The organism is Staphylococcus sp. MI 10-1553 (assembly GCF_010365305.1).
In the GTDB taxonomy this organism is placed as follows: domain Bacteria; phylum Bacillota; class Bacilli; order Staphylococcales; family Staphylococcaceae; genus Staphylococcus.
On sequence record NZ_CP048279.1, the window covers coordinates 1,326,442 to 1,384,112 of the forward strand.

The window sequence follows — 57,671 nt, forward strand, 5'->3', positions numbered from 1 at the left end:
TTCAAATGGAATATTTGTACTTTCAATCATGAGTGTTAAGTAGCGTTCTTCAATCAAACCTTTTAGTGCATTTTTAATATGTTTATCGGGCTGTGATTTGAGCTGTTTCGTGATTTTTTGTTTGAGTTCTTCTTCATTGATTTCGGGAAAGGCATCAATTTGCATTTGAATGTTTTGTTGTTTCTGACTTTTTTGCTCTTGATAAATAAATTGACTACATCTCAATGCAGCAGGCCCACTAATACCGAAATGCGTGAATAGCATGTCCATTTGGTGGGTAATACGTTTTTTGCCATTTTTCTTTAAGACGGATAGGCCGACATTTTTTAAACTCAAACCTTTAAGTGACTGATTTTTAATAAATGGTGCGTTAGATTTAATCGGAACTTCTGTAGGGAACAGTTCTGTGATGTAATGGCCTAATGATTGTGCAAATCGATAGCCATCACCCGTTGAACCGGTTTGGGGGACACTTGTGCCACCAGTCGCAATGATGACTGTTTTTGCTTCATACGTATCACCATTTTGGAGTTGTACTTGAAAATGGTCTGCATCAACTTTTTTCACGTCTACGACAGTTTGTTCTTCTTTTACTGTAACGTCATTTTGTTTCAATTCACAGATCAATGCATCGAGTACATCTTGTGACTGATTTGATACAGGAAACATACGGCCATGATCTTCCTCTTTTAATGCAACACCACGCGATTCAAAAAATTCGATAATAGATTGGTTATCGAAAATTGAAAAAGGACTGTATAAAAATTTTCCATTTCCAGGGATGTGTTTGATAATTTCAGCATAAGGCAAGTTATTAGTCACATTACAACGACCACCGCCGGATATTTTTAATTTACGACCTAAGCCTTTCTTTTTTTCTAATAGGAGTACGGATTGCCCGTTTTGACTTGATGAAATGGCAGCCATTAATCCACTCGGTCCGCCACCGATCACAATTGTTTGATACATTTTATAAAAACCCCTTAAAATTGATATTTTGATTTTAACATATTCTCAATCAGTGTATAATATCCGTATTGTGTTATAATTAAATCTTGAAAAAATGTAGAGTAGGTAGGTTATCTATGAGTGAAAACAAGGAATTAGTAAGGGGAACCTTTTTACTAACTTTAAGTATTTTAATTACAAAAGTTTTAGGAATTATTTACATTATTCCGTTTTACCAAATCATAGGAGGCGCAGATAATCTTGCACCTTTTAACTATGCTTATGGACCATACAATGTTGCGATAGCTGTTGCCACTGCGGGTGTGCCTCTTGCGGCGTCGAAATACGTTGCGAAATACAATACATTAGGCGCATATCGTGTTAGTCAAAAACTGTATAAATCAAGCTTTATCGTGATGAGTATCACAGGAATATTAGGCTTTGTCGTTTTATATCTCTTGTCTCCGATGATTGCGTCAGTAACGATTGCCCATAATATGGATAAAAATGCGGGTTGGACAGTCGATCAAATTACTGCCATCATTCGTACGATTAGCTTTGTTGTCATTTTTATCCCAGTGTTAGCAACTTGGCGAGGAGTGTTCCAAGGTTACAAATCGATGGGACCTACAGCCTTATCAGAAGTTACTGAACAAATTGGACGTATCATTTTCATTTTAGTCGGCAGCTATCTCGTATTAAATGTCTTTAATGGCTCTGTATTATTAGCGAATGGTATTGCGACGTTCGGTGCTGCAATTGGTGCGATTGCAGGTATCTTGACGCTTTGGTGGTATTGGATTAAGCGTCGTCGTGGCATACAGGAAATGGTTGCTCATGATATGACAGGGATTGATGTGTCATATTCGAAAATGTACAAAGAAATTCTCTCGTACAGTATTCCGTTCGTCATTGTAAGTCTTAACTTCCCACTGTTTATGATTGTGGACCAATTGACGCATAATAATGCATTATCTATAGTAGGTGTGGAAACAAGTTTACAAGGTACGTTCTTTACGATGCTCAATATGACAACGAACAAAATTGTTATGATTCCAACGTCTTTAGCGGCTGGATTTGCGATTAGTTTAATTCCATTTATCACTAAAACATACGAAAAGGGCGATTATGTTGAAATGCATCGTCAAATTCGCACGGCATTAGGTGTATTGATGTACATTACAGTGCCGGCAAGTTTAGGGATTATGGCATTAGCTGTTCCACTATATACGGTGTTTTATGAATACAGTATGGATGGTAGCCGTCTGTTGTTCTACTATGCACCTGTCGCTATTTTGATTTCACTATTGAGTGTAACGGCATCGATGTTACAAGGTATTGATAAGCAAAAATTAACAGTGTTCGTCATTGTCGGTTCAGTAGTGTTGAAATTAATTTTAAACATGCCTTTAATTATTATGTTTGAAACAGCTGGTGCGATTTTAAGTACAGCGATTGCATTAACTTTTGCGATTGTATGTAACTTTTTCATTCTTAAAAAATACGCACGCTTCAAATTTAACGAAACGATTATCGATGTATGTAAAATCTTATTATATAGCTTTATTATGATGATTTTTGTTGAAGTCATTTATTTTGGTTTGCAATTCGTGATTTCACCAGCAAGTCACGTCGGCGCATTGATCATTACAGTCATTTGTGCAATCGTGGGTGTCATTATTTATGCAGTATTAACAATGAAAACACGTTTGGCAGATAAGTTTTTAGGCGAGATTCCAAACAAAATTAGACGTAAAGTGAGCTTTTTATAATGCGTATTGATAAATTTTTAGCGCAAATGGGTGTCGGTACACGCACAGAAGTTAAAGCGCTGTTGAAAAAAGGTCGTGTATTGCATAATGGCGTGAAAATCAAATCTGCTAAAACACAAATTGATTCAGAGCATGATGTTGTCGAAGTGGATGGTCAATTTATTGCTTATGAACCGTTTGTGTATTTGATGATGAATAAACCGCAAAACTTCATATCTGCAACGGTGGATGATCAACATCAAACAGTGATTGATTTAATTGAAGACTACCAACATTTAGACTTATTTCCAGTTGGACGTCTTGATAAAGATACAGAAGGGCTTTTGTTAATTACGAATGATGGTCAATTTAACCATGAGTTGATGAGTCCGAATAAGCATGTGTCGAAAACGTATTGGGTTAAAGCGAAGTATGCATTAAAAGCAAGTGATCCAAAACGTTTTGAAGAAGGCATCACATTAAAAGAGGGGCAACTACAACCTGCACATCTTGAAATTTTGGATGAGCCAACGACTGCATTCGTCACGATTCAAGAAGGGAAGTATCATCAAGTGAAGCGGATGTTTCACGCGATTGATAATGATGTTGTCGCGCTAAAAAGAATGTCTATTGGTGCGCTTACGTTAGATTCATCGTTACAGCCAGGTGCTTATCGACCTTTAACAGAAGACGAGCTGAAATTGCTGAATTATCGTTAATTGTTCAAATATTTAAATGAAAAAGGTTTAACTTGTTCATCTGCCGGGTAACCTTACATTAAAAGTATTTGAGGTGATTAAAGATGGCAAAATCAGGAAAACTGTTTAAAGCGATTCTTGGTATTGGAGGTGCAGTGGCAGCCGTTGTACTTTCAAATAAACAAAACCGTGAAAACTTGAAGCAAGAATATCAAAAATATAAAGAAAATCCGGAAGACTACAAAAAACGCGCACAAGAAAAAGCAGCACAAGTGAGTGAGGCTGCAACGCAAGAGTTTAATAAAGTGAAAGAAGATCCAAAAGCTTATATTAACAAAGCGAAACAAGATCCGAAATCATTTATTAACGAGAAAAAAGAACGGTTATTGAACGGTGAACAACGTGATAACTTAGATGATAGAGAAGCGTTGTTTGATGATGAAGGCGGCGGAGATCCTTCACACAATTTACATGTTGTGCGTGATAATGAACCGAATAAGTAATCATTTTAAAACCAGACGTTAAGGTGTCATGCTGATGACCTTAGCATCTGGTTTTTAATTTGTGAGCGATTTTTTTACTTCATATGTCGCTGTAACGTATTTCTTCTTGCTGCATATTGACGTCTATCTCAACGTATCTATTAGGATTTTATCCATATGCTTGATGTTTTTTATGATAATATTAAAAGAATTTCCATGAGTTAATCGATATTTTAAAACGAAGGACAACATTTTGTTAGAAAGATTAAAAAAGTGTACAGAAATATTACTGTTGTTTAATGGATAATTCATGTAAAATAAGAAATACAATCATGAAAAAAAGGATGTTGATCAGCATGTGGAGAGAAAAAGTACAAGAATATGAAACGCAAATGATCGAAGACTTAAAAGGACTTTTAGCTATCAAATCAGTCCGCAATGATGCAGAAGCTACTGAAGACGCGCCAGTGGGTCCAGGTCCTAAGGCAGCACTTGAATATATGTATCAGTTAGCTGAGCGCGATGGATTTAATACATTTGATACTGATCATTTAGCTGGCCGTATCGAGATCGGTAAAGGTGAAAAACTTTTTGGTATTTTAGGTCATGTTGATGTTGTGCCAGCGGGTGATGGTTGGGATTCAGATCCATTTGACCCTGTTGAAACGGACGACCGTATTATTGCACGCGGAACATTGGATGACAAAGGACCTACAATCGCAGCTTATTATGCGGTAAAAATTCTTAATGATATGAATGTAGATTGGAAAAAGAGAATACATATTATTATCGGAACAGATGAAGAGTCTGAATGGAAATGTACAGAACGTTATTTCAAAACTGAAGAAATGCCGACGATTGGTATTGCACCTGATGCGGAATTCCCACTGATTCATGGTGAAAAAGGGATTACAACATTTACGATTAAACAGCAAACTTTAACGTTAGACGATGATGAACCTGAAATCGAATTGAAGCAGTTTGTTTCTGGTGAACGTTTCAACATGGTGCCAGACGTTGCCAATGCGGATATTTTAGTGAAAGAAAATATGACTGATACGATTCAACGTTTTGAAGCATTTTTATCAGAACATCAATTAGAAGGACAACACGAAATTGATAGTGGCATTTTGAAATTAACTGTTTTTGGTAAGGCTGTACATGGTATGGATCCATCTATTGGTGTGAATGCCGGTTTATTTTTAATTCATTTCTTAAACACGTTAAATTTAAATCAATCTGCACAATCATGGACAGCTTTTGGTGAAAAATACTTATTTGATTCTCACTTTGGCGAAAAAATGGGCATGAAATTCCATTCAGATTCGATGGGCGATGTAACGACAAATATCGGTGTTATTCGCTATGACATAGATGAAGGTGGTTCGTTCGGTATTAATTTACGTTATCCAGAAGGTTTTGATTTTGACCGCGCCATCAATGACTTTACTGCCGAAATTCAAGCATTAGGTTTTGACATTGAAGGCCTTAAAGTACAAACACCTCATTTTGTGAATCCTGAAGATCCATTTGTTCAAAAATTGTTAACAGCTTATCGCAACCAAACGGGAGATATGCGCCCATCATTTACGATTGGCGGAGGGACTTATGCCCGCAATTTAGACAAAGGTGTCGCGTTCGGTGCGATGTTTGAGGACTCTGAAGATTTAATGCACCAAAAAAATGAATACATCACGAAAAAACAACTATTTAACGCAACGAGCATCTATTTAGAAGCGATTTATGCGGTTTGTGTGGAGGGATAAATTATGACAAAAGTACTGATTAATGAAAGTTTTGTAGAAGAAAGCGAGGCAAAAGTCGCTTTTAATGACCGTGGATACAATTTTGGAGACGGTATTTATGAATATGTACGTATTTATGACAACAAGTTATTTACAGCTAAAGAACACTTCGAACGTTTATTACGCAGTGCGAACGAAATCGGTTTAGAATTGAATTACACAGTGGAATCATTGACGGAACTTGTCCGTGAACTCGCACAAGTGAACGATGTGATAAATGGTGGGGTATATATGCAAGTAACGCGTGGTGCTGCACCGCGTGACCATGCTTTTCCAACGCCATCAGTAGAACCTGTATTAACAGCTTTCGTGAAATCATACGATCGTCCGTTTAAAGCGCTTGAAGAGGGTGTGTCAGTCGTTACTACGGATGATATTCGTTGGTTGCGTTGCGATATTAAAAGTTTAAACTTATTAGGTAACGTATTAGCGAAAGAATATGCGACAAAATACAATGCGACTGAAGCGGTTCAACATCGTGATGGTACGGTGACAGAGGGTGCTTCAAGTAATGTTTATGCGATTAAAGATGGTGTCGTATACACACATCCAGCGAACAATTTAATTTTAAACGGGATTACACGTCAAGTGATTAAATGGATTTGTGATGATGAGCAAATTACATTTAAAGACGAAGCATTCTCATTAGCATTTTTGAAGGACGCTGATGAAGTGATCATTTCAAGTACGTCTGCCGAAGTAATGCCAGTCGTTAAAATCGATGGTGAACTGGTTAAGGACGGTAAAGTGGGGCCGATTACAAGACGTTTACAAGAAGGTTTTGAAAGATACATTCGTTCACATTCACACTAAATAGGGTGATTTGACAGTATTATGAAGAGTTTGTGAAACTTTCAAAACGGATAAAGGTAAAAAGTCACATTTTGTGTTTCATTTTTGGTTGAAAAAAAGGCTCAATAATTATAAAATCTTAAATGAGTGCAAAACATGAACGTGAATTTAAAATCATTGAAAAATGATTTAAATATGGCTCTTGAAAAAATTTCATGAGCCTTTTCTATTTGAAAGTGAGGTGAGCGAGTTGTGGAGCAGTTTTATCAGTTAGGATGGACGCTTGACTCGGCTGGTGGTGCATCTGGTGAAGCTTATATGGCTGAGCAAGATGGTCAAAAGTTGTTTTTGAAACGTAATTCCAATCCATTTATCGCTGCATTATCAGCAGAAGGCATCGTACCTAAGCTGGTTTGGACGAAACGTATCGAAACAGGCGAAGTTGTGACGGCCCAACATTGGAAAAATGGGCGTGAACTTGAATCGCAAGAAATGGCCCAAGATCGTGTGGCACATTTGTTGAAAAAAATTCATCAGTCAAAACCATTGTTAACGATGTTGAAGCGTATGGAGATGGCGCCTATCACCCCTGAAATTATGTTGCATAAAATTAATGCCTCATTGTCTCGTGATGTGTTGACGCATCATATCGTGAGAAAGGCTTTAACGTATCTTGAAGACCATATGCCGGAGTTTGATCCTCGTTTTTATACGGTTGTTCACGGTGATGTCAATCATAATAACTGGCTTTTATCAGATAAAGATGAACTCTTTCTTGTCGATTGGGAAGGCGCGATGATTGCTGACCCTGCCATTGACATCGGTATGCTGCTCTACAACTACGTGCCTGAAACGCAATGGTCGAGTTGGTTTGACACGTATGAAGTGAAAGAAACGATGAATTTAAAAAAACGTATGAAATGGTATACGGTGATTCAGTCTATTGGTATGATTCAGTGGAACGAAGAGCATAAACGTTATAAAGATATGAATACTTGGCTCAAATTCTTAAATGAAGTCATGAAGAGTAATGTATTTATTTAAGGAGTATGAATAATCATGAGAATGAGAAATAAACCGTGGGCTGAGTCTTACTTAACTGCGCATAACGATATTGTGGATTTAGAAGCAGTGCATGCCCATAAAGTGAGTGAATGGTTTGAACAACAACAGCCGATTCACATTGAAGTGGGATCTGGCATGGGTAAGTTTATTACGACGTTAGCTCAGCAAAATCCACATATTAATTATGTTGCCATTGAAAGAGATAAAAATGTGATGATTCGCGTGCTGGATAAAGTACGTGAACTCAACTTAACGAATATTAAATTATTATGTAACGATGCGGTCATTTTAACAGACTATTTTCGTCAAGGTGAAGTGGACCGAATTTATTTAAACTTTTCTGATCCATGGCCGAAAAAACGACATGCCAAACGTCGATTAACGTATCGGACTTTTTTAGCACTCTATCAACAAATCCTTCGTGAAGATGGCGAGCTTCATTTTAAAACAGATAATCGTGGCTTGTTCGCATACAGCCTTGAAAGTATGTCTCAATTTGGTATGTATTTTACAAAAATCAACTTGAATCTCCATCAAGAAGATGAAGGGAGTAATATTCCGACCGAGTATGAACATAAATTTTCTGAAAAAGGGTCACGTATTTATCGAATGGAAGCAAAATTTCATTCTAAACATACAACCGAATAAATTAAAAAGCAATGTGAGTGACTAAAAATCACACCCATTGCTTTTTTGTTGCACTTATTAATGTTAAATGAACACTTGAGTGCTCAGACTTGAAACGCTACTAAGCTTTCGTTGATAATGGAAATGCGTAAAATGAAATTGAGGTGTTCAACATGCAATTAGGCAAGTTTCAAATTGATTCATTAAACGGAGGATTTACACAGATGGACGGCGGGGCTATTTTTGGTGTCGTTCCTAAACCGTTATGGGAACGTCAATATCCAGTGAATGATAAGAACCAAGTCCCATTAACGACTTACCCCATACTCATTCGAACTGGAGATAAAAATATTTTAATCGATACAGGGATTGGCAATGGAAAATTAACCGAAAAGCAATTGCGAAATTACGGTGTACGATATGAATCGGACATTGATGCATCACTCGCACAATTCTCTCTAACACGTGAGGATATTGATATCGTGTTGATGACGCATATGCATTTTGATCATGCGACAGGTTTAACAGATGCGAATGGTCAAGCCCAATTTCCTAATGCGTGGCACTATGTTCAACAAGATGAATGGCATGAATTTATTGCCCCTAATATTCGGAGTCAAGCGACGTATTGGCCGATGAATAGAGGAACATATGAAGCAAAATTGATTCTGTTTGAAGATGACATAGAACCTTATCCAGGAATTAAAATGAAACATACAGGTGGCCATAGTTTCGGTCATGCAGTCATCGAGATTGAAAGTGAAGGCGAAAAGGCTGTGCATATGGCTGATATTTTAAGTACGACCGCACATCGCAATCCATTATGGGTATCTGCTTATGATGATTATCCTATGCAATCTATCCGTGAAAAAGAGCGACTCACACATTATTATGTCGCGCATCAATATTGGTTTTTGTTTTATCACGATGTCCAACATTTTGCGGCGAAATTGAGTCATGACTTAAAAAGTGTCGAAGCGTCTATTTTACGTGAGAATGTTGATTAAAAAGAAAGTGAACCAGCATACCACTGTAAATGTGGCTATGCTAGTTCACCTTTGAGATGAGCAACGTTAGATTTCTATAATATCAATGATTTGGCCATTATATGCATCTGCAATAAATTCATAGTTAAATGTTTTTCCGTGTCGCTCAGCAGTGATGCCGCCTTTATAAACCTCATATTCAATACCGAATTTACGATATGTCGTGGGTTCATACAAAATATAAGAACCTGTGACATGTCTGAAATAGCCCTTCACAGATTGGATGACTTTATCAGCTGATATGTATTTTTGTTTGTTCATATTCAGCACGTAAAAATAACTTCCTGCTAAAAGGCTAAGGATTAAAATGGGAATCAATAAAGGCCAGTTTTTTTTCGATATCATTTTCCACATCTCCTTGTTGAAGACTTAATTATAGTTTACCACAACAAAGATGATATACTAAGTAAAGAGAATAAAAATTCAGAGGAGTGTGTGTCATGTCGAATAATACAATAGATAAAATCAAAACATTAACGGAAATGCACGGTGCTCCTAACTTTGAGCATCATATCCGTGAATATATGAAGAAAATGATGGCACCTTACGTAGATGCGTTTGTAGATGATCGTATGGGTGGTTTTTATGGCGTGAAAAAAAGTGGTAAGCCGAATGCGAAACGTGTCATGGTCGCGGCACATATGGACGAAATCGGTTTTATGATTACTGAGGTGACACCACAAGGCTTCATCAAGTTTACTGCACTTGGTGGTGTCGCAAATGACATTTGGCAAGGTCAACGCTTAAAAATTATGACGCAACAAGACGAAGAAATCATCGGTGTCGTTGCGAATATCCCAAAACATTTTAGAAGTGGAAAGGAACAAGCACCTCGAATTGAAGACTTACTCCTCGATATTGGAGAAAGCGATGCTGACGCTGTATACAATAGAGGCATTCAAATTGGAGATGCGATTGTGCCTCATACAGAACTCTTACAATTATCAGAGTATCGATATGCCACAAAGGCTTGGGATAATCGTTATGGTTGTGTCATCGCGTTAGAGTTGTTAGAACAGTTAAAAGATGTGACATTAGACTTTGATTTGTACGTCGGTGCGAATGTTCAGGAAGAAGTCGGTCTCCGTGGCGCAGAAGCAGCAGCGCGTCTAGTGGATCCGGATGTGGCATTCGTTGTTGACTGCTCCCCTGCGAATGACATGAAAGGACGTCAAGGTTTATCCGGCGTGCTCGGAGAAGGGGCATTATTACGTATTAAAGATGGCACGATGTTGTTGAAACCGGCATTTAAAACATTTTTACTAGACGTTGCGTTACGTCATGGTGTCGCGTATCAACATTACATTTCACCGGGCGGTACTGATGGTGGTGCAATTCATAAAGCGAATATCGGTGTCCCTACAGCTGTCATCGGTGTATGCGCACGTTATATTCATAGCACTGATGCTGTATTTGATATTCGAGATTATCAAGCAGCCAAAACATGGTTAACGGCATCCATTCAAACATTAAATCTTGAAACGATAGAACAATTACAATATCAATAGGAGTGACGAAGATGATTCAATTAGAAAGCGAACAACAATTTAAAGACTTTGCCAACGACAATACTGTATTTTTATTTAGCGCAAATTGGTGTGGTGACTGTCGTGTCATTGAACCAGGATTGCCTGAGTTAGAAGAGAAATATGCACATTTTAAATTCGTGAAAGTCGACCGCGATGAATTTATTGATTTAGCGATTGAACACGATATTATGGGCATTCCAAGCTTCCTTGTATATCAAAATGGACAACAAGTCGGTTCATACATTGGTAAAGAAAGAAAAACAATTGAACAGATTGACGCATTCCTCAGTCAATTTTAATGAGATTTTAACCCTTAGGACATGGTTTTTTTCTAGTCCTAAGGGTATATTTATTGTAAACTAATATAAGGCGTGCAATTAGGAGTGAAAACATGAATGTCTTTAAAATGAGAGACTTAATCAAATCGCGATTAACACATTTAGACGTCGATTATCAATTTAATCGTGACGAAGAATCATTAAGAATTTATCGACAAGATAATCATAAAGGGATCACTGTTAAACTTTCGCCGGTTGTTGCAAAGTACAATAAAGGACAGGAAAATATTGTTGATGAGATTATTTATTATGTAGAAGAAACGATTCAACAAATGAAAGATGAATCACATAAGACATTAGATGAAATTCGTGTCATGCCTGTGATTCGTGCGACAAGTTTTGATCGACAGACGAAAGAGGGGAAGGCGTTTATTACTGAACCTCACACAGCTGAAACACGCGTGTATTATGCACTCGATCTTGGTAAATCATATCGTTTGATTGATGAAGATTTAATGCAGTCTTTAAATTTGTCCCAGCAACAGCTTAAAGAAATGGCGATGTTTAATGTTAGAAAATTAGAAAATTCATTTACGACTGATGAAGTCAAAGGGAACATTTTTTATTTCATTAATAAAAATGATGGCTATGATGCGAGTCGGATTATGAATGCGAAATTGTTAGCTGAATTTGAAGAACGGTGTGAAGGGGAAATGCTTGTTGCGGTCCCTCATCAAGATGTGTTGCTGATTGCAGATATTCGTAATAAAACAGGTTACGATATTATGGCGCATTTGACGATGGAATTTTTCGCACAAGGGCTTGTTCCGATTACTTCACTCTCTTTTGCTTATGAGAACGGTCATTTCGAACCGATATTTATTTTAGGTAAAAACAACAAGCAGAAACCTAATGAAAATCCAAACGTTGTCCATCATTTGCGAGCAACGAAAGATATTAACAATAATAATGAGGAGTAATGAAGATGAATTTGTTTTTTAATCCAACTGGTGTAGGAAATGTGGCATTTTTACAACTTGAACAAGGCGAAGGACCATTTGAGTATGAACGTCATGGTGATGTCATCGCTATTAAAAACAATCAAAAAATTGTAGGTTTTAATTTATTTGAAGCGACAAATCATTTAAATATTGATGGTGTCGGGCATATTAAATTAACGGAGACATTGCTTGCAGAGATTCAAAAAATGATTGATAACACCGACCTTGATTATCAAATTGAGGCAGACTTGTCACCAAAGTTTGTAGTAGGTTATGTTCAATCGAAAGAAAAACACCCAAATGCGGATAAATTAAGTATTGTTCAAGTAGATGTAGGCACTGAAACATTGCAAATCGTTTGCGGTGCACCTAATATTGATCAAGGTCAAAAGGTCGTTGTCGCAAAAGTTGGCGCGGTCATGCCAAGTGGTATGATCATTAAAGATGCAGAATTAAGAGGTGTCCCTTCAAGTGGGATGGTATGTTCAATGAAAGAGTTGAATTTACCGAATGCGCCACAAGAGAAAGGGATTATGGTATTAGATGATCATTATCGAGTAGGTCAACCATTTTTTGATGAATAGAGGAAGGTTGTGAAAATAAATGAGCTGGTTTGATCAATTATTTGGTGAGGATGATAAAGATCAATCGTCACAACGTTCAACACGAAGAAGAAAAAGTGAAGCATCTCGTGAACAGAAACACGCATCTTTTGTCCAACAAAGTCAAGATGTTTATCAACGACCTCGTGGAAAATTCCGGTTTCCAATTGAGATGCATGACGAAGAGATGGAACGTCAGCATCAACAGACAAATACGACTCAAGAACACGATGTGACAATGCATACACCATCACATCATCGTCGTCCTTCCTTTACTGTTGATCGTCAACATCGTAGACATCGGGGTGTGCAACAAGTGCATTACTATGAACAACAGCAAACATGTGATACAAGTCCAACGCATCGAAGTCATCATCAGAACGACTATACATTCAATGCGCAATCTTCACAGCGTTCAAAAAAAACAAAACGGAACAGTGATGATTTTGTCGTTAAGGCGAATTATCATCAAAAACCATTCCAAGCGAGTGAAGTACCGTCTGCCATTTTTGGTACGAAGCAACCGAAAAAAATTGAAAACAGTGGATTGAATCAACCACCAGGAGCACGTAAATCAAAGCATCAGACACAAAAAAGTGAACAGGCAGTACAACAATCAATATCAAAAGCTCGGTCAACAGCGTCGACACAAAACCAAACAACAGCACGTACTGGAAAATCCAAATCACCTTCACGTCGTCAAAATACGATTCATTTCGAAAACATTTATGCTTCTCAAATAGTTGAGGAGATACGTCGAGAACGTGAGAAGAAAATGTTACAGAAGAAAAACTTCAAAGAGGCGCTTAAAAAGAAACGAGAATCCTATGAACAACATGCGAATCCTGATATTCAAAAAGCGATTGACGAAATGTATTCTGCACAAGCACGTCAACTGCTAGGTGATCAATATGCTGAGTCCGCTGATGAAAAAATCTCTGAGGATACACACTACGGAGGGACATTAGGTGCAACGACTGAACAAAATGATGATGCCTCTACATTTGATCCCGGTTTTGAATATGAAGAGGTCGATTTATCGGAAGTGGTGTCAGAAAACGATGTTGACAGCAATATGTTGACAAATGAAGAGATTGCTGAAAATGGATTTGATATTGAAGAGGTGCCGCTTGACAATGTGTCTCAATCATCTCAAGAGGATGAGGTACAACAACATCATGATACCCATGAACAAGTAGCATCAGCTTCTAAACAAACGACAGAATACAATTCTGAAACTGACGCTTCGGATATTGAATTTGAAGTCGTTGAAGTTGAAAATGATGCATCACTTGATGAAATGGAGACTGACGAAACGGTTAGTGAACAGGTTGATAATGCAGATGATAGTGATTCAACGGGTGAAGTTGTACAAGATGATGACATAGACGAACAATTAGCACAACAAGCTGTTACAATGCCGAAACTTGAGCCTGAGTTGAAGCCAGAGTTTGTACCATCAGATGAAACATTTGAAAAAACTGATGAAAATGACGATAAACCTCAAGACGATGCGCTAAAAACTGAACAACCATCTGTGGAACTAAAACTGTCACAACAAATCGAACAACCAAAATCGTATAAACTGCCGATTCGAAAAGGAAGTAAACCATTTAACGTTGTCATGACACCTTCAGATAAAAAGAGATTAATGTCACGCCAACAACAGGCAAAAAAAGAGGAAACAATAGTTCAATCTTCACAAACCGCAACTGAGCAACCAGTGTGTCCTGAACAACCTGTTGAACAACAACAATCGTCACCTCAAACGGCAACTGAACATGTACATAGAGACACACAAACGGAAGCCAGTCAGCAGTCACAACCACAACAAGAAGTGAAAACTATTCGTCGTGGACCGAATTTGAAGTTGCCGAGTCTTGATTTACTTGAAGCACCTGAAGAACATGAACAAGATGAAAATTGGATTGCTGAGAAAAAAGAAGAACTCAATAACGCATTCTACTACTTTAATGTACCAGCAGAAGTCGTGAATGTTGTCGAGGGACCAAGTGTGACGCGTTTTGAATTGTCGGTGGAGCGTGGCGTTAAAGTTTCACGAATTACAGCATTACAAGACGATATTAAAATGGCACTTGCAGCAAAAGATATTCGTATAGAAGCCCCAATTCCTGGCACAAGTTTAGTCGGCATTGAAGTCCCTAACCCACAAACGGCGAAAGTCAATATAAGTTCTTTATTAAGTCATACGGCATTCAAAAATGCTGAATCCAAATTGACCGTAGCGATGGGGAATCGTATCAATAATGACCCATTGTTGATGGATATTGCGAAAACACCACATGCCTTAATTGCGGGTGCGACAGGCTCAGGTAAATCTGTGTCAATTAACAGTATTTTAATTTCATTATTGTATCGCAATCATCCAGAAGAGCTGAGACTTTTACTCATTGACCCTAAAATGGTAGAGCTTGCACCGTATAATGGCTTGCCACATTTAGTTGCACCTGTCATTACAGACGTAAAAGCTGCTACACAAAGTTTGAAATGGGCTGTCGATGAAATGGAACGTCGTTTTAAATTGTTTGCACATCATCACGTTCGAAACATTTCTGCCTTCAATAAAAAAGTAAGTTATGATCAACGTATACCTAAAATTGTCATCGTGATTGATGAATTGGCTGACTTGATGATGATGGCACCACAAGATGTTGAACAATCCATTGCACGATTAGCTCAAAAGGCACGTGCTTGTGGTATTCATATGCTTGTCGCGACACAACGTCCATCAGTGAACGTCATCACGGGATTAATTAAAGCAAATATTCCAACTCGTATTGCATTTATGGTATCATCTAGTGTGGACTCTAGAACAATACTGGATAGTGGCGGTGCTGAACGTTTACTTGGCTATGGCGATATGCTGTATTTAGGAAGTGGTATGAACAAACCTATCAGAGTACAAGGAACATTTGTGTCAGATGAAGAAATTGATCAAGTTGTTGAATTCATCCGTGCTCAACGCGAGCCAGAATACTTATTTCAAGAAAAAGAGTTGTTAGAAAAAAATGAGGCACCTAGCAGAGATGAACGCTTTGATGAAGTGTGCCAATTTATGGTGCGAGAACAACATATTTCAACGTCATTAATTCAACGCCATTTCCAAATCGGTTATAACCGTGCAGCACGCATTATTGATCAACTCGAACAATTAGGTTATATCTCAGGCGCAAATGGTTCTAAACCACGTGATGTTTATTTGACAGAGTCGGAATTAAGTGAGCTTTAATGGAAATAGAGAAAGGAGCGATGACACAATGACACGATACCATTTTGTTGGTATAAAAGGTGCTGGTATGAGCTCATTAGCACAGATTATTTATGATCTTGGTTATGAAGTTCAAGGATCAGACATCGACCAGTACGTTTTTACTGAAATTGCATTAAAAAATAAAGGCATTCAAATTTTACCTTTTGATGCGGACAATATTAAAGAAGGGCTAACGATCATTCAAGGTAATGCCTTCAAAGATACACATGAAGAAATCGCTCGCGCACATGAACACGGATTAAAAGTCATTCGCTATCATGATTTTTTAAGTGAAGTGATTAATGAATATGTTTCTGTGGCAGTAACAGGTGCCCATGGTAAAACTTCGACAACAGGGCTACTTTCTCATGTTATGAATGGGGATAAAAAGACATCCTTTTTAATTGGTGATGGGACTGGTATGGGCTTGCCACAAAGTGAATATTTTGCATTTGAAGCGTGTGAATATCGGCGTCACTTTTTAAGTTATTCACCAGATTACGCCATTATTACGAACATTGATTTCGATCATCCAGACTACTTTAAAGATGTAGATGATGTCATCAATGCATTCCAAGGCATGGCGAAAAATGTGAAAAAGGCGATTATTGCATGGGGCGATGATCCATACGTTAAAAATATCGAAGTAGATATTCCAGTGTATTACTATGGTTTTGATGCGTCGATGGATGTTTATGCGCAAAATATTGAAGTTACAGGCCGCGGTACAGAATTCGATGTGTATGTCAAAGGCGAATTCTATGGCCATTTTATTTCACCGCAATATGGCGATCACAATATTTTGAATGCATTAGCCGTATTAACGATTAGTTATCTTGAAAACTTAAATATTGATAACATTAAAGAAGCATTAATCACATTTGGTGGTGTGAAACGTCGCTTTAATGAAACATTTGCTCAAAATCAAGTGTTAGTTGATGATTATGCACACCATCCAAGGGAAATTAGTGCTACAATTGAGACAGCTAGAAAAAAATATCCAAATAAAGAAGTAGTGGCTATATTCCAGCCACATACTTTCTCTAGAACGAAAGCATTTTTACAAGAGTTTGCAGATGTGTTAAACCTTGCAGATCAAACGTATCTTTGTGATATATTTGGTTCCATTCGTGAAAATCAAGGCGAGTTATCTATTAATGATTTATTAAAATTAGTCGATGGCGCGTATTTGATTGATGAGGATAGCGTGGAACAACTGCAAAGGCACGACAACGCTGTACTTTTATTTATGGGTGCGGGAGATATTCAAAAAATTCTTAAAGCCTACATGGAAAAAATTGGCGTTGAACAGCAGTTTTAATGTTTGAGTTCGAATAGGTTGGGTATTTAATTAAAATAAATAGCATATCATTTTAAAGTCAATTAGGAGGCGTTTAGGAATGGAATGGATTTTACCTATCGCGGGAATCATCGCAGCAATTGCTTTTCTTATTTTAGCAATCGGTATCGTTGTAGTATTGGTTTCTGTTAAAAAGAACTTGGATCATGTGGCTAAAACACTTGATGGCGTAGAAGGACAGATTCAAGGGATTACGCGTGAGTCAACAGACTTGCTACACAAAGCGAATCGTTTAACCGAAGACGTACAAGACAAAGCCAATCGCTTAAACTCTGTTGTAGATGCGGTTAAAGGTATTGGTGATTCAGTACAAACATTAAATGGTTCTGTTGATCGAGTAACACACTCAATCACGCATAACATTTCTCAAAATGAAGACAAAATTTCACAAGTTGTTCAATGGTCAAACGTTGCAATGGAAATCGCTGACAAATGGCAAAATAGAAAAAGCCGTCGCGGTAGTGCAGCTTACAAAACGAACAACGTAGCAGCTGATGCAAATCGTAATGCAAACCATAATGGTCAACCTTTATCTAATGAAGAATTAGTAAACAACCAATATGAAAACAAAAACATTAACGATTTTGCAACAAATCCTAGTGATGTAAACACAAAATACACAACATTGAATGACACAGATTCAAAATAAGTGTTGTCATGTTAAATAAGCTTTAAACAGAATGCACTTAAATGAGTTTTCATACTTGATTTAAGTGTATTTATTATAGGAGGCGCAAATTGAAGATGGAAAAATATAACCGTGATTTGTATACGAAAGGTTTAGAAAGCTATGAGGTTCCTCAATACGAACCAGGATATAAACCTTTAGACTTTGTATTTGGATTTATCGCTGGAGCTGTTTTAGGGAGTGCATTAGGCTTAATTTTAAAGCAAGGTTCTGCGCAACAACGTAAAAGTTCACAACAGGCCGCAAATGTTGAACCTTCTTCTGCACTTAAGGAAGAAGCAATTCGTAAAGCAGAAGCATTAAAAGCACAAGCGCGCCGTGTGAGAGAAGAATCAAAAATAGCCAAGGACGAACCGACAACTGATGAACGATCTGCACAACAACGCGCAATTCGTAATGAAGTGGATTCAGATCGATTAGAAGCCCAAACACCACGTGAACAATCTGCTTCACAAGCATCTGTTGCGATATCAACGACAGAAGCTGTGACAGCAACAGGTTTAGCTCAAGCAGCAAAACAAAGACAGTCTCAAAAGCAACAAGAGACTGAAGCATCAACGCCATCAACAGAGAACAGTACAGTAGCTGCACAACAACGTGCGATTCAAAATGAAGTGGAATCAGATCGTTTGCAAGATACGTCTGTACGTGGAAAAGATGCAAATGTAAAAGTGAATGATAAAGGCGAATCTGAAGCACAGTCAACTAAAGACAGTACAGTCCAAGCACAACAACGCGCAATTCGAAGTGAAGTCGATTCGGACCGCTTACAAGACAAAGGTCAAAGTACGAATGCACAAGTCAATGACCAAGGGAAAACAGTCGGTGCTGTAAAAGCAAACGCAACAGTTCCAAAAAATTCTCACGGTGAAGCAACATTTGAAAATGGTTTGATTACGCATGATCGTCAAGGTACGACAACACAATCAACATCAACGTTACAAAAGGATGCACCAAAAGCTACAAGTGAAGAACAAACAGCTGACAAAACTAAAGCACCAGCTTCAACGCCAAAATCGAACAGCACTTCAAATGCCAAAAAAGCAACGACATCAAATAAAGCAAATCGCAGTAAAAAAGTAACGGAAAAAGCTAAAAAAACAAATCAAAAAGTAGAAAAACATACATTTAACGATTAATTGTAAAGTGTATTATACAATGATTGCTTTATATCTAATTGGGCTTGTGAGTGATATATCATCTCACAAGCTCAACTTTTTACAATGATAAGTTATATTAATTTTCAAAATATATAGCGCTAGAATTAAACAACATAGTTTCTATTCATTGACATATGACAATGGATACTTTACATTTTATAACATACTAGAAAATATTTTTAATCGAATTAGACTTAAAAGGTTGAAATTGCTACATATTATTGTTAGTATACTCAATATCTACTTTTAAATTTTACTACTTTAAAGCGAGTTAGAAAAATGGTTGGGGTGAAAAATGATGACAAGTAAATTAGAAACGTACAGAAAACAGATTGAAGACATTAACGATCAAATATTGGACTTATTATCAAAACGAGGTGAATTAGCACAAAAAATCGGTGAGGAAAAACGTAAACAAAGCACTGTAATTTATGATCCTCAACGTGAAAAAGAAATGCTAAACACACTGATTGATAAAAACCAAGGCCCATTTAATGATAATGTAATTAAACAACTGTTTAAAGAAATTTTTAAAGCCTCAACAGATTTACAAAAATCAGATAATGAAAAACATTTGTATGTCTCACGTAAGTTAAAGCCTGAAGATACGATTGTACACTTTGAAAATGGTGGCATTATTGGTGAAGGCCAAAAATCTTTTGTCTTCGGTCCATGTTCGGTTGAATCTTATGATCAAATCGATGCAGTGGCTAAAGATTTGAAAGCGAAAGGCGAAAAATTCATTCGTGGTGGTGCATTCAAACCACGTACATCACCATATGACTTCCAAGGCCTAGGTGAAGAAGGATTAAAAATACTTAAACAAATGAAAGATAAATATGACCTCAATGTTGTGAGTGAAATTGTTCATCCAAACGACTTTGAACTGGCTGATCAATACTTGGATGTTTTCCAAATTGGTGCACGTAACATGCAAAACTTCGAATTATTAAAAGAAGCAGGTCGTACGCGTAAACCAATTTTATTAAAGCGTGGTTTATCTGCAACTATTGAAGAGTTTGTATACGCTGCAGAATACATTGCATCAGAAGGGAACCAAAATATTATTTTATGTGAACGTGGTATTCGAACTTACGAAAAAGCGACACGTAACACATTAGATATTTCAGCAGTACCGATCTTAAAACAAGGTACGCATTTACCAGTCATGGTTGATGTGACGCACAGTACAGGTCGCAAAGACATTATGTTACCAGCAGCGAAAGCAGCACTTGCAGTAGGGGCTGATGGCGTAATGGCAGAAGTACATCCTGAACCTGCAGTCGCTTTAAGTGATAGCGGTCAACAAATGGACTTAAATGAGTTCAATGAATTCTACAACGTCATCAAACCTTTAGCTGATATGTACAATAACAAGAAATTGAAATAATAGATTAATCGTAAAAAGGGCAAAATCCTACAATGTAAGTAGGGGCTTGCCTTTTTATTGTATCTTGATATGTAGACTAAGCCTCCGTTACAAACGATTTCGATACCTATTTTATGATTGACGCCATATCCCCAATTGCAGATACATTATTTCAAATCATACGACATTCCGTTTATTCACATCAATTGCACAAACTTTTATAAGCAATCAAGTATTTATATCATCCGTATGCTCATTGGTTAATATTTGTATCCATCGTCATTATTTAAAATGAAGTTGCTAAAAAAATATTTGATATAAATTTGACAAATCAATGACAAGAAAGCGTTTTAGATGTTTTGGTCGTTAAAATTATGATACACTTTGAAAATGACATGAAAACTTATTATAATACTAAATAAAGCGTTTTCTAGGAGGAACGATTATGACTGTAACCATTTATGATGTGGCGAGAGAAGCAAGAGTATCTATGGCGACGGTATCACGTGTAGTGAATGGTAATCAAAACGTGAAACCCGAAACAAGAGATAAAGTGAATGAAGTAATTAAACGTTTAAACTATCGTCCAAATGCTGTAGCAAGAGGGTTAGCAAGTAAAAAAACGACTACAGTAGGTGTGATTATTCCGGATATTTCTAACATCTACTACTCACAATTAGCAAGAGGATTAGAAGATATTGCGACGATGTATAAATATCATACGATTATTTCTAACTCTGATGATGATCCTGAGAAAGAAAAAGAAATCTTTAATAATTTATTAAGTAAACAAGTTGACGGTATCATTTTCCTCGGTGGCACACTTACTGATGAGATTAAAGAGCAAATTAGCCGTGCATCTATTCCTGTTGTCGTATCAGGAACAAATGGTAAAGACGACGGTATTGCATCCGTTAACATTGATTTCGTACAAGCAAGTAAAGAAGTGACAGAGCAATTAGTTAATACAGGTTCTAAAAAGTTTGCTTTCGTTGGCGGTGGTTATTCTAAAAAAGCACAAGAAGATGTCTATGAAGGGCTTAAAGAAGTGTTAGAACAACATCAACTTGCGGTCGATGAACATTTATTATATGTCGGTAATGAAACGTATAAAGATGGTTTACGTGCATATGAAAAGTTAAGTCACTATCAACCAGATGCGGTATTATCTATTAGTGATGAACAAGCGATTGGTATTGTTCACGGTGCGTTAGATCATGGTTTAGAAGTACCTAAAGACATTCAAGTGGTCAGCTTCAACAACACACGTTTAGTTGAAATGGTAAGACCGCAATTATCAAGTGTCATTCAACCTTTATATGATATCGGTGCGGTAGGGATGCGTCTGTTAACGAAATATATGAATAATGAAGATATCGAAAATCCAAATGTGATTTTGCCACATAAAATTCAATATCGTGGCACAACACGTTAATCATGAATTGAACATACGAAAAGGTATAAATATTAAGAAAGGCTAAGATTACGTTAATGTCTCAGCCTTTCTTTTTTTGAGGCGTAAGTAGTGACCCCATGACAGTGGTTTTTTATTCAATTCCTAATGGTTCTTAAAACCAACTTAATATTTTTTCAGCGACTTGGTTATTTTGTTTTGTAATTTCTGAACGTCGGGGTATTTCTTGATAATCGTCATACTGTTCTTCCCAATATTCAGGGATGGGGACAGGGCTGTAATGACGCCATTTGTTCAACCAGTCTTCAGGTAAGCGCCCGTGAAGTCGGGGTTGGTGGATTAAGCTGAGGTAAATATGGCTCCAAGCTCTTGGTACAACACGCCAAATATTGTAACCGCCGCCACCTAACATGATTTGCTTGCCACCACAATATTTTTCAGCGACTTCGGTAATGATATAAGGAATTTCATACAGTGTATTTAAATCGCAACTCATATGCGTTAATGGATCTAAATAATGAATATCTGAACCATTCACACTGACAATAAAATCAGGTTGAAATGATTCAGCGACTTGATTCAACGTCTTTTTAAGAACCTCTAAAAATGAGTCGTGTTCTGTATACGGTTCGAGTGGGACATTGATTGAATAGCCAAAACCCTGGTCTGTGCCTCTCTCAGTATAATGACCAGAACCTGGAAATAAAAATTTACCCGTTTCATGAATGGAATAGTTCATCACTTGATTGGATGTATAAAACGTCCATTGCACGCCGTCACCGTGATGCGCATCAGTATCGATATATAGTACGCGTTGTTGATATTTTTCGTTCAAATATTTAATATAAATCGCTGCATCATTGTACACACAAAAACCACTCGCGCGTCCTTCATGTGCATGGTGTAAACCGCCACCTAAATGACAGCCATTGCGAAACTTGCCTTCCATAATGGCATCAACTAAATTTAAGCCACCACCGATAATGGTCGCAGTGCTCCGATGAATGCGAGAAAAGACATGTGTATCTTCGTCATCTAAACCGTATTTTTGTTGTTCATCAGGAGCGAGTAGATTTTTTTCACCACGCATCACCGCTTGTATGTAATCATATTTATGAACCATCGCAATTTCATCAATGGTCGCTTGTCTTGGTTTAATAATTTGTGCTTTAGATAAATAACCTGTCGATAGTAATAATTCAGTCGTCAGTTTGACCCGCATTTGATTGAATGGGTGTTTATTATGGAAGCGATAGCGCAGTAATGCATCAGAATAAACATATCCCGTTTCTCGTTGTGAATGATTTGTCATATCACATCCCCCCTTAGAAAAAGAAACGATTCATAAACCTAATATCATCAAAAGCTTCCATTTGGTCGACTGTGATGTTCTTGCCAATACGTGCCATTAAACAGTTAGCAGGATGACTTGTAATTTCTGGGTCGTCGGTTGCAAATACTTCTAGGCCACCATTCGACATCATCCGCTGCATTAATTTCTTGTATTCGAAAACGTCTAATTTTGAGTTTTTCAAATCCCAATGCCAATAGTATTCAGTCGTAATGATAATATAATCTTCTAATTCAGGACTACGTGTGCTCACTTTTAACAACATGCGTCCTAATCCTAATCCTCGGTAGGCTAAACTGATTTCTATCGCACCGAGCTCCAACAAATAGGGGAGTTGACCTTCAGACCACCTTTCCATCGGGTCCGGATATAAATACGTCACGTAACCGATGATGTGATTTTCCTTTCGAATGATGTAAATGCGCCCCTCGTCTAACGTACTGATATCCTGTATGGCCTCAAATTGCTCAATAGGAATTCGAAATGCGTCGAGACCCTCGTCAAAAGTATAAGTTTGTAATTGTGTTTTAGAAACAGGGCCTTCAATGATAAAAGTTTGTCCGTCAACAGTATAGCTTTCATGTTCATAAGTTTTAATATGTTTCATGGGCACATCTCCTTTCTTACATATTGCACTATTGTTATTATATGATAACGCTTACTTAATTTCACCTTAAATTCCGAATAAGTATAATTTTTTGAAAACAATACGCGCATAAGGTATAATGATATTAGTTTTGAAAGCGATTACACAATACAAGGGGGTACTTGTGATGAAAGTCGAAGTTTACAAAGGGGATCAAGGCAACTTCAATTTAACTGATTATCAAGCAACATATGACAAGTTTGATTGGAAAGAAGTAGAGAAAGTATTTTCTTGGTACGAAACTGGAAAAATCAACATGGCATATGAATGCATTGATCGGCATGTAAATGAAGGTAAAGCAGATAAAATCGCTTTGAATTATAAAGATAATCGACGAAAAGAAAGTTATACATTTAAAGATTTACAAGAAAAATCAAACCAAGCTGCCAATGTGTTGAAAGATAAGGCGAATGTACAAAAAGGGGATCGTGTCTTCATTTTCATGCCTCGTACACCAGAACTTTATTTTGCATTTTTTGGCATTTTAAAATTGGGCGGTATTGTAGGCCCTTTATTTGAAGCATTTATGGAAAAGGCAGTGAAAGACCGTTTAGAAAATAGTGATGCGAAAGTCATTATTACGACGAATAGTTTATTATCGCGTATACCTCAAGAGCAACTGCCAAATTTAGAAACGATTGTCGTCGTTGATGATGAAGTTGATGCGCAATATGTAGACTTTAATCATGAGTTGGCAACAGCATCGACATCGTTTGATATGGAATGGTTAGACCGTGAAGATGGCTTAATTTTGCATTATACATCTGGTTCAACAGGTCAGCCAAAAGGGGTATTGCATGTTCAAGAAGCGATGTTACTGCACTACATTTCGGGTAAATATGTACTTGATTTTCAAGAAGATGACGTTTATTGGTGTACTGCCGATCCCGGTTGGGTGACAGGCACATCTTATGGTATTTTCTCGCCATGGCTTCACGGTGTAACGAACTGTATCGCTGGAGGTCGCTTTTCACCAGAGAACTGGTACGCAATGATTGAAGACTTTAAAGTAACGATTTGGTATACTGCACCGACTGCGTTACGTATGCTCATGAGTGCAGGTGATGACTTAGTCGAAAAGTATGATTTATCGTCTGTACGTAGCATTTTATCCGTTGGGGAGCCCCTCAATCCAGAAGTGATCAAATGGGCGAAAAAGGTCTATGGCAAACGTGTACTTGATACGTGGTGGATGACTGAAACAGGTGGTCATATGATTGTGAACTACTTGGCAGAAGATATTAAGCTCGGTTCAATGGGTAAACCACTGCCTGGTATTGAAGCAGCAATTATCGATAATGAAGGCAACGTTTTACCACCGAATCGCATGGGTAACTTAGCGGTTAAAAAGGGATGGCCTTCAATGATGCGTCAAGTTTGGAAAAATCCTGAAAAGTATCAATCTTACTTTATTGGTGATTGGTATGTATCCGGCGACTCAGCTTACCAAGATGAAGATGGTTACTTCTGGTTCCAGGGTCGTGTCGATGATGTGATTATGACTGCTGGTGAACGTGTCGGTCCATTTGAAGTAGAATCTAAATTAGTAGAACATGAAGCAGTGGCAGAAGCGGGTGTCATTGGTAAACCTGATCCAGTGCGTGGTGAAATCATTAAAGCATTCGTCGCGTTACGTCAAGGTTATGAGCCTTCTGATGAATTAAAAGAAGATATTCGTAAATTTGTTAAAGAAGGATTAGCTGCTCATGCTGCACCGAGAGAAATTGAATTTAAAGATAAATTACCGAAAACACGTTCAGGTAAAATTATGCGCCGTGTGTTAAAAGCATGGGAGCTCGATTTACCAACTGGTGACCTAAGTACAATGGAAGATTAAAGCAAAACAACTACGAAAAGGCTTGGACAATTGGATGTCTAGGCCTTTTAAAATTGTTAAAAGATTAATCATCAATAGCGCAATTTGATTTCATAGGTCAACACAGTAACTTTAAATTCAAATGCTGCTTCAACGCATGTCACTGTTCAATAAAGACTCAAATCAATAGTCTGAAAAAGTCACTGAATTACAAATATGTCTACCTGTTTTTGTTCGACAATCACCCCATTGTTCGTTATGATAAAGATTGAAACAGCTTGATATATTTTATTTGTATGCGTTTACATAACGTCATCATTTCTCAAATTGATTAAGGGGTTGAATAATGTGAGTCATTTATCAGATTTAGAAATTGCAAATCAATCGACATTAAAACCAATTAAGGAGATTGCTGAAAAAGCAGGTATTTCCGAAGATGCGCTCGAGCAATATGGACACTACAAAGCGAAAATTGACATTTCCAAAATTCAAACTAAAAATGAAAAAGGAAAAGTCGTTCTTGTGACAGCCATGAGCCCGACACCTGCTGGAGAAGGGAAATCCACAGTGACAGTCGGCCTAGCTGATGCATTCCAACACATCAATCAAAATGTGATGGTTGCTTTACGTGAGCCAGCACTTGGGCCAACATTTGGCATTAAAGGTGGGGCAACAGGCGGTGGATACGCGCAAGTGCTCCCAATGGAAGATATTAATTTGCACTTTAATGGTGATTTCCATGCAATTACAACAGCTAATAATGCACTCTCAGCTTTTATAGATAACCATATTCATCAAGGTAACGAACTCGGCATTGATCAACGTCGTATTGAGTGGAAACGTGTATTAGACATGAACGACCGTGCTTTACGTCAAGTGATTGTCGGCATTGGTGGACCTACACAAGGGGTGCCTCGTGAAGATGGTTTTAATATTACTGTAGCGTCAGAAATTATGGCGATTCTTTGTTTAAGTACAGGTATTAAAGACCTTAAAGAAAGTATTTCGAAAATTACGATAGGTTATACACGTGATCGTCAACCTGTCACTGTTAAAGATTTAGGTGTAGAAGGCGCATTAGCCATGATTTTAAAAGATGCGATTAAACCGAACCTCGTACAAACAATCGAAGGCACACCTGCATTGATTCACGGTGGACCTTTTGCGAACATTGCACACGGCTGTAACTCAATTATCGCAACAGAAACAGCACGTGATTTGGCAGATATCGTCGTGACAGAGGCTGGTTTTGGTTCTGATTTAGGGGCTGAAAAATTCTTGAATATTAAATCACGTAAAGCAAATTTTGAACCGGATGCAGTCGTGATTGTTGCAACGATTCGTGCGCTAAAAATGCACGGTGGTGTCGCTAAAGATCAGCTAAAAGAAGAAAATGTAGTTGCGCTTAAAGCAGGGATCAAAAACTTAGAACGTCACGTCCAAAATATTCGCAAATTCGGTGTTGAACCTGTAGTTGCATTAAATGCATTTATTCATGATACGGATGCTGAATTTGAATTCGTACAACAATGGGCAAAAGAGAATGGTGTGCGTTTATCGTTGACAGAAGTATGGGAAAAAGGTGGTAAAGGCGGTACGGATTTAGCAGAAAAAGTACTTGAAGTCATCCGCGAACCTAAACAATTCAAACGCTTATATGAACTCGAAATGCCACTTGAAGAGAAAATTGAGAAAATCGTTAAAGTGATTTACGGTGGTTCTAAAGTGACGTTTACATCAAAAGCACAAAAACAATTAGCGCAGTTTAAAGCGAACGGTTGGGATCATTATCCAGTATGTATGGCAAAAACACAATATTCATTCTCAGATGATCAAACACAACTCGGTGCACCATCTGATTTCGAAATTACGATTCGTGAACTTGAAGCTAAAACAGGTGCGGGCTTTATCGTCGCGCTAACAGGTGCAATTATGACGATGCCAGGATTACCGAAAAAACCAGCTGCGTTAAAAATGGACGTAACAGAAGACGGCCATGCGATAGGATTATTCTAATTCGTAGCATTGATGATTTTTAAATAAAATGACAGGTCTGGGGCACATTCATCCCAGACCTTTTCTTTATAAAATTGGCGTATCATGACGACTTATATTAATCATACAAATGTGCATAAATATCGTAATTGAGTGCTTTGTCATACGCATCTTTAGAAATCATCTGTTCCACTAACATTCGTTTCAATACGTAATGTTGACGGTGAATTGAAAAAGAGACGTCATCTTCATCTTTAAGTGAACCGTCATGATTGAACGGTGTATAAGCGTATGGACTTTGCAATAATCCGATAAGATAAGCAGATTCAGCTAAGTTCAATGTTTTAGGAGGTTTGCCGAATAAACCGTATGACGCTGAAGTGATACCTGTCACATTTTGGCCGTTCGTATCGAGTCCAAAAGGCACGAGATTCAAATACGTATAAATGATTTCATCTTTAGTTAAAATGTGTTCAATTCTCATCGCATACATAATCTCTTTTGCTTTACGATCATATGTCCGTTCTTTTGTGAGGACTTGGTTTTTGATCAGTTGTTGTGTAATCGTACTGCCACCTGTTGGGAACTGTGTATCAAAAATATCTTGGAACATCGCTCTTAATATCGCTTTAGGCAACACGCCATTATGTACATAAAAATCAGCGTCTTCTGAAGCGACCAATGCTTTTGTAACATAGGGCGAAACTTCTGCTGGCCCTGCGATTAAGCTAGGTTCTTGTTCGTTATATAGAGCAATGTAATCCGTGTCGTCAGGTTGGTCATTATCAAGTTCTGGGAGGCGAGTGACTTGTTGGACTAAGTCATGATCATTGAGTGATTTTGAATCTGACACAATACTCGCAAAATAGCCAAGCAATAAACCGCACACAAAAATTAATCCGATGAGCATGAAAAGAACGAACGAGATGATGAATTGCTTCATTTTTCGCATGTAAAAGTCGTAGCGATCGAATGAAGTATGCGTCGTTAATTCACGTCGTTCTTTCGTCTTCATCAGTCACAAACCTCCATTGATTTTTATCAATAGTATAGCATATTTAAAAATGTGAGTAGAAGTAGATTATCATTTGATGATTGACTTTAAAAATATAAATCTATATAATGAATAGCAATCACATTAAGCATTGAAATCGAGAACAAGTAGTAAATTTGTAGATTTTAAGAGAGTCAGTGGTCGCTGTGAACTGATAATCGCATGTTTATGAATACACCTCAGCAACAGATTTCAACGTTAGCAATGAACGTATCATTGTAAGAGTCCCAAGTATGGTGGTACCGTGCAAATTGCGCCCTTACGTAGATGTAAGTGGTGTTTTTTTATTTTTTAAGGAGGTTATTTTATGGCAAATGCATTGTTAGAAGAATTAAGTTGGAGAGGTCTCGTCTACCAGCAAACAGATGAAGAGGGAATCGAAGCACTTTTAAATAAAGAAGAAGTAAAAATTTATTGTGGCGCGGATCCAACGGCTGATAGTTTACATATCGGACATTTATTACCTTATTTAACATTGCGTCGCTTTCAAGAAGCAGGTCACCGTCCAATTGTGTTAGTAGGTGGCGGTACAGGAATGATTGGTGATCCGTCTGGTAAATCTGAAGAACGTGTGCTCCAAACTGAAGCGCAAATTGACAAAAATGTGCGTGGTATTCAAAAGCAAATGGAGCAATTGTTTGATTTCAATGTTGAAAATGGTCCGATTTTAGTTAATAACTATGATTGGTTAAGCCAAATTTCGTTAATCGAATTTTTACGTGATTACGGTAAACATGTCGGCGTGAATTACATGCTCGGTAAAGATTCAATTCAATCACGTCTTGAAAATGGTATTTCGTACACTGAATTTACGTATACAATTTTGCAAGCGATCGACTTTGGTCATCTCAATCGCGTACATGACTGTAAAATTCAAATTGGTGGTTCAGATCAATGGGGTAACATTACGAGTGGTATCGAATTAATGCGTCGTATGTACGGGGTTACGGATGCTTACGGTTTTACGATTCCATTGGTGACGAAAGCTGACGGTAAAAAGTTCGGAAAATCTGAATCAGGTGCGGTATGGTTAGATCCTGAAAAAACAAGTCCATACGAATTCTATCAATTTTGGATTAATACAAGTGACGATGACGTGATCAAGTTCTTAAAATACTTTACATTTTTATCTAAAGCAGACATCGAAGCTTTAGAAAAATCTGTTGAAGAAGAACCGCATTTAAGAAAAGCACAAACGACACTTGCTGAACATGTGACACGTTTCATTCATGGTGAAGACGCGTTAACCGAAGCACAACGAATTTCACAAGCATTATTCAAAGGTGACTTGAAATCATTATCAGCTGAAGAGATTAAAGCAGGTTTCAAAGACGTCCCACAAGTGACATTATCCAATGAGACGACAAATTTAGTGGATGCGTTAGTGGAGACAAAAATTTCTTCTTCAAAACGTCAAGCCCGTGAAGATATTGCGAATGGTGCGATTTATATTAATGGTGAACGTCAACAAGATTTAGATTATACATTATCAAGTGATGACCGTTACGATGATACATTTACGATTATTCGTCGTGGTAAGAAAAAATATTTCATGGTGAATTATCAATAATCATTTAAAAAAGAGATTAGGCAATGTTCGGTTGCTTAATCTCTTTTACTTTAAACTTATGACGATGTGTTTGATTCTGTTAATGTGACATTGACGTCTTTTGTTTTACCATTGCGGTTGACTTTGAGTGTAATATGATCTCCAGGTTTTTTATCTTTGTAGAGATAAGATCTTAAATCTGTGTCATTTTCAACTTTATGTCCGTCAATGGCAACGATGATGTCGCCTTTTTCAATATCAATGCCACGTCGTTGTACTTGAGCGACATACACACCAGAATCTACGCCACTATTTGTTTTATATTGTTCTGGAATATCCGCAACGTTAATCATGCCGATACCGATAGAAGGGCGTTTCACTTCGCCGTGTTTCACGAGTTCGCCAATAATTAATTTCACTTCGTTACTTGGAATCGCAAATCCAATACCTTCAACTTGTGGTGCTGCAATTTTCATCGAGTTAATACCTACAAGGTTACCGTCTATATCAACTAACGCACCACCTGAGTTACCAGGGTTAATCGCTGCATCTGTTTGAAGTACTGTTACTTTGTTTGCACCTGCAGACGTATCAGCTTCAATTGTACGTTCGCTTGCAGAAATAATACCTGAAGTGACTGTGTTCGCAAATTCGAGTCCAAGTGGATTACCCATAGCGAAAACAGTATCACCTGTTTTAACTTTTGATGAATCGCCAAATGTGATCGCTTTAATATCATCTCTGTCTTTAATTTTAAGAACAGCAATATCTGTCAGTGGGTCAGTGCCGACAAGTTTTGCATCGACTTGTTTAGAATTGCGTAAATGTACTTTAATTGAAGAAGCACCTTCAATCACGTGGTTGTTTGTAACAATAAAGGCATCTCCATTATTTTTTTGATAAACGACACCCGAACCGATGCCTGTTGGTTCAGCTTTAGCAGATTTACCTTGTAATAAATCATCTAAATTTTGGGCACGTTGCTCGTTGATAACACCTACAATGGATGGTGCTTGGTCATTAATCATCTCGTGCACTGATTTGTATTTATGACTTTTGCCATCAAGGGAATTACCGCCTTTTTGATCGCTTGCCACTTTGACATCCGAACCATTTTGATTGCCCCAAGGAAAGATGTTAGAAAACCCGCCCGTAGCCCCGACTACAATGAGTGCACCTAAAATACCAGCAAGTAGTGAAACGAGAATCACTTTAAGCCATGGGAAATGAGGTTGCCTTGGAGGGGTTGACGTACGATAAGGTGAAGCACGTTGACCATCATCTCTGTGTTTATTTTGATGCATTTCTTGTTGTTCTTTTGGTTGTTGTTCATTATCGTTTTCTCGCATAAAATTCCTCCTTTATTCATATTATGATAAATTTTTCAATGATTTACCAGTAGGATACTATCCAACTTTAGACTGATTTTAGAGAATGCTTGTTGAAAAGATAAGGAGATGATAGAATTTAAAGGATTAATCTAAAATAAAAGCAGGTGTGAACATGTTATATCATATTATCGGGAAAATCATTGAGCTTATCGTAGTGAAAGTATTAAAAAATTTAGAGGTGATAGGGCGAGGATATCAACCTAAGACGAATCGTTATGTCGTGACGTGTAATCATGAAAGTTATAACGAAATCTTATTGTTAAGTGTATCATTATTGCCAAATCAAATTCACTACATGGCAAAGCAAGAGTTATTTAAAAACAAATGGTTTGGCGGATTATTAACACGATTAAATGCCTTTCCAGTGAATCGTGAAAATCCAGGGCCAAGTACTTTGAAAACACCGGTAAAATTGTTAAAAGACAATAAAATTGTAGGTATTTTTCCACAAGGTCATCGTACGACAGGAGAAACACCTTTAAAACGTGGTGCTGCAACGATTGCGATCCTAGCGAAACAACCGATTTTACCAGCTGCCTATGTCGGCCCAACAAAATTGATCGGTTTATTTACTGGCAAAGCTTACATTAAATTTGGTGAACCGATTGATACGACAGATTTTCCAAAAGATTTGAATCGTCAAGAGAAAGTGGACTATGTGACGCAGCAAATTAGTGCGCGTACGAAGCAGTTGCAAGAAGAATTAAATGCTTTTGTAAGAAGTAAATAAGATGAAAAAGCGATATGAGTTGTGATGACTTGTATCGCTATTTTATTTTTCGATGCAATATCAAATTTGATTGTGCTGTAGTTTCACATGAATGATTGTACCGTAACAAGGTGGAAAGTGTTGTGTGTGTACAATCGTGTTTAGGCATCTCAAGTAATTCATGTTATAATGTTTTTATCTGAATTTTCTGCAATGGAGGGTCTAGGTATGACGAAAGCGATACTTTTTGACGTAGATGGCGTGTTTTTAGATGAATCACGTTGTTTCGATGTTTCAGCTTTAACGGTGTATGAACTATTATATAGTACGGATTATTTGGGGTTAAAGTCACATGTAGATTTAGCACAATTAACGGATGCGCAAATTACTGAAATTCGTGCGACCTTATTTAAAAACGATGTGATTTTAAACCGATTAAAATCAATGGGGATAAATTCAAACTGGGATATGTTATTTGTTGTGTTTTCGGTACATTTCATTGAATGTTTAAAACAGTTAACAGACGAGGCACGTTTAAATGTTTTAAATAACGCACAATTTGATGAAACAACTTTGCGTAAAGTCGGTCAACAGCTTACTAATAGCGATATCGATCATGAGCGACCACTTCAATTTATTGAAAATGCTACAGAAGGGCGTTCACAAATTTATCAATCACTACAAAGTTATGCGATGACAGAACTTAATGTGGACGAAGCAACACTTTTTGATATTAGCAGTCCGTTATGGCAGCTATCACAAGAGATTTATCAAGAGTGGTATTTAGGGACAGCACTCTATGAAGAAGTTGAGCAGAAAGCAGCGAAAACAGATTATAAGAGCGGATACATATATCATGAAATCGCATTGGCACCGATAGAGGCAATTAAACAATTGTTAACAGATTTAAAAACGGCAGGTTATCAACTGGCTATTGCGACAGGGCGACCACGAACAGAAACGCTTGTTCCTTTTGAAACATTGGATTTATTGTCATATTTTGATGATACTTTTATCGTTTCAGCGAGTGAAGTGTTAGAGGTGGAATCGCGATATCCGGAATTAAAACCATTAGGAAAGCCGAATCCATTTAGTTATATTGCAGCATTCAACGGTAATCAAAAGCAAGATTATTATGATTATGCTACAAAACAAACGAACCGAATGAATCCCGAAACAGTCACGATTGTAGGCGACTCGCTTGCGGATTTGTTCAGTGCGCAAACAGTTAATGCGCAATTTATCGGGACATTGACAGGATTGAAAGGGAAGTCCGCCGAAGCAGAATTAAGGGAACACGGCGCAGAAATAATTGTCGACAATGTGTTAGACATTAGAGCAATATTATTATAAAAATAGGAAGAGGTTGGGACACAAGTTTTCCCAGCCTCTATCTATTCATGGATTTATGATTCATCTAAAGTGACTTGTAAAACGTTTTGGAAGCCGTCAATTTCTAATAATGCTTCACGAACAGCCTCGTTAATCGGATGGTCGATGGATAAAATCATCATCGCATCGCCACCAATTTGAGAACGGCCTAAATGCATAGAAGCAATGTTGACATCGTGCTCACCTAAAATTTGTCCTGTTTTACCGACAATACCAGGACGGTCAAAATGATGAATGACGAGCTGATAACGTTCCGGTTTAAAGTCAACAGGATAATCATTAATCCGTACAATACGTGGACCAAAACCGTTTAATACGGTTGCACCAATTTTCACCACATCACCTTTATTGATGAGTTCTAGCTCGATATAGTTACTGAATCCTTTTTTCTTTTTCGTTTTTTCGATTGTATACGTCACGTTTTGTTCATTTAATAACACGAGTGCGTTAATTAAGTTCACGTGATCGCCCATATCTTGTTCGAGTACACCTTTAACGAGTGTTCGCGTGATGAGACTTGTATCATCTAACGCAATATCGCCCGCATATGTAATTTTAAGCGTACGAGGGGCTTTTGGAAGGAGTTGAATGCCGACTTTACCTGTTGTTTTAGCCAAATCGACAAACGGTTTAAGTTCTTCATCTTCATTAAATACACCACTTGGCGCATTGACCGCATTGGCGACATTTTCATGTTTGATAATGTCGATAATTTCTTGCGCGACAGACACTGCCACTTTTTCTTGCGCCTCAAGTGTAGAAGCACCTAAATGAGGCGTGACAATGATTTTTGGGTGTTTCGTTACAGGTGAATCAATAGCAGGTTCGTTTTCAAAGACATCCAAAGCAGCACCGGCAATTTTATTTTGATCTAACGCTTCAATTAATGCATTTTCATCAATGATTCCCCCGCGTGCCACGTTAATAATTTGCAAATTTGGTTTTGCTTGATTGAAAAAGTTGGCGTTAACGATACCTCTTGTTTTTTCAGTAAGGGGTGTATGCACTGTCACAAAGTCTGCTTGTTGTGCGATTTCATCCACTGTTGCTCTCGTAAATTCTAACTCTTTCGCTTTTTCTTCACTTAAATAGGGATCATATGCTAAAACACGCATCCCAAAGCTTTGCAAACGTTTCGCAACACCAGTACCGATACGCCCTGTACCAATGACACCGAGCGTTTTTTGATACAATTCAGTCCCACGAAATGTTTTACGATCCCATTCACCATTACTGAGTGAAGCGTGGGCTTGTGGAATATTTCGTGCCATACTTAAAATCATTGCAACTGAATGCTCGGTTGCTGAAATTGTATTGCCATCAGGGGCGTTAATGACGATAATGCCTTCTTTTGTCGCAGTTTCCGTATCGATATTATCAACACCGACACCCGCACGTGCAACGACTTTCAATTTTTGGCCTGCTTTCAAAATGTCGGCAGTTACAGTCGTTTGGCTTCGAACAATTAAAGCATCATAGTCTTGAATAGTATCGATTAATTCTGTTTCAGATAAACCTGTTTGGTGGACGACTTCAAAATCTGCATCGTCATTTAAACTTTTTAAACCTTCTACTGAAATGGGATCCGCGACTAAAACTTTATAACTCATGATGAATAACCTCCAAAAATACTTTTGTTGCAGTACCGATATACGAATGCTGACGATACTGAGTTAAAATAACTTCGAGTGCTGCGATAAAAGGTAATAAATCAAAAGGCGAGATAAAGCCCATGTGACCGACGCGCAAAATGCGGCCTTTTAATTTGCCTTGGCCCCCTGCAATCGTAATGTTGAATTGAGACTTTAATTCATTTTTAATCTGTTTTAATTCTGCTTCGTCTTTCGGTATAAAGGCTGTGACAGTAGGGGATGCATAATCATCGGCAACAAGTAAATCTAAATCTAATTGTCGTAATGCCGCACGCACGGCATCTCTAATCAAGTAGTGTCGTTGAATGACGTGTTCAAATCCTTCTTCTTCAACCATGTGGCCATATTCAACGACCCCTCTGAAAGTCGATACGTTAGGCGTGAATGGCGTTGAATGTGCGCCTAATGAAGCGTGATGTTTCGCTAAGTCTAAATAAAAACGTGGTGTCGTTACTGATTTAAAACGTGCCAATGCGCGATCATTATACGCTACAAATGCGACACCCGGAGGCAACATAAGCGCTTTTTGACTACCAGAAACGAGGACATCGATTTGATCGCGTTCAAGGTCAACATCCACTGCACCGATACAACTTACACCATCAACGACGAAATAAATGTTGTCATCGAGTGCTTTCAACGCATGCCCGAGTTCAGCTACAGGGTGAAGGACAGCTGTCGATGTTTCACAATATTGTGTGAATACCGCAGTAATTGGCACATCAAGATTTTCAATCGTTGTAATCACTTCGTTGACATCGAGCGCTTGACCCCATTCAACTTGAAGGACATGTACGTGTTCGTAATACGTTTCTGCAATTTGTTTGAAACGATGACCAAATGCACCCGACACAATAACGACAATATGATCATCAGGATTGACAATGTTCAACATGCTCGCTTCTAGTGCACTCGTACCACTCGACGTTAAAATCATGACATCATGTTGGCTGCCGAAAATCGGTTTTAATGAACGAAATGCAGTTTCAGCAATTTGTTCAAAGTCAGGTGAACGATGCCCCACCATGGGTAAATTCATTGCGGCTTGGATACGTTGGGGGATAGGGGTAGGACCAGGTGTTAATAGTAATGAATGATGGGTATACATAGAAAACCTCCTACAGTAATATTTTTACATTTTACCAAATTTTCTGACATATTAATAGATAGAAGATGTGAAAATTTTGTAAATCATCATGCAATTTGAAGAAAAATGCTTTTAAAGGCACCATACTGAGCATACGAAACATCACTCAGTATGGTTTGAAATTAATGTTTAGCGGCTACAATGACAGTAGGATGCACTTCGATGTCGACATTACCTCTGATACAGTTGGAGATCATACAATTTTTATCCGCAGTCGCAATCAGTTTCGGTAAGCGTTTTTTTAGTTGCGCTTGTTGCGTGACATCTTGCACATCAATCGTAGGCTCATGTACAATACGTTTCATTTTAAAACGTTGCCCATCAAATTGTGCTTCGCCGTAACTGTTCATTTGAATTTTTACCGCAGTGAGATGGGCGCGTTCTAACGTAGCCGCTAAAGAAATCGTCATACAACTTGCTGCGGCGCTCACGAGTAGTTCGTCAGGATTCGTTCCTGTCCCGACCCCACCGAGTGAAGCGGGAATTGAGACGGGATGTTGAATAACGTCACCTTGCACTTGGCCGACTTCATTGCGGCCACCTTGCCATGTGACTTGTACTGGAAATTGGTGTTCAATCAAAATACTTCACTCCTTCATCATATATGTTAAGTTAAGTGTAGTAGAAAGAAGATAGAATTGAAAGGAAGACTCTTATGACCAAATTGACGAAACCAACGAAAGACTTTCAAGTGATTGCGCATCGTGGTCTTTCAAACATATATCCCGAAAACACGCGTTCAGCTTATCAAGCCGCGTTAGGGAAGCATATCGACATGTTAGAAATAGATTTACATATGACTAAAGATCAAGTTCTCGTGGCTATCCATGATGATACAATTGACCGTACTTCTAACCATTCAGGTGCCATTCGTGATTTTACACTAGATGAATTACGTACGTATGATTTTGGAAGTTGGAAAGAAGGGTGTCAACCTGAAGCCATTATGACATTTGATGAGGTGTTGACGTTAGCGAAAAATTATTCTAAAACATTGCTCATCGAAATAAAAAAACCAAAGCAATATCCAGGTATAGAGGAAGAGATTATTGCGACGATTAAGCAACATCACTTTCCATTTAACCGGATTATTTTACAATCATTCGATCAACAAAGTGTTCAAAAGCTTCACCAAATGGTCCCGTATATTCGATTAGGTGTGTTACTCAGTTTACGACAATATCGTTTTAAACAACCGCCATTTGAGGAATTTGTGACGTATGCAGATTTTGCCAATCCAAACTATAAATTGATTAATAAAAAGTTTATGAAGCGGGCGCATCAGCAAGGGTTAAAGGTGATGCCTTACACCGTGAATCGTGTGGAAGATGCGAAACGGCTCATTACATTGGGGGTAGACGGACTGATTTCCGATGCCCCGAATAGATTATTTAAGTTATAATAAAACAAGGGCGACACATCGGATTAAAAGATGCGTTGCCCTTGAATCATTATTGTTGAATTAAGCGTTCGTATGCACCCAATGCGACAGCAAGGTCAAAATAAGCTGCACCTACGCATTTGAAAACTGTAATACTCTCATCGTCTGTACGTTGGAGTTTGCCATTTAGTGACAATGCTTTTAAATCACCATCAACATCTTCAAATTTAAAAATGCCTTTTTCATTGGCTTCAATGATTTCACCAGCTTCTTCTTTGACACCTTCAATATCATCAAAAAAGACTTTATCTGCTTTCGGTAAAATGCGATTGTCGATTTCTTTCATATCAGGTCTGTATGAACCGATACCATTAATATGTGTACCCGGTTGAATCGTGTCCGCATCAAATACTGGTTCAGAAGATTGCGTTTGACAGTTGATAATATCAGCTTGTTCAACTAAAGATTTAACATCGTCCACTACTTCAACTTTGAGATTTGGAAACGCCTCGGTAATACGCGTTTTAAAATCTTCTGCTTTAGCTGTTGTACGGTTATATAGTACGACATGATCAATGTTACGTACTTCAATATTAGCGAGGAGTTGTTCATACGCCATACCACCTGTACCAATCATACCTAAAGTAGTAGCGTTTTCACGGCTCAAATATTTGGTCGCAATCCCACTGAGCGCGCCTGTACGTAGACGAGTTAAATAACTCCCATCCAAACTTGCCACATGTTCGCCAGTTTCAAGGTCAGTCACAATAATGTTACCTTGTGTCGTTGGACGGCCATTTTGTGGATTTTCTGGCGTAATCGAAGTGATTTTCACAATACCAAGTTGACGTCCTGTATGGACACAAGGCATGTAGAGCATCGATTTTGCACCTTCACCCGTTGGAATCACTGTTCGTTGAGCGAGATTTATGCCATCCATATCTGTAAATAATTGTTCAATGTCATTAATCGCATTAGACATATGATACGTATTTTTCACTGTTGCTTCATTAAAAACTTTCATCAGTCCTGCAAGCCTCCTTTATTAAGTTAATTATCAGTATAGAGGAAATAGAGCGTGATGTAAAAAGAGCACATTCTATATGGGGATTTAAATTTGTAGGTTAAGTCATGAGGTACTCGTATTAAAACTATATTTGAATCGAACATTGCGGTTTCATATTTATAAATCGCACACGAAAACGAGAGTTAATGATGCTCATAGTTTATGGCGTTAAAAGGTGCAAGTGTAGTCCAAACCATGCAATGACATTAAACTTGCAAGAGTAGATTTAAATGAGGTGCGAGAATATGGAAGAACAATGGTTAAAGTTAAGCTTACAATTGAGGGGATTGACTGGCGAGAAGCGAAAAAGATTGTGGATGCGTTCGATGTTGAAATGTTTCAAATGCAAGCAAAAGCCTATGTGGAGAATAAAGACTTTAGTGAAAAAGCGAATGAAGAGCTAAAGCGTTATAACACGACCATGTATGTGAATCGTGAGCAGTTGTTAAAGCATGAGCTCGGTTTGATTGTGACGAAAGCCTATGCGGAACAAGAGAAAGTGGTGAATCATCACTTACAAGATAGCGTGACACGTACACTGAAACATCAAGCAGGTATTTTAGGTGCGGATGTGCATGTGAAGCAGTCAGATGTTGAAGCGATTGTGTATTCTAACTTTGGCAAGCTGAATTGGTCTGAGCGACTTTGGAATAATCAAGATGAACTCAGAAAAGATGTTGAGCGGATGGCAAGCCATGTGATGTTACGTGGGCGTCATCCGTATGAGTTTGTGCCGGAGATACGTAAGAAACAGAAGCAGACAGTCGCTAATACAAAAAGGCTATTGATTACCGAAGCTGCACGCGTCCAAACGGAAGCACAGAAAATGCACTATTTAGAAACGATGGGCGACGATGCGGAATATGAGTTTGTGGCGAAACGTGATGAAAAGACGTCTAAAATCTGTCGTCATTATGATAAAAAAGTTTTTAAAGTGAAAGACATGGTGCCTGGTGTCAATGCCCCGCCGATGCATCCCCATTGTCGAAGTACGACAGTGCCACATGTAGGGAACTGGCGTGACAAGTTCTTCAAGGATAGACAAGGGAAGTACAGGGTTGAGTACAAAGAAGTTTTACAAAAATTAGCTAAAGAAGACATGACGGAAGCTCTTGAAAATGGTAAAATAAAAAAAGAATTAAACGTAGATAAACAGAACCGACACCAGTTAGGTCATCAATTGTATGAAGCATATAAGAAAAAGAATTTACAAAAAGGGCTTCCAATACCAAGCTTTACGATATTAGACAATGATGAACTCAATGCGTTAATAATTCAAAAAGCTGGTAAGGGTCGTTTAATCACTAGTGACACAGGTGAATGGAAGAACAAAGAAGTCATTGATTTTGGCAGGGTTATAGGAAAAGATTATATGGACGGTAGATTTATAGAAACAAGATTAGGGACTGTACACTATTCAAAAACAGGCACCCATGTTATACCGAACGGAAAGGATGAGGCACAATGAAATTGTGGACATATGTAGGAGAAAATGCAATTGTAGAATTGATGAATGGTAAAAAATTTGTGGGTAAAGTTACAAATTTTGAAGATGAAATAGCTAATAACAGTGGAGAGAATTCTATACACTTCGATGATGGTATAGGGTTATATGATTTCGATGAAAGTGAAATTAAATCAATTGAAATTTTAGAATAAGCACCGGATGAAACAGTAAATCAATCATCCTGGTGCTCTTTTTAGTGCGCTCGGCATGGGTAACACCTTGACGGTGAAAGTCCGTTACAGGCTTGGTAGTAGGAACTGTTAGCGAAAGACAAGGGTGTCCATTGTGAAGTGGAATCTGAAGGAAGTCGGACGCAAACACTCGCACTGACGAACAGAAACATCATACTAAGGCTATGTGGAATGGATGAATCTGCTAAACAAGATGAAGTCCTATACTACCCGAGTTCTATATAGTAAATGATGCGGTGACATGAGTGGAAAGGGGTTACACCTTACCCGGGGAGGTCTCATCAGCGGTATTTCTACCGTAGTAACAACGAATGATGAGAAGTCAGCAGAAGTCATAGTAGGGAAAATGTACCGAAGGACTGAACAATATTCAATACAAAGTAAAGATTGGAGGTTATAGATTTACGACGTACAGAATACGGTCTTAACCGGCAACTTATGGAAGGATAAGTAGTGGAACGAAAAAGAATACATAAGTGTGTACAGTAAATCTTAGGTGAAATGAAAGAAATGTATCGTAAGTCTTCATCTCTGATGGAGCTTGTTGTAAGACCTGACAACATAGAAAAAGCTATCAAGAAGGTAAAGAAAAACAAAGGTGCTCCTGGAATTGACGGCATGAAAGTCAGTGAACTCCATGCCCACTTTGCGCAATACTTTTCGCAGATAAAAAAGAAACTGCTTGATGGTACTTATCAACCTCAAGCAGTTCGAAAAGTTCAAATTCCCAAACCAAACGGGAAAATGCGTGTGCTTGGTATTCCTGTCGCTAGAGACAGAGTGATACAACAAGCGATTAGACAAGTGATTGAACCCGGCATCGACCGAACATTTTCAAATCATAGCCATGGTTTCAGACCTCATCGTAGCACAGGAACAGCACTTAAGCAATGTGCTGCCTATTACGAAGAAGGCTATAAAATAGCTGTGGATTGTGATTTGAAACAGTGCTTTGACATGTTGAATCATGATAAGCTCATGTATTTGTTCGAACGCCACGTTCAAGATAAGTCAATTTCTAAATTTATCCGTAGAAGTTTACAAGTGGGTGCTATTGACCTATCTGGCGAAGTCGCAGAAAGAAAGATAGGTGCGCCACAAGGGGGCGTTATCTCTCCCTTACTATGTAATATCTATCTACATGAACTGGATAAAGAACTCGAAAAGCGTGGACACCGTTTTGTACGATATGCCGATGATTTTGTTATCTTTGTACGCACAAAACGTGCAGGTGAACGCGTAATGACGAGTGTAACGAAATTTATTGAAAAGCAACTGAAGTTGGTTGTCAATGAAGAGAAAAGTAGAGTCGGAGCAGTTACACGTTTAAAGTTTTTGAGTTGTCTAATAACCAAGGTCAATGGGGTTTATTGTTTCAGACCGACTACGGAAGCAAAAAGAAATTTAATACGCGCCTTAAGGAAAATAACGAAACGAAATAGACCTGGTACCTTTAAAGAGATTATCACTGAAATCAACCAAGTAACACGAGGTTGGATAAATTACTTTGGCAGAGGTTTTATCAAAGGATTTATTGAAACTACGCAATCTTGGCTAAACCGCCGACTTAGACAACTCATTCTTAAACGGTGGAAAAGAGTAAGAACTCAATATAAGATGTTACGCCAATATGGTCTTGACCATAGAAGTGCAATGAAAATCGCACAGTCTCGCAAAAAGTACTGGCGATTATCGAATACGCATGAGGTTCATCGTGCACTTACAACAAAACAACTCTACAAGTGGGGACTGATACCATTAGCCCAGCTTGCAGAGTTGGCTTACGCAAGGTATTGAACCGCCGAGTACGGAACCGTATGCTCGGTGGTGTGAGAGGACGAATAGTTAGTTAATGGCTATTCTCCTACTCGATTACTCAATTTTAAGCGACTGTGCTGCAGTGGCTATTTTTTATGCCCAAACCATGCTTATGGCGTTAAAAGATGCAAGTGTAGTCCAAACCATGCAATGACATAAAACTTGCAAGAGTAGATTTAAATGAGGTGCGAAATATGAAAGAACAATGGTTAAAGTTAAGCTTACAGTTTTTTAGTGATGCAGGTACAGAAGGCGAAGCAGTGGCAGAACAAGCTAATGTGAGTGACGCTCCGGCTGAAGATGTCGAAGATACCGAACAACTGACTGAAGTGCAATTGAAGTTAGTGAATGACCGTGTGAATGAAGAAATGGCACGTCGTACGAAAGAGATGCGTCAAGAAGCGATGGCGATGTTTAGTGAGGCAGGCATGCAAGCCCCTGAATCTTTATTGAATATGGTCGTTCAAGATACAGCTGAAGCAACAAAAGAAGCTGTAGATAGCTTTGTTTCGATGGTGAATCAAGAAGTACAGCGTCAGTTAGAAAGTAAAGCGACACAAAGCCATGTTGTTGGGAATCATGTGACGACACCGAAGCTTGAAACTGATGAAGCGTGGAAAACATTTTTAAATTAAGAAAGGTTGATTTGATGATGAAATTCAATTTACAATTTTTTGCTGATACGGGTACGGGCGGGACTGCAACACCTGCAGCAGCACAAACGAAAGTGGCACTGGGTGAAACGAAATTAAAGGACAAACACACTGGCATTGTAAAAATTGTGACAGATGCGAAGTCGTATGCGACACCTGCATTGATTACGGATGATGCGATTTATATGGAGGGGCGTTCAATGTCATATGAAGAAGATGACTTCAAGCAATATGACAGTTTCATTAATAAGTTTTTTGATGATGGTTGTGGTGAGGTGTTGTTCTTTTGAGGTTTTCAAATCGTGTCATGTTGGTGACAAAAAGACGTAAGCAACCCTGACACTAACCAATTTAAACGTGAAACTGAGACGCATGAGCGACTTGTTTGTAATGTCAATCCATTGTCCCCATCAGAGAGGGGTCTTTTTGCTAGACGTCTTTCTATACATTTTCAGACGCAAAAAAACACCAAGCATAAATATATACTTGGTGTCCGAAAAATGACAGATTAACGTGAGTAGTACTCAACGATTAATTGTTCATTGATTTCAGCTGGTAACTCGCTACGTTCTGGAAGGCGAACGAAAGTACCTGTTAAGTTATCAGCATCGAAGTCTAAGTAGTCAGGAACGAAATTGTTGATTTCAACTGATTCTTCGATGATTGCTAATTTACGTGATTTTTCACGAACAGTAACAACTTGACCTGGTTTTAATGTGTATGATGGAATGTCAACACGTTTACCGTCAACTTCTACGTGACCGTGACCAACTAATTGACGTGCTTGACGACGTGTACGCGCTAAACCTAAAGCATAAACAACTGCGTCTAAACGGCTAGCAAGTAAGATCATAAAGTTTTCACCATGAATACCGCCTTGTTTTCCAGCAGTTTGGAAAGTGTTACGGAATTGACGTTCAGTCATACCATATAAGTAACGTAATTTTTGTTTTTCACGTAATTGTAATCCATACTCAGATAATTTTTTACGTTGAGTTGGACCGTGTTGTCCTGGTGCGTAAGGACGTTTGTCTAATTCTTTACCAGTACCTGATAATGAGATACCTAAACGACGAGATTTTTTCCAGCTTGAACCTCTGAATCGAGCCATAATGTGACTCCTCCTTTTTCTTTTTTGTTGTTATGAAAAAACAAAAAAGAGTGTTGAATGCCCAATAGGATATAATGTTTTATGTGTCTTCACCTCATAGCTCCGGTTACACGACACGTCCGCTTTGGGAACATCATAGCGCCTATCAATATTCAACTGCTATTTTCGTTTATTCACACAAAGGATATTGTATCATTTTATACGCAAAAGTCAAACATATTTTGAATTAATGGCTTAAAGATGTGTTTCCAGCACTTTTACGACGTCTTCTAAACCTGCTTCGTCTGTTTCAGAAAAACGTGCAGTGATAGGGGCGTCGATATCTAATACACCTATTACTTCACCGTCTTTATGAATTGGAATAACGATTTCAGATTGACTGTTCGCATCACATGCAATATGTCCGGGGAAAGCATGCACATCAGCGACACGTTGGGTTTGATTTTCTGCAACAGCTGTACCGCATACGCCTTTTCCGACTTCGATATGAACACATGCCGGTTTACCTTGAAAAGGCCCTAAAATTAAAGCGCCGTTTTTTATTAAGTAAAAACCCACCCAGTTAATTTGGGCTAAATTTTCATTTAATAGCGCAGAAGCATTACTTAAATTTGCGATTAAATCTGTTTCTCCATCTAACATCGCATCAAGTTGACGAGATAAGAGATGATAGTCTGTTGTTTCTGTCATTCAATTCACTCACTTTCTTATCAATTTACCCCATATTATAAGCTATCTCTTGAATACGACGCAATTTTCTGAGATATTTTGATAGAACTGCAAAAAACTGCAATTAATTTTAAGATTTTATTTTAATGCATCCTTAAATTACGTTATAATAGTTTTATGTATTTAGGAGGAGACGAGTGGACATGGCATTATATATTATACTAGCGATTATCATTGTTATTTTGATTGCAATCGGTGTTTTATTTTACATGCGATCAAACAAAAGGTCGATTATTCAATCTGCTGAAGAGAGAAGAGAAAAGTTAAATGCATTGTCGTATGATGAAAGTTTGGAGAAATTGAAAACGTTACACTTATCTGGTGAAACAAAAAATCAATACGATACATTAAACCAATCATGGACTGACACAACAAATAACTATTTGGCACCTGTAGATGAAAAAATCCATGAAGCAGAAATGAATCTAGATAAATTCAAGTTTTCATTAGCTCAAACGGATATTAATGATGCACATGCGTTAATGGATCAGTACGAAGCGAAACATCAAGAGTTGATTAGTCAAGCGGATGAAGTGTACGACATACATCAACAGAGCGATGAGATTTATGAAAGAAGTAAAGATGAATACCGTAAATTAAAGCGCGATGTCCTTGCAAACCGTCATCAATATGGTGAAGCAGCAAGTTTATTGGAAAAAGAAATTGAAAGTTTTGAACCAGAATTTGAAGTGTATGAGACGTTAAAAGCTGAAGGTAACTACCAAGAGGCACATACGCATATTCAAGGTTTAGATCAAGATATTGCGTATTTAAAAGAGGATATGAGTGAAATTCCTGATTTAATGCGTGAAGCACAAAAAGAACTTCCGGGTCAATTTCAAGATATTAAATATGGCGTACGTGATTTGAAAGTAGAAGGTTATGATTTAGATCATGTGAAAGTCGATAGTACATTACAAGACTTAAAGACGGAGCTCAGTTTTGTTGAACCGATGATCAGTCGCCTTGAGTTAGATGAAGCAAATGACAAATTGTTACAAATTAATGACCGCCTTGATGATATGTATGACTTAATCGAGCATGAAGTGAAATCAAAAAATGCCGTAGAAGAATCTAAAGAACGTATTACAAATGATTTGTTCCATGCCAAAGATATGAATTACACGTTACAAACTGAAATTGAATATGTGCGTGAAAATTATTATATCAATGAAAGTGATGTTCAAAGCGTTCGCCAGTTTGAAAATGAGATTCAAAACTTAATTTCAGTGTATGACGAAATTTTATCTGAAATGGCGAAATCATCGGTGCGTTACAGCGAAGTCCAAGATAACTTGAAATATATTGAAGACCATGTTGAAGTGATTAATGCGAAACAAGAAAAGTTACAAAATCACCTCGTGTCACTAAGAGAAGATGAAGCAGAGGCAGAAGAACATATTTTACGTGTCCAAAGTAAAAAAGAAGAAATTTATCGTCGATTACTTGCTTCAAACTTAACGAGTGTGCCAGAGCGTTTCATTATTTTGAAAAATGAAATTGATTATGAAGTACGTGACGTCAATAAACGATTTAGTGAGCGACCAATTAATGTGCAACAATTGAAAGATAAAGTGAACAAAGTCGTGCTTCAAATGAATAAATTTGAAGATGAAGCGAACGATGTGCTCATTAATGCGGTATACGCTGAACGTTTAATTCAATACGGTAACCGCTATCGAAAAGACAACCATGATTTAGATAAGAGCTTGAACGAGGCAGAACGTTTATTCAAAAACAACCGCTACAAACGTTCAAGTGAAATTTCAGAACAGGCGCTCGAACAACTTGAGCCAGGTATCGCGCAACACATTGAACGAGAAGTGTTAGAACAACAATCTTAATATATAAATGTATTATTGAAGTAACCCGTGCATCTATCGTAGTGTCCTTAACTATGATAGATGCACTTTTTTATGATTAGACATTTTAAAAAAGTGCGTTGAAGCCATTCAATCCGAAAAGTTGACCGGAATGATAAAATTTTAGAAAATATCGAATGGATATGACATCAAACCCACGACTTATAGTACAATGTAAAATGATATTTAAAGAGAGGAAGTCTGCACATGTTATATTTTGATAACGCAGCGACAACGAAACCCGATTCATCCGTGTTATCGAGTTTTATGAAAGTGAACGAGAAGTTTTTCTATAATCCGAATAGTCCGCATGAAAAAGGGCAAGAAGTTGAACGTTTATTACAAAATGCGAGAGACCAAATTAAAACGACGCTGAAATTAAATGATGAAACGCTCATTTTTACAAGCGGGGCAACAGAGTCGAATAATATGGCTTTAAAAGGGGCAGCACATCAGAAAAAACATTTTGGACGCACAATAATCACGTCGTTACTCGAACATCCGTCTGTATTAGAAGTCATGCGTGAACTTGAACGAGAAGGTTTTATATTAAAGTATGTCAATGTGACAGCTGAGGGGCGTATTGACATTGACCATTTCAAGTCACTGTTATCCAATGATGTAGTTTTGGTGACGTGCATGCAAGTGAATAATATTATGGGGCAAATTCAACCTATTGAAGAGATTGTTGAAAGCTTAAAACCTTATCCGAAAGTGCATTTTCATGTTGATGCGGTGCAAGCACTTGGGAAATGGCCGATTCAAATGAATGGGATTGACAGTATATCGTTGAGCGGTCACAAGTTTAATGGATTGAAAGGTCAAGGTTTACTCATTTTAAAAAACTTACATCAAATTTATCCGATGATTCAAGGTGGTGGTCAAGAATTTGGTTTGCGTAGTGGGACGGTCAATGTCGCAAGTGATGTTGCGTTAGCGAAAGCCATTCGATTGGCAGAAGATCAACGTGTCGCCTTAATACAAACGTTATCGACATTTACAACTGCATTGCGTGAGATGATTCAAGATTATCCAGGTGTCGTGATTAATTCGCCGGTTGATGCATCTCCACATATTTTAAATGTGGCATTCCCAGGTGTACGTGGTGAAGTATTAGTCAATGCCTTTTCGAAACAAGGGATTATGATTTCGACGACGAGTGCATGTTCATCCAAACATTCAAATGTCAATGAAGTATTAAAAGCGATGAACATTTCTGTGTCGCGTATTTTAGGAAGTATTCGTTTGTCATTTGACCGACATACGACAATGCAAGATATTGAGACGTTTAAAGCATCGTTTCATCAAGTATATAGAGAAGTTGAGGAGTTGTTAGAAAAATGATTTATGACCATATATTAGTACGTTACGGAGAATTAACCTTAAAAGGTGGCAATCGTAAAACATTTGTCAGCCAGTTGCGTTCCAATGTAAAACGCGCATTGATGCCATTAAAAGGGTATGAAGTGAAGGCGAATCGTGACCGTATGTATATTCAAGTAGAGTCAGAAGCAGATATTGAAGAAATGATGACACGTATTTCGAAAGTGTTCGGTGTGCATTCGATTAGTCCGGTCTTAAAATTAGAAAAATCGATGGATGCGGTGTATGAACACGCTCGATTATTCGCTCAAAATTATGAAGCAGGAGACAGTTTCAAAATTGAAGTCAAACGTTCTGACAAAAATTTCGAATATGAAACATTTGCGATTCAACGTATGGTCGGTGGCGAAGTACTTAAAAGTAATGAATCACTCCACGTGGATGTTCGCCAACCTGACCATGAAATTAAAGTTGAAGTCCGCCTTGATGCGATTTATATGTATGACCGCATTATTCCAGCGATTGGTGGCTTACCAGTCGGGACAGGAGGGAAGGCGCTGTTAATGTTATCAGGTGGTATTGATTCACCGGTTGCAGGGATGGAAGTGATGCGTCGTGGTGTGACGATTGAAGCGATTCATTTCCATAGTCCACCATTTACAAGTGAAAAAGCGAAAGAAAAAGTGATTGAACTGACGCGAATTATGGCTGAAAGAGTCGGTTCGATACGTTTACACATTGTACCGTTCACAGAAGTGCAAAAACAAATTCATAAAGTTGTGCATGAACGTTATACGATGACTTCAACACGTCGCATGATGTTAAGAATTGCGGATAAAGTCGTGCATCAAATTGAGGCTGACGCTATTGTGAACGGTGAAAACTTAGGACAAGTAGCCAGTCAAACATTGAAAAGTATGTATGCGATTAATGCAGTAACGAACACGCCAATTTTACGTCCGCTATTGTCATTAGATAAAGAAGAAATTGTGAAAAAGGCAAAAGATATTGGCACGTTTGAAACTTCTATTCAACCATATGAAGATTGTTGTACGATTTTTACACCAAAAAACCCAGTGACAGAACCGCAATTTGAAAAAGTATTGCAATATGAATCTGGTTTTGATTTTGAAGAGATGATTGATAGAGCGGTAGACAATATTGAAACGATGGTGATCGATAAAAACTATCAAATCCATCAAAATGAACAAAACGCATGGGATGATGACTTGTTCTAAAAGGGGGATAAACAATGATCATAGAATGGGATGGGACGCTAATTTTAATTATCATTGGTTTAGGCTTTTTAGCGGCATTTATTGATGCTGTGGTTGGTGGTGGCGGTTTAATATCAATCCCCGCATTGCTTGCCATTGGTATGCCACCCGCTGCTGCATTAGGGACGAATAAATTAGCGAGCGCATTCGGATCTTTGACGAGTGCGATTCGTTTTATTCGTTCGGGTAAAGTGGATCTACCTATTGTTGTTAAACTGTTCCCTTTATCCTTTATTGCCTCGATTTTAGGTGCAATCGTAGCTGTTTATTTGCCTGCTGAACTTTTAAAGCCACTTGTGATTGTAGTTTTGTCAATTGTTCTCATTTATACGTTATTGAAAAAAGAATGGGGAAGTATTCGTACATATACCACGTTCCATTTATACAAAATGGTGTTATTTACGTGCCTCATTGTTGTCATCGGCTTTTATGATGGTTTTCTTGGTGGCGGGACAGGATCATTTCTGCTCTTCGTCTTTTTATTATTAGGCTTTGATTTTTTAAGTGCTGCTGGGAATGCGAAAGTATTGAATTTTGCCTCAAACTTAGGCGCGTTACTATTGTTTATTTATTTAGGCCGTGTCGATTACGTTTATGGGTTAATCATGGGCGTTAGTATGATTGCGGGTTCTTATGCTGGTGCCATGTTTGCACTCAAAAAAGGTGTCGGTTATGTCAGAATTTTATTTGTTATCGTCACTGTCGTTCTTATTTTAAAAAATGTATGGGATTACATCTCTACACATTAACCAGGGAACGATTGCATGTACCTAAGATGAGTGTCGTTTAAAAATTTTTGCTTTACGCTCTACTTTAAATTTCAAATGATTTCTTACAGTTATTTGACCTAAAGACTATATTTTTTGTTATGATAAATTTGAAAAACATTCGAAAGGAAGTTGATTATGTCAAAAAGGATCATAGCGATTATATTAGCAAGCGTCATCGTACTAGGCGGTATTTTAATGAGTGCCATGACATCAGTTGTATCCTCTTTTATGAGTGGAGATTTTAATACCACTGAGGAAGCGACAAGTACCGTTCTTGAAGAGGGCGATAGCAATAAAAAGATTGCAGAAATTGTCGTAGAAGGTGAAATTATCGACACAGGTGCGAGCGGTAGCCTTTTCGGTGGTGGCGCAGGTTATAATCATCAAGCGGCTTTAAAACAACTTGAAACGATTAAAAATGATGATTCCATCAAAGGTGTGCTGCTCAGCGTCAATAGCCCAGGAGGCGGTACATATGAGAGTGATGAATTTTATCAAAAAATAAAAGAAGTAAAAGATTCAGGTAAAAAGATTTACGTCCAAATGGAAAATTTAGCGGCATCTGGTGGCTACTACATTTCAGCGCCAGCCGATAAAATTTATGCAGGCCCTCAATCTTTAACAGGTTCAATTGGTGTCATCTCTGAGTCAAAAGATTATTCAGAGCTTTTGGACAACTTAGGCATTAAAACAAACACGATTAAATCGGGTGCACATAAAGATATTTTAAGTAGTTCTCGTAAAATGACAGACGAAGAAAGAGAGATTTTACAGTCTATCAATAAAGATAGTTTCGATCAATTTGTCAATGTCGTTAAAGAGGGGCGTCATATGTCCGAGTCAAAAGTGCGTGAATTAGCAGATGGACGTATTTATAGTGCGCAACAAGCGAAAAGTAATGGTTTGATTGACGCTATTGGTTATAAAGATAAAGCTTTAAAAGACTTAAAGAAAGCGATTAAAGTTGACAACCCAGAAATTATTACGTTCGATGCTGAAGAAAGTAGTTTAACGAGCTTTTTAGGTATGAAATCATTCATTAATGGTTTGCGTGCAGATTTGAAAGATGTGAAATCAATTATTAATAATGATTCACAAACACGACCAATGTACAAATATGAAGGGTAGGTGATTGAGATGCAACATTCAAATGAATTTAACTATAATCCGTCTCAACCCCGCCTAGAGATTTCGCGACCAGTGAATGGTCATCAGGCAGAAGGACGTGCAACTCAAACGATTGACAAACATCGGTATGAACTGGATGCGTTTTTCTATGCAGGTTTCGGCAGACGGTTTTTAAGTTATATCATTGACCTTGCGATATTATGGGGTGTAACACAAATCGTTTTAAACCCTATTTATGGACTGACAGGTATTGACAGCTGGAAATTATGGATTGACAAATTTAGCGTAGGACATATTCTAGATGTACTCATTTATTTTGCTTACTTTGTATTGATGACGAAATACTTTCAACAAACAGTCGGCAAAATGATTCTCGGCATTAAAGTGTATCATCGAAATTTAACGCGATTGAACTGGTCAGATGTATTAATGAGAGAATGGGTCGGCCGTATCATTTCGAATGTCTTTTTCGGTTTGCCATACTTAGCTGTACTGTTCACGCCTAAACATATCGGTGTGCATGATTACTTTGCGGATACAGTCGTCGTTAAAAATAAATACCTTCATTATATTAAAGAAACTGAAGGTATATGACGTGATTACAAGCTATTAACGCGATATAATAGTCAAGTAATCTATTTAAGGGAGGCACTATTGATGGCACAAATTACATTTAAACAAAAACCTGTTGAATTATTAGGTCAAGAAGTTAACGTTGGGGAGCAAGCTCCAGATTTCACGGTAGTAGACAATAGTTTACAACCTGTAACACTTGCAACATATGAGGGCAAGAAAAAATTAGTCAACGTTGTTCCTTCTCTTGACACAGGTGTATGTGATCAACAAACACGTAAGTTCAATGAAGAAGCAAGTACTGAAGATGGTTATGTATTAACCATTTCTATGGACTTACCATTTGCGCAACAAAGATGGTGTGCATCAAGTGGATTAGACAACGTGATTACATTAAGTGATTATCAAAGTCGTTCATTTGGTCAAAACTACGGTGTGATTATGGACGGTTTACAATTATTAGCACGTTCAGTATTTGTATTAGACGGAAATAATAAGGTCGTATATAAAGAGATTGTAGCAGAGGGTACGGATTTTCCTAACTTTGAAGCAGCACTTGAAGCTTATCGCAACATTTAATTGATGATGAATGACCAAGTTAAGTGGAGATTCGGTATATCAGAATTAACCTACTTTTAACATGTTTTTTCTGGCACGTCATATCTCTGTTAACATGTCAATCAATGAATGCTGATGAAATGAACAAAGGGAGGTTCAGAAGCCACATTTGTAACGTGTGCTTCTGAAGCGCTCCCTTATTTTTATGAAAGGATGATGAATGATGACTGAAAGCACCTCTATTATGGAGACATTATTCCATCAACTCGATAAAAGAACACAAAAATTAAATGAAGAAAATGGTCAAAGCTTTATTGAGAACTTGGGCTTGGCAATGGAACAACTTTATACGTCTGAGCGTGATTTATTAGAACAAGCAACACTTCAAGATAGAAGAAAAGCATTTCAATTTGCGTATTTGAATCAACTGCATAAAGAAGAAATACAAGCCAATCATCAAATTACTCCCGATTCTATTGGACTTATTTTAGGTTTTTTAGTGTCGCAATTTAAAGAGGGCACAAAAGAATTGCATATTGCAGATTTAGGCAGCGGTACAGGGCATTTAAGCGCTACTGTTCATGAAGTGATGACAGACTATACAATCATGCATCATTTAGTTGAAGTTGACCCAGTACTTTCTAGAGTGAGTGTACACCTTGCTAACTTTTTAGAAATTCCATTTGATGTGTATCCTCAAGATGCTATCATGCCATTACCTTTTGATGGTGCGGATGTTGTCATTGGTGATTTGCCAATTGGATATTACCCGAATGATACGCGTAGTGAACAGCTACAGTTAGGTTTTGATGAGGGACACAGTTTTGCACACCACTTATTTATCGAACAAGCAATTGAAGCCGCGAAGCCATCAGGGTACGTTTTTCTCGTTGTGCCGAGTCAACTATTTGAAGGCGACTATGTAAAACAGTTGGAAAATTTTATTGCTACAGAAACAGAAATGCAAGCTTTTCTGAACTTGCCGAAAACATTATTTAAAAGTGAACGTGCACAAAAATCGATTCTCATTTTGCAACGTAAAGAACAGAATGTGACGAAGCCTGTAGAAGTTTTGCTCGCTAATATTCCAGATTTTAAAAACCCGCAAAACTTCCAACAATTTTTATCCGAACTTAAAACTTGGTTGTCACAAAATCAACCTAAAAATTAGGCTGTTACACTCTTGAAATCAAACTGTATTAATGGTTAAATAGATGTGAATAAAATATATATTGGAGGCCGTTGACATGTCAAAATTAATTTTGGCGATTAACGCTGGTAGTTCGTCATTGAAATTTCAATTAATCGAAATGCCAGAAGAAAAATTAATCACTAAAGGTTTAGTTGAACGTATTGGATTAAAGGATTCGATTTTCACAATTGAAGTGAATGGTGAAAAAATCAAAGAAGTACAAGATATTAAAGATCACGAACAAGCGGTAAACATGATGTTAGACAGTTTACAAAAACATGGCGTGATTAATGACATTAACGAAATCGATGGTACAGGTCATCGTGTCGTACATGGTGGCGAATTATTCCCTGAGTCTGCTTTAGTTACTGATGAAGTGATTAAAGATATTGAAAAATTAACAGACTTAGCACCACTTCACAACCCAGCAAACTTAATGGGTATTCAAGCATTTAGAAAATTGCTTCCTGAAATTCCACATGTTGCTGTATTTGATACATCATTCCATCAAACAATGCCTGAATCAGCATATTTATATAGCTTACCTTATGAATACTATAAAAAATATGGTATCCGTAAATATGGTTTCCACGGCACGAGCCATAAATATGTATCGCAACGTGCAGCTGAAATGTTAGGTAAACCAATTGAAGAATTACGTATTATCTCATGTCATATTGGTAACGGTGCTTCAATTGCTGCAATCGATGGCGGTAAATCAATCGACACGTCCATGGGCTTTACACCATTAGCGGGTGTGACAATGGGTACACGATCAGGTAATATTGACCCTGCATTAATTCCATTCTTGATGGAGAAAACAGGTAAAACGGCTGATGAAGTACTTAATATTTTAAATAAAGAATCAGGTTTATTAGGTATCACTGGAACGTCTTCAGATTTACGTGATATCGAAGGCGATGCGAAAAATGGAGAAGAACGTGCAGAGTTAGCGTTAGAAGTATTCGCATCACGTATTCACAAATACATGGGTTCATATGCAACACGTATGCATGGTGTAGATGTGATTATCTTTACTGCTGGTGTAGGTGAAAATTCAGATGCAGTTCGTGCTCGTGTATTAGAAGGTTTAGAATTTATGGGTGTATATTGGGATCCACGTAAAAATGAAGCTTTACGCGGCAAAGAAGCTGAGCTCAACTACCCACATTCACCTGTAAAAGTATTAGTCATCCCTACAAATGAAGAAGTGATGATTGCACGCGACGTTATGACTTTTGGTGAGTTAGAAGGCTAAGCTTGAAATTGCGTAAGATAACAAACAGTATGAGTTGCGATATATTCGCGACTTGTACGGTTTGTTTTTTTGTAGGTGTAAAAAAGGGGAGCGTCAGTAAATAAGTAACAAAGAGACAAGGAAAGCGAATTTCCAAGCCTCTTTGTTACTCATGAAGGAAGGAGGGACAGGAACATGGCAAGTTAAATAAAACGCTGCAAGAATAGCATCAAAAATTTTATGTCCCATTTCCATTCGAATGTTCGATATAGGGTTTAATTAAATGCTGAAATCTTTCAGTAGTTCGTCTGTTGCTACTTTTGGTTCAAAGTTTTCTGGAATTTGCTCAGTACGTACAACTAATACATCACATGCTGAATGACGTACAATGGCTTCAGATACCGAACCTACGATAAAACGTTCTACCGCATTAAGGCCTGAAGTACCACACATCACAAGGTCAACATCTGAATTTTCGTCACTTGCTAATTTTGGAAGTACAGATTTAGGTGATCCAAATTCTAAGCGTGTTTCCACATTTTGAATGCCTTCATCTTGTGCCACTTGACGGTAGCCATCCAACAATTTTTCTGCAAATGATTTAGACTTTTCAGTGAAGTGTGAATCGTAAACTTCAAAAGATGTGTAAGTTCTTGAATCGATGACATTCACGATAATCAGTTTGGCATTATTACGCTTTGCAACTGCAACTGCTTTGTTAAATGCCCACTCCGCTTCATGAGAACCATCAACAGCAATTAAAATATTTTTGTACATATACATGGCTAAAACCCCTTTCTTATTTCACCTTTATTATAACATATCATTTCCAAATTTAAGTGAAATTTATATGAACTAAAAAATCAAAAATTGTTATGATTGCGCTTACATGTTGTATACGTTATGATTAATTTTGGAGGTGCAAGGAGTATGAGAATTGGAATTCCGAAAGAGATTAAAAATAATGAAAATCGTGTCGGCTTATCCCCAAGTGGTGTACATGCACTTGTAGAAGCTGGACATGAAGTGTTAGTTGAAACAACAGCAGGTGAGGGCTCTTATTTCGAAGACACGGATTATGTTCAAGCAGGGGCAACCATTGTTAATAGTCAAGATGATGTTTGGGATGTCGACATGGTGCTCAAAGTTAAAGAGCCATTAAAAGAAGAATATGGATACTTTAGAGAGGGACTCATTTTATTCACATATCTTCACTTGGCAAATGAACCTGAATTAACAAAAACGCTCATCGACAAAAAAGTTGTAGCTATCGCATATGAAACGGTACAACTTGGTGATCGCTCGTTACCTTTACTCACACCAATGAGCGAAGTGGCAGGACGTATGTCTACACAAATTGGGGCACAATTTTTACAACGCTTCAATGGGGGTATAGGTATTTTACTTGGAGGAATTCCGGGTGTACAAAAAGGTAAAGTGACAATTATCGGTGGAGGTCAAGCTGGGACAAATGCGGCGCGCATTGCTTTAGGGCTTGGCGCAGATGTAACGATTCTTGATGTGAATCCGAAACGTTTACAAGAACTTGAAGACCTTTTTGATGGTCGCGTGCATACAATTATGTCAAATCCTTTAAACATTGAATCACATGTAGTAGAAAGTGACCTTGTTATAGGGGCAGTCTTGATTCCGGGGGCAAAAGCACCGAAATTAGTCACTGAAGATATGATTAAGAAAATGAAATCTGGTTCTGTAGTGGTTGATATCGCGATTGACCAAGGCGGTATTTTCGAAACGACAGATAAAATTTCGACACACGACGATCCAACTTATATTAAACACGGTGTCGTTCATTATGCCGTTGCAAACATGCCTGGCGCAGTGCCGCGTACGTCAACAATCGGTTTAAATAATGCGACATTACCATATGCATTACAAATTGCAAATAAAGGTTATCAACGTGCATTAACAGAAAACGTACCACTTTCACACGGTTTAAACGTGTTCGATGGTTACGTGACAAATAAAGCTGTTGCTGAAGCGTTCAATTATGACTATACGCCAGTGACGCAAGTATTAACTGAAGCATAAGCAAACATTTTTAAGATATGAAAAAGACGAGTCAGGGATATAATATGTTTCCCGAGTCTCGTCTTTTTTTCGAATATATAAACAAATTATACGATGAATTTAAGTTTTTACAATATGTGTCCCATGCACTTCTTGAAAAGGAAATAATTCCAATAACGTATCTAAATTCTCATCATTTAAACCGCCACCCGGCATAATTTCAATTTGACCTTCAGATTGTCGAACCCACTTGGCGAGTTGCAGCAAGTTGTCAAATAAATTCGATTGTGCAGGTCCACCATGCGTCAGTAATCGTGTTACACCTAAATCAATCAACTGTTGTAATGCTTTCGATTGGCCGGCAGGATAAATACTGTCAAATGCCATATGACAAACGACACGTATCGGAGCCGCAAGTTGAATCAATGTTTGCATTTGAAACTGATGTAATGTGTCTTCAGCCGTCAAACAACCGAACACGAAATAATCGACGGGTAACGTTTTGAGTTGTTGAATGTCAGTTTGCATCGATTCGAACTCATACCAATTGTAAACAAACGACCCACCTCGAGGTCGAATCATAACAGCAAGTTCTGCATCATACATTTGGCACATGTCACTGGCGATTTTAACCATGCCATAACTCGGTGTCGTGCCACTTTCATGCATATTTTCA

At 37.9% G+C, this 57,671-nt stretch carries 53 protein-coding genes (2 of these 53 only partly in view); 39 read left to right on the forward strand and 14 right to left on the reverse strand.

Annotated elements, in window-relative coordinates; all coding sequences use genetic code 11:
* On the reverse strand, positions 1–969 hold the 5' portion of the coding sequence (locus GZH82_RS06165) for a BaiN/RdsA family NAD(P)/FAD-dependent oxidoreductase (RefSeq protein ID WP_162681735.1). Its footprint begins 288 nt before the window's first position; 969 of the gene's 1,257 nt are visible here — the first part of the coding sequence; its start codon is at positions 967–969; its stop codon lies off the left edge, out of view.
* Between the two features lie 116 nt (positions 970–1,085).
* Between GZH82_RS06165 and GZH82_RS06170 the strand changes: the two genes are divergently transcribed.
* The 8 genes from GZH82_RS06170 (at position 1,086) to GZH82_RS06205 (ending at position 9,175) form a co-directional block, all read left to right on the forward strand.
* Positions 1,086–2,720, forward strand: coding sequence for a putative polysaccharide biosynthesis protein (locus GZH82_RS06170; protein WP_162681736.1), 1,635 nt, complete (start codon positions 1,086–1,088; stop codon positions 2,718–2,720).
* Complete coding sequence (locus GZH82_RS06175) at positions 2,720–3,418, forward strand: pseudouridine synthase (RefSeq protein WP_162681737.1); 699 nt, start codon at positions 2,720–2,722, stop codon at positions 3,416–3,418. The genes GZH82_RS06170 and GZH82_RS06175 overlap by 1 nt, the downstream gene beginning before the upstream one ends.
* 83 nt (positions 3,419–3,501) lie before the next feature.
* A complete protein-coding gene (locus GZH82_RS06180) occupies positions 3,502–3,900 on the forward strand; it encodes a YtxH domain-containing protein (RefSeq protein ID WP_162681738.1) in 399 nt (132 codons plus the stop codon).
* Positions 3,901–4,235: 335 nt separating this feature from the next.
* Entirely contained in the window at positions 4,236–5,645 is a 1,410-nt protein-coding gene (gene pepV / locus GZH82_RS06185; protein ID WP_162681739.1) for a dipeptidase PepV, read from the forward strand.
* Between the two features lie 3 nt (positions 5,646–5,648).
* A complete protein-coding gene (gene dat / locus GZH82_RS06190) occupies positions 5,649–6,497 on the forward strand; it encodes a D-amino-acid transaminase (RefSeq protein WP_162681740.1) in 849 nt (282 codons plus the stop codon).
* 231 nt (positions 6,498–6,728) lie between these two features.
* Positions 6,729–7,520: a phosphotransferase family protein gene (locus GZH82_RS06195; protein WP_162681741.1), complete on the forward strand. Its 792-nt coding sequence runs from the start codon at positions 6,729–6,731 to the stop codon at positions 7,518–7,520.
* 15 nt (positions 7,521–7,535) lie between these two features.
* On the forward strand, positions 7,536–8,189 hold the full coding sequence (gene trmB / locus GZH82_RS06200; RefSeq protein ID WP_162681742.1) for a tRNA (guanosine(46)-N7)-methyltransferase TrmB: 654 nt from the start codon (positions 7,536–7,538) through the stop codon (positions 8,187–8,189).
* Positions 8,190–8,341: 152 nt separating this feature from the next.
* Positions 8,342–9,175, forward strand: a complete 834-nt coding sequence (locus GZH82_RS06205; RefSeq protein WP_162681743.1) for a YtnP family quorum-quenching lactonase — start codon at positions 8,342–8,344, stop codon at positions 9,173–9,175.
* A gap of 66 nt (positions 9,176–9,241) precedes the next feature.
* Here GZH82_RS06205 and GZH82_RS06210 read toward each other — a convergent pair whose 3' ends face one another.
* Positions 9,242–9,559, reverse strand: coding sequence for a hypothetical protein (locus GZH82_RS06210; protein ID WP_015729333.1), 318 nt, complete (start codon positions 9,557–9,559; stop codon positions 9,242–9,244).
* An 86-nt stretch (positions 9,560–9,645) separates the two neighbouring features.
* Here GZH82_RS06210 and GZH82_RS06215 point away from each other — a divergent pair, with 86 nt between their 5' ends.
* The 10 genes from GZH82_RS06215 to ccpA all read left to right on the forward strand — a co-directional run bounded on the left by GZH82_RS06215 (position 9,646) and on the right by ccpA (position 21,907).
* Complete coding sequence (locus tag GZH82_RS06215; RefSeq protein ID WP_457853108.1) at positions 9,646–10,722, forward strand: M42 family metallopeptidase; 1,077 nt, start codon at positions 9,646–9,648, stop codon at positions 10,720–10,722.
* A gap of 11 nt (positions 10,723–10,733) precedes the next feature.
* Complete coding sequence (locus GZH82_RS06220) at positions 10,734–11,042, forward strand: thioredoxin family protein (protein WP_162681745.1); 309 nt, start codon at positions 10,734–10,736, stop codon at positions 11,040–11,042.
* Positions 11,043–11,134: 92 nt separating this feature from the next.
* The gene (locus GZH82_RS06225) at positions 11,135–12,001 is read left to right on the forward strand and encodes a DUF1444 domain-containing protein (protein ID WP_162681746.1); all 867 of its coding nucleotides are present in this window, start codon (positions 11,135–11,137) and stop codon (positions 11,999–12,001) included.
* 5 nt (positions 12,002–12,006) lie between these two features.
* Complete coding sequence (gene ytpR / locus GZH82_RS06230; protein WP_162681747.1) at positions 12,007–12,606, forward strand: YtpR family tRNA-binding protein; 600 nt, start codon at positions 12,007–12,009, stop codon at positions 12,604–12,606.
* Positions 12,607–12,625: 19 nt separating this feature from the next.
* On the forward strand, positions 12,626–15,874 hold the full coding sequence (locus GZH82_RS06235; RefSeq protein ID WP_162681748.1) for a DNA translocase FtsK: 3,249 nt from the start codon (positions 12,626–12,628) through the stop codon (positions 15,872–15,874).
* Positions 15,875–15,902: 28 nt separating this feature from the next.
* Complete coding sequence (gene murC / locus GZH82_RS06240) at positions 15,903–17,216, forward strand: UDP-N-acetylmuramate--L-alanine ligase (RefSeq protein ID WP_162681749.1); 1,314 nt, start codon at positions 15,903–15,905, stop codon at positions 17,214–17,216.
* A 79-nt stretch (positions 17,217–17,295) separates the two neighbouring features.
* On the forward strand, positions 17,296–17,904 hold the full coding sequence (locus tag GZH82_RS06245; protein WP_162681750.1) for a DUF948 domain-containing protein: 609 nt from the start codon (positions 17,296–17,298) through the stop codon (positions 17,902–17,904).
* A gap of 95 nt (positions 17,905–17,999) precedes the next feature.
* Positions 18,000–19,082: a hypothetical protein gene (locus GZH82_RS06250; RefSeq protein ID WP_162681751.1), complete on the forward strand. Its 1,083-nt coding sequence runs from the start codon at positions 18,000–18,002 to the stop codon at positions 19,080–19,082.
* A 319-nt stretch (positions 19,083–19,401) separates the two neighbouring features.
* Positions 19,402–20,493 carry a bifunctional 3-deoxy-7-phosphoheptulonate synthase/chorismate mutase gene (locus GZH82_RS06255; RefSeq protein WP_162683021.1) on the forward strand — a complete coding sequence of 364 codons (1,092 nt, stop codon included), beginning with the start codon at positions 19,402–19,404 and terminating at the stop codon, positions 20,491–20,493.
* Between the two features lie 424 nt (positions 20,494–20,917).
* Positions 20,918–21,907: a catabolite control protein A gene (ccpA, locus tag GZH82_RS06260; RefSeq protein WP_162681752.1), complete on the forward strand. Its 990-nt coding sequence runs from the start codon at positions 20,918–20,920 to the stop codon at positions 21,905–21,907.
* Positions 21,908–22,040: 133 nt separating this feature from the next.
* Here the strand turns inward: ccpA and GZH82_RS06265 are convergent, their stop codons facing one another.
* On the reverse strand, positions 22,041–23,198 hold the full coding sequence (locus GZH82_RS06265; protein WP_162681753.1) for an acetoin utilization protein AcuC: 1,158 nt from the start codon (positions 23,196–23,198) through the stop codon (positions 22,041–22,043).
* Between the two features lie 13 nt (positions 23,199–23,211).
* The gene (locus GZH82_RS06270) at positions 23,212–23,844 is read right to left on the reverse strand and encodes a GNAT family N-acetyltransferase (protein WP_096545001.1); all 633 of its coding nucleotides are present in this window, start codon (positions 23,842–23,844) and stop codon (positions 23,212–23,214) included.
* Positions 23,845–24,010: 166 nt separating this feature from the next.
* Here GZH82_RS06270 and acsA point away from each other — a divergent pair, with 166 nt between their 5' ends.
* Both acsA and GZH82_RS06280 read left to right on the forward strand, forming a co-directional pair.
* Entirely contained in the window at positions 24,011–25,720 is a 1,710-nt protein-coding gene (gene acsA / locus GZH82_RS06275; RefSeq protein ID WP_162681754.1) for an acetate--CoA ligase, read from the forward strand.
* Positions 25,721–26,047: 327 nt separating this feature from the next.
* Positions 26,048–27,715 (forward strand): formate--tetrahydrofolate ligase, encoded by a 1,668-nt coding sequence (locus tag GZH82_RS06280; RefSeq protein ID WP_162681755.1) that lies wholly within the window; start codon positions 26,048–26,050, stop codon positions 27,713–27,715.
* Between the two features lie 97 nt (positions 27,716–27,812).
* On the opposite strand, the gene GZH82_RS06285 is transcribed toward GZH82_RS06280, so the two are convergent.
* Positions 27,813–28,709, reverse strand: coding sequence for a biosynthetic peptidoglycan transglycosylase (locus GZH82_RS06285; protein ID WP_162681756.1), 897 nt, complete (start codon positions 28,707–28,709; stop codon positions 27,813–27,815).
* Between the two features lie 346 nt (positions 28,710–29,055).
* Here GZH82_RS06285 and tyrS point away from each other — a divergent pair, with 346 nt between their 5' ends.
* Positions 29,056–30,318, forward strand: a complete 1,263-nt coding sequence (tyrS, locus tag GZH82_RS06290; RefSeq protein WP_162681757.1) for a tyrosine--tRNA ligase — start codon at positions 29,056–29,058, stop codon at positions 30,316–30,318.
* 56 nt (positions 30,319–30,374) lie between these two features.
* Here tyrS and GZH82_RS06295 read toward each other — a convergent pair whose 3' ends face one another.
* Positions 30,375–31,646 carry a S1C family serine protease gene (locus GZH82_RS06295; protein ID WP_162681758.1) on the reverse strand — a complete coding sequence of 424 codons (1,272 nt, stop codon included), beginning with the start codon at positions 31,644–31,646 and terminating at the stop codon, positions 30,375–30,377.
* A 154-nt stretch (positions 31,647–31,800) separates the two neighbouring features.
* Here GZH82_RS06295 and GZH82_RS06300 point away from each other — a divergent pair, with 154 nt between their 5' ends.
* Entirely contained in the window at positions 31,801–32,418 is a 618-nt protein-coding gene (locus GZH82_RS06300) for a lysophospholipid acyltransferase family protein (protein WP_162681759.1), read from the forward strand.
* Positions 32,419–32,625: 207 nt separating this feature from the next.
* Entirely contained in the window at positions 32,626–33,750 is a 1,125-nt protein-coding gene (locus GZH82_RS06305) for an HAD family hydrolase (protein ID WP_162681760.1), read from the forward strand.
* Positions 33,751–33,803: 53 nt separating this feature from the next.
* On the opposite strand, the gene serA is transcribed toward GZH82_RS06305, so the two are convergent.
* The 3 genes from serA to GZH82_RS06320 all read right to left on the reverse strand — a co-directional run bounded on the left by serA (position 33,804) and on the right by GZH82_RS06320 (position 37,169).
* A complete protein-coding gene (gene serA / locus GZH82_RS06310) occupies positions 33,804–35,399 on the reverse strand; it encodes a phosphoglycerate dehydrogenase (RefSeq protein ID WP_162681761.1) in 1,596 nt (531 codons plus the stop codon).
* Positions 35,389–36,549 carry a pyridoxal-phosphate-dependent aminotransferase family protein gene (locus GZH82_RS06315; protein WP_162681762.1) on the reverse strand — a complete coding sequence of 387 codons (1,161 nt, stop codon included), beginning with the start codon at positions 36,547–36,549 and terminating at the stop codon, positions 35,389–35,391. Before GZH82_RS06315 ends, serA begins: the two co-directional genes overlap by 11 nt.
* 161 nt (positions 36,550–36,710) lie before the next feature.
* Positions 36,711–37,169, reverse strand: coding sequence for an SACOL1771 family peroxiredoxin (locus tag GZH82_RS06320; RefSeq protein ID WP_162681763.1), 459 nt, complete (start codon positions 37,167–37,169; stop codon positions 36,711–36,713).
* A gap of 74 nt (positions 37,170–37,243) precedes the next feature.
* Here GZH82_RS06320 and GZH82_RS06325 point away from each other — a divergent pair, with 74 nt between their 5' ends.
* Positions 37,244–37,990: a glycerophosphodiester phosphodiesterase gene (locus tag GZH82_RS06325; RefSeq protein ID WP_162681764.1), complete on the forward strand. Its 747-nt coding sequence runs from the start codon at positions 37,244–37,246 to the stop codon at positions 37,988–37,990.
* A 49-nt stretch (positions 37,991–38,039) separates the two neighbouring features.
* On the opposite strand, the gene GZH82_RS06330 is transcribed toward GZH82_RS06325, so the two are convergent.
* On the reverse strand, positions 38,040–38,993 hold the full coding sequence (locus GZH82_RS06330) for an ornithine cyclodeaminase family protein (RefSeq protein ID WP_162681765.1): 954 nt from the start codon (positions 38,991–38,993) through the stop codon (positions 38,040–38,042).
* 298 nt (positions 38,994–39,291) lie between these two features.
* Here GZH82_RS06330 and GZH82_RS06335 point away from each other — a divergent pair, with 298 nt between their 5' ends.
* The 5 genes from GZH82_RS06335 to GZH82_RS06355 all read left to right on the forward strand — a co-directional run bounded on the left by GZH82_RS06335 (position 39,292) and on the right by GZH82_RS06355 (position 43,494).
* Positions 39,292–40,503 carry a minor capsid protein gene (locus tag GZH82_RS06335; RefSeq protein ID WP_238989672.1) on the forward strand — a complete coding sequence of 404 codons (1,212 nt, stop codon included), beginning with the start codon at positions 39,292–39,294 and terminating at the stop codon, positions 40,501–40,503.
* Entirely contained in the window at positions 40,500–40,694 is a 195-nt protein-coding gene (locus GZH82_RS06340; protein ID WP_162681679.1) for an LSM domain protein, read from the forward strand. The genes GZH82_RS06335 and GZH82_RS06340 overlap by 4 nt, the downstream gene beginning before the upstream one ends.
* A gap of 549 nt (positions 40,695–41,243) precedes the next feature.
* A complete protein-coding gene (gene ltrA / locus GZH82_RS06345) occupies positions 41,244–42,530 on the forward strand; it encodes a group II intron reverse transcriptase/maturase (RefSeq protein ID WP_162683006.1) in 1,287 nt (428 codons plus the stop codon).
* A gap of 215 nt (positions 42,531–42,745) precedes the next feature.
* Positions 42,746–43,186 carry a capsid assembly scaffolding protein Gp46 family protein gene (locus tag GZH82_RS06350; RefSeq protein WP_162681766.1) on the forward strand — a complete coding sequence of 147 codons (441 nt, stop codon included), beginning with the start codon at positions 42,746–42,748 and terminating at the stop codon, positions 43,184–43,186.
* 14 nt (positions 43,187–43,200) lie between these two features.
* Positions 43,201–43,494, forward strand: a complete 294-nt coding sequence (locus tag GZH82_RS06355) for a hypothetical protein (RefSeq protein ID WP_162681767.1) — start codon at positions 43,201–43,203, stop codon at positions 43,492–43,494.
* A 218-nt stretch (positions 43,495–43,712) separates the two neighbouring features.
* Here GZH82_RS06355 and rpsD read toward each other — a convergent pair whose 3' ends face one another.
* Both rpsD and GZH82_RS06365 read right to left on the reverse strand, forming a co-directional pair.
* On the reverse strand, positions 43,713–44,315 hold the full coding sequence (gene rpsD / locus GZH82_RS06360; protein WP_162681768.1) for a 30S ribosomal protein S4: 603 nt from the start codon (positions 44,313–44,315) through the stop codon (positions 43,713–43,715).
* 234 nt (positions 44,316–44,549) lie between these two features.
* Positions 44,550–45,005, reverse strand: a complete 456-nt coding sequence (locus GZH82_RS06365; RefSeq protein ID WP_162681769.1) for a GAF domain-containing protein — start codon at positions 45,003–45,005, stop codon at positions 44,550–44,552.
* Positions 45,006–45,187: 182 nt separating this feature from the next.
* Here GZH82_RS06365 and ezrA point away from each other — a divergent pair, with 182 nt between their 5' ends.
* The 9 genes from ezrA to GZH82_RS06410 all read left to right on the forward strand — a co-directional run bounded on the left by ezrA (position 45,188) and on the right by GZH82_RS06410 (position 54,985).
* The gene (ezrA, locus tag GZH82_RS06370; protein ID WP_162681770.1) at positions 45,188–46,888 is read left to right on the forward strand and encodes a septation ring formation regulator EzrA; all 1,701 of its coding nucleotides are present in this window, start codon (positions 45,188–45,190) and stop codon (positions 46,886–46,888) included.
* A gap of 225 nt (positions 46,889–47,113) precedes the next feature.
* On the forward strand, positions 47,114–48,250 hold the full coding sequence (locus GZH82_RS06375) for a cysteine desulfurase family protein (protein ID WP_162681771.1): 1,137 nt from the start codon (positions 47,114–47,116) through the stop codon (positions 48,248–48,250).
* Complete coding sequence (gene thiI / locus GZH82_RS06380) at positions 48,247–49,467, forward strand: tRNA uracil 4-sulfurtransferase ThiI (protein ID WP_162681772.1); 1,221 nt, start codon at positions 48,247–48,249, stop codon at positions 49,465–49,467. Before GZH82_RS06375 ends, thiI begins: the two co-directional genes overlap by 4 nt.
* A 14-nt stretch (positions 49,468–49,481) precedes the next feature.
* On the forward strand, positions 49,482–50,255 hold the full coding sequence (locus GZH82_RS06385) for a TSUP family transporter (RefSeq protein ID WP_162681773.1): 774 nt from the start codon (positions 49,482–49,484) through the stop codon (positions 50,253–50,255).
* A gap of 156 nt (positions 50,256–50,411) precedes the next feature.
* Positions 50,412–51,404: a signal peptide peptidase SppA gene (gene sppA / locus GZH82_RS06390; protein WP_162681774.1), complete on the forward strand. Its 993-nt coding sequence runs from the start codon at positions 50,412–50,414 to the stop codon at positions 51,402–51,404.
* Positions 51,405–51,413: 9 nt separating this feature from the next.
* Entirely contained in the window at positions 51,414–51,998 is a 585-nt protein-coding gene (locus GZH82_RS06395) for an RDD family protein (protein ID WP_162681775.1), read from the forward strand.
* Positions 51,999–52,061: 63 nt separating this feature from the next.
* Positions 52,062–52,556, forward strand: coding sequence for a thiol peroxidase (gene tpx / locus GZH82_RS06400; protein WP_162681776.1), 495 nt, complete (start codon positions 52,062–52,064; stop codon positions 52,554–52,556).
* A gap of 202 nt (positions 52,557–52,758) precedes the next feature.
* Entirely contained in the window at positions 52,759–53,706 is a 948-nt protein-coding gene (locus GZH82_RS06405) for a class I SAM-dependent methyltransferase (RefSeq protein WP_162681777.1), read from the forward strand.
* A gap of 76 nt (positions 53,707–53,782) precedes the next feature.
* Positions 53,783–54,985, forward strand: coding sequence for an acetate kinase (locus tag GZH82_RS06410; RefSeq protein ID WP_162681778.1), 1,203 nt, complete (start codon positions 53,783–53,785; stop codon positions 54,983–54,985).
* A gap of 258 nt (positions 54,986–55,243) precedes the next feature.
* Here GZH82_RS06410 and GZH82_RS06415 read toward each other — a convergent pair whose 3' ends face one another.
* Positions 55,244–55,747: a universal stress protein gene (locus GZH82_RS06415; protein WP_014613665.1), complete on the reverse strand. Its 504-nt coding sequence runs from the start codon at positions 55,745–55,747 to the stop codon at positions 55,244–55,246.
* Between the two features lie 147 nt (positions 55,748–55,894).
* Between GZH82_RS06415 and ald the strand changes: the two genes are divergently transcribed.
* Positions 55,895–57,016 carry an alanine dehydrogenase gene (ald, locus tag GZH82_RS06420; protein WP_162681779.1) on the forward strand — a complete coding sequence of 374 codons (1,122 nt, stop codon included), beginning with the start codon at positions 55,895–55,897 and terminating at the stop codon, positions 57,014–57,016.
* A 99-nt stretch (positions 57,017–57,115) separates the two neighbouring features.
* Here ald and GZH82_RS06425 read toward each other — a convergent pair whose 3' ends face one another.
* Positions 57,116–57,671, reverse strand: partial view of a copper homeostasis protein CutC gene (locus tag GZH82_RS06425; RefSeq protein WP_162681780.1) — the 3' portion only. Its footprint extends 80 nt past the window's final position; only the last 556 of its 636 coding nucleotides appear in the window; the start codon falls outside the window, past its right edge — the gene reads right to left on this strand; its stop codon occupies positions 57,116–57,118.

What these genes read in the sequence shown, in the direction of transcription:
- GZH82_RS06170 (WP_162681736.1), top strand. Translation starts at nt 1,086, where the DNA reads ATGAGTGAAAACAAGGAATTAGTAAGGGGAACCTTTTTACTAACTTTA.
- GZH82_RS06175 (WP_162681737.1), top strand. Translation starts at nt 2,720, where the DNA reads ATGCGTATTGATAAATTTTTAGCGCAAATGGGTGTCGGTACACGCACA.
- GZH82_RS06180 (WP_162681738.1), top strand. Translation starts at nt 3,502, where the DNA reads ATGGCAAAATCAGGAAAACTGTTTAAAGCGATTCTTGGTATTGGAGGT.
- pepV (WP_162681739.1), top strand. Translation starts at nt 4,236, where the DNA reads ATGTGGAGAGAAAAAGTACAAGAATATGAAACGCAAATGATCGAAGAC.
- dat (WP_162681740.1), top strand. Translation starts at nt 5,649, where the DNA reads ATGACAAAAGTACTGATTAATGAAAGTTTTGTAGAAGAAAGCGAGGCA.
- trmB (WP_162681742.1), top strand. Translation starts at nt 7,536, where the DNA reads ATGAGAATGAGAAATAAACCGTGGGCTGAGTCTTACTTAACTGCGCAT.
- GZH82_RS06205 (WP_162681743.1), top strand. Translation starts at nt 8,342, where the DNA reads ATGCAATTAGGCAAGTTTCAAATTGATTCATTAAACGGAGGATTTACA.
- GZH82_RS06210 (WP_015729333.1), bottom strand. Translation starts at nt 9,559, where the DNA reads ATGATATCGAAAAAAAACTGGCCTTTATTGATTCCCATTTTAATCCTT.
- GZH82_RS06220 (WP_162681745.1), top strand. Translation starts at nt 10,734, where the DNA reads ATGATTCAATTAGAAAGCGAACAACAATTTAAAGACTTTGCCAACGAC.
- GZH82_RS06225 (WP_162681746.1), top strand. Translation starts at nt 11,135, where the DNA reads ATGAATGTCTTTAAAATGAGAGACTTAATCAAATCGCGATTAACACAT.
- ytpR (WP_162681747.1), top strand. Translation starts at nt 12,007, where the DNA reads ATGAATTTGTTTTTTAATCCAACTGGTGTAGGAAATGTGGCATTTTTA.
- GZH82_RS06235 (WP_162681748.1), top strand. Translation starts at nt 12,626, where the DNA reads ATGAGCTGGTTTGATCAATTATTTGGTGAGGATGATAAAGATCAATCG.
- murC (WP_162681749.1), top strand. Translation starts at nt 15,903, where the DNA reads ATGACACGATACCATTTTGTTGGTATAAAAGGTGCTGGTATGAGCTCA.
- GZH82_RS06245 (WP_162681750.1), top strand. Translation starts at nt 17,296, where the DNA reads ATGGAATGGATTTTACCTATCGCGGGAATCATCGCAGCAATTGCTTTT.
- GZH82_RS06250 (WP_162681751.1), top strand. Translation starts at nt 18,000, where the DNA reads ATGGAAAAATATAACCGTGATTTGTATACGAAAGGTTTAGAAAGCTAT.
- GZH82_RS06255 (WP_162683021.1), top strand. Translation starts at nt 19,402, where the DNA reads ATGACAAGTAAATTAGAAACGTACAGAAAACAGATTGAAGACATTAAC.
- ccpA (WP_162681752.1), top strand. Translation starts at nt 20,918, where the DNA reads ATGACTGTAACCATTTATGATGTGGCGAGAGAAGCAAGAGTATCTATG.
- GZH82_RS06265 (WP_162681753.1), bottom strand. Translation starts at nt 23,198, where the DNA reads ATGACAAATCATTCACAACGAGAAACGGGATATGTTTATTCTGATGCA.
- GZH82_RS06270 (WP_096545001.1), bottom strand. Translation starts at nt 23,844, where the DNA reads ATGAAACATATTAAAACTTATGAACATGAAAGCTATACTGTTGACGGA.
- acsA (WP_162681754.1), top strand. Translation starts at nt 24,011, where the DNA reads ATGAAAGTCGAAGTTTACAAAGGGGATCAAGGCAACTTCAATTTAACT.
- GZH82_RS06285 (WP_162681756.1), bottom strand. Translation starts at nt 28,709, where the DNA reads ATGAAGACGAAAGAACGACGTGAATTAACGACGCATACTTCATTCGAT.
- tyrS (WP_162681757.1), top strand. Translation starts at nt 29,056, where the DNA reads ATGGCAAATGCATTGTTAGAAGAATTAAGTTGGAGAGGTCTCGTCTAC.
- GZH82_RS06295 (WP_162681758.1), bottom strand. Translation starts at nt 31,646, where the DNA reads ATGCGAGAAAACGATAATGAACAACAACCAAAAGAACAACAAGAAATG.
- GZH82_RS06300 (WP_162681759.1), top strand. Translation starts at nt 31,801, where the DNA reads ATGTTATATCATATTATCGGGAAAATCATTGAGCTTATCGTAGTGAAA.
- GZH82_RS06305 (WP_162681760.1), top strand. Translation starts at nt 32,626, where the DNA reads ATGACGAAAGCGATACTTTTTGACGTAGATGGCGTGTTTTTAGATGAA.
- serA (WP_162681761.1), bottom strand. Translation starts at nt 35,399, where the DNA reads ATGAGTTATAAAGTTTTAGTCGCGGATCCCATTTCAGTAGAAGGTTTA.
- GZH82_RS06315 (WP_162681762.1), bottom strand. Translation starts at nt 36,549, where the DNA reads ATGTATACCCATCATTCATTACTATTAACACCTGGTCCTACCCCTATC.
- GZH82_RS06325 (WP_162681764.1), top strand. Translation starts at nt 37,244, where the DNA reads ATGACCAAATTGACGAAACCAACGAAAGACTTTCAAGTGATTGCGCAT.
- GZH82_RS06330 (WP_162681765.1), bottom strand. Translation starts at nt 38,993, where the DNA reads ATGAAAGTTTTTAATGAAGCAACAGTGAAAAATACGTATCATATGTCT.
- GZH82_RS06335 (WP_238989672.1), top strand. Translation starts at nt 39,292, where the DNA reads ATGGTTAAAGTTAAGCTTACAATTGAGGGGATTGACTGGCGAGAAGCG.
- GZH82_RS06340 (WP_162681679.1), top strand. Translation starts at nt 40,500, where the DNA reads ATGAAATTGTGGACATATGTAGGAGAAAATGCAATTGTAGAATTGATG.
- ltrA (WP_162683006.1), top strand. Translation starts at nt 41,244, where the DNA reads ATGTATCGTAAGTCTTCATCTCTGATGGAGCTTGTTGTAAGACCTGAC.
- GZH82_RS06350 (WP_162681766.1), top strand. Translation starts at nt 42,746, where the DNA reads ATGAAAGAACAATGGTTAAAGTTAAGCTTACAGTTTTTTAGTGATGCA.
- GZH82_RS06355 (WP_162681767.1), top strand. Translation starts at nt 43,201, where the DNA reads ATGATGAAATTCAATTTACAATTTTTTGCTGATACGGGTACGGGCGGG.
- rpsD (WP_162681768.1), bottom strand. Translation starts at nt 44,315, where the DNA reads ATGGCTCGATTCAGAGGTTCAAGCTGGAAAAAATCTCGTCGTTTAGGT.
- GZH82_RS06365 (WP_162681769.1), bottom strand. Translation starts at nt 45,005, where the DNA reads ATGACAGAAACAACAGACTATCATCTCTTATCTCGTCAACTTGATGCG.
- ezrA (WP_162681770.1), top strand. Translation starts at nt 45,188, where the DNA reads ATGGCATTATATATTATACTAGCGATTATCATTGTTATTTTGATTGCA.
- GZH82_RS06375 (WP_162681771.1), top strand. Translation starts at nt 47,114, where the DNA reads ATGTTATATTTTGATAACGCAGCGACAACGAAACCCGATTCATCCGTG.
- thiI (WP_162681772.1), top strand. Translation starts at nt 48,247, where the DNA reads ATGATTTATGACCATATATTAGTACGTTACGGAGAATTAACCTTAAAA.
- GZH82_RS06385 (WP_162681773.1), top strand. Translation starts at nt 49,482, where the DNA reads ATGATCATAGAATGGGATGGGACGCTAATTTTAATTATCATTGGTTTA.
- sppA (WP_162681774.1), top strand. Translation starts at nt 50,412, where the DNA reads ATGTCAAAAAGGATCATAGCGATTATATTAGCAAGCGTCATCGTACTA.
- GZH82_RS06395 (WP_162681775.1), top strand. Translation starts at nt 51,414, where the DNA reads ATGCAACATTCAAATGAATTTAACTATAATCCGTCTCAACCCCGCCTA.
- tpx (WP_162681776.1), top strand. Translation starts at nt 52,062, where the DNA reads ATGGCACAAATTACATTTAAACAAAAACCTGTTGAATTATTAGGTCAA.
- GZH82_RS06405 (WP_162681777.1), top strand. Translation starts at nt 52,759, where the DNA reads ATGACTGAAAGCACCTCTATTATGGAGACATTATTCCATCAACTCGAT.
- GZH82_RS06410 (WP_162681778.1), top strand. Translation starts at nt 53,783, where the DNA reads ATGTCAAAATTAATTTTGGCGATTAACGCTGGTAGTTCGTCATTGAAA.
- GZH82_RS06415 (WP_014613665.1), bottom strand. Translation starts at nt 55,747, where the DNA reads ATGTATATGTACAAAAATATTTTAATTGCTGTTGATGGTTCTCATGAA.
- ald (WP_162681779.1), top strand. Translation starts at nt 55,895, where the DNA reads ATGAGAATTGGAATTCCGAAAGAGATTAAAAATAATGAAAATCGTGTC.